Genomic DNA, 55,906 nt, shown 5'->3' with positions numbered 1-55,906 from the left:
CTAGCGGCGGCGGACCCCCTGGGCCAGCTCGCCGGCCAGGGTACGCACGGCCGCCAGCGCGGCGGGCTCGTCCCCGTCCGCGTCCAGGATCAGCTGGACGAAGGCCGAGCCGACGATCACGCCGTCGGCGAAGCCGGCCACCTCGGCGGCCTGGGCCGCGGTCGAGACGCCGAGGCCGACGCAGACCGGCAGGTCGGTGGTAGCCCTGGTCCGGGCGACCAGGTCCTCGGCGAGGTTGCCGACCTTGGCCCGGGTACCGGTCACGCCCATCACGGCGGCCGCGTAGACGAAGCCGGAGCCCGCCGCGGTGACCTCGGCGAGGCGCTTGTCCTTGCTGCTCGGAGCGACCACGAAGACGGTGTCGAGACCGTGCTCGCCCGCCGCCTTGCGCCACTCCTCGGACTCCTCGACCGGCAGGTCCGGCAGGATGCAGCCGGCGCCGCCGGCGGCGGCCAGGTCGGCGGCGAAGCGCGCGGTGCCGTAGCGCTCGACCGGGTTCCAGTAGGTCATGACCAGCACGGCCGCCCCGGGGTGCGCGGCGGCCACCTCCTGGACGGTGCGCAGCACGTCCTTGATCTTCACGCCGCCCCGCAGCGCGATGTCGTCGGCGGTCTGGATGGTCGGGCCGTCCAGGACCGGGTCGGAGTGCGGCAGTCCGACCTCGACGATGTCGCAGCCGCCCTCGATCAGCGCGTTGACGGCACGCACGCCGCCGTCCACGCTCGGGAAGCCGGCCGGCAGGTAGCCGATCAGCGCGGCGCGGTCCTCCGCCTTGGCCGCGGCCAGGACGTCACTGAGCTTCGAAGTCATGGTCACTTACCCCCGTTGCCGGCGCCGTCGCCCGCGTTGCCGGCAGCCGCGTCGTCGCCGGCCGCGTTGCCGCCGGCCTCGTCGTACAGGCCGAAGTACTCGGCCGCGGTGTGCATGTCCTTGTCGCCGCGGCCGGAGAGCGAGACCAGGATGGTGGCCTCGGGCCCGAGCTCGCGGCCCAGTTCCAGGGCGCCGGCCAGCGCGTGGGCGCTCTCGATGGCCGGGATGATGCCCTCGGTGCGGGAGAGCAGCCGCAGCGCCTGCATGGCGGCGTCGTCGGTGACCGGGCGGTACTCGGCCCGGCCGGTGTCCTTCAGCCAGGCGTGCTCCGGGCCGACGCCCGGGTAGTCCAGCCCGGCCGAGATGGAGTGCGACTCGATGGTCTGGCCGTCCTCGTCCTGCAGGACGTAGGTGCGCGAGCCGTGCAGCACGCCCGGGTCGCCCTTGGTCAGGGTGGCGGCGTGCCTCGGGGTCTCGGCGCCCTCGCCGGCCGCCTCGCAGCCGATCAGGCGCACCCCGGCGTCCGGGATGAACTCGTGGAAGATGCCCATCGCGTTGGAGCCGCCGCCCACGCAGGCGACGACGGCGTCCGGCAGCCGCCCGGTCCGGTCCAGGACCTGCTGGCGGGCCTCGATGCCGATGACCCGGTGGAAGTCGCGGACCATCATCGGGAACGGGTGCGGGCCGGCCACGGTGCCGAACAGGTAGTGGGTGGAGTCCACGTTGGCGACCCAGTCGCGGAACGCCTCGTTGATGGCGTCCTTCAGGGTGCGGCTGCCGGACTTGACGGCCACCACCTCGGCGCCGAGCATCCGCATCCGGGCCACGTTCAGCGCCTGGCGCCGGGTGTCGACCTCGCCCATGTAGATGGTGCAGTCGAAGCCGAACAGCGCGCAGGCGGTGGCGGTGGCCACGCCGTGCTGGCCGGCGCCGGTCTCGGCGATGATCCGGGTCTTGCCCATCCGCCGGGTCAGCAGGGCCTGGCCCAGCACGTTGTTGATCTTGTGCGAGCCGGTGTGGTTGAGGTCCTCGCGCTTGAGCAGGACGCGCGCGCCGCCCGCCTCGGCGGAGAAGCGGTGCACATCGGTCAGCGGGCTGGGGCGGCCGGTGTAGTCCTTGAGCAGCCCGTCCAGCTCGGCCGCGAAGGCCGGGTCGGACTTGGCCTTCTCGTACTCCTCGGCGACCTGCTCGACGGCGGCGACCAGCGCCTCCGGGATGAAGCGGCCCCCGTAGGCGCCGAAGTAGCCGCGGGCGTCCGGCACCTCGGCGCCGGGCAGGTAGTCCTTCTCGGACATGGTGGATTCCTTCGTGCAGATGACGGCAGTGACGTCGGAACGGCTCTCTCAGCCGTGCGTCCTGCGCCATCGACGGCCCTGCACCTGCCCGGGCTCGCAGCCGATGACATAGCGCACCCGCCTGCCCAGCACCCGGCGTGCGGGCGCGCGGCAGCCGCGCGGGCGGCAGCCGGGAGCGAGACGGGATGCGAGTTTCATGGCGGCGGGGTCAGTCCTTGTGCCGCAGGGCGGGGTGGGCACCGGCCGCGACCAGGTCGGCCACCGCGGCACGCGGGTCCCGGCCGGTCACCAGGGACTCGCCGACCAGCACCGCGTCGGCGCCGAGGTTGGCGTAGGAGATCACGTCCAGCGGGCCGCGCACCCCGGACTCGGCGATCTTGACGACACCGTCCGGGATCGCGTGGACGATGTTGCCGAAGGTGTTGCGGTCCACCTCAAGGGTCCTGAGGTTGCGGGCGTTGACGCCGATGATCTTCGCTCCGGCGTCCACCGCGCGGGCGATCTCCTCCTCGTCGTGCACCTCGACCAGCGGGGTGAGGCCGATCGACTCGGCGCGCTCGATCAGCGACACCAGGGCCGGCTGGTCGAGGGCGGCGACGATCAGCAGCGCGAGGTCGGCGCCGTGCGCGCGGGCCTCCCACAGCTGGTAGGCGGTGACGATGAAGTCCTTGCGCAGCAGCGGGGTGTCCACCGCGGCGCGGACGGCGTCCAGGTCGGCGAGCGAGCCGCCGAAGCGGCGCTGCTCGGTCAGCACGCTGATCGCCGCGGCACCGCCGGCCGCGTAGTCGGTCGCCAGGGCGGCCGGATCGGCGATCGCGGCCAGTGCGCCCTTGGACGGGCTGGAGCGCTTGACCTCGCAGATCACCCGCACACCGTCGCCCTTGAGGGCGGCCACGCCGTCCTTGGCGTCGGGGGCCTTGGCGGCGAGCTCCTTGAGCTGGTCCAGGGAGACCCGGGCCTGCCGCTCGGCGAGGTCCTCGCGGACCCCTTCGATGATCGTGTCGAGCACACTCACGCGAGCGCCCCCATCATTTCTGCTAGTTCTGCTAGCGAGGAGCCGGACGGCCAATGGGCCCGCCGGCCCTTCGATGGTATCGGCACCGGGGAGCGCGAGGCGCATCCACCCGGCGCGCGTCTCGCGGTGCGGACGCCCCCCGGTACGCCTCCCAACTGCGGCTTCACCGTGCCCACACCGCCCGGTGCATCAGATCAGGGGCGGCGCCAGGCCCGCGCCGACGGGTAGGTTGCGCACCACCGTGAACACCAGGAACAGCAGGCCGATCAGCACCCAGCGGCGGGCGCCGAGCGCGAGCCGGGGCGTCGGACCGCCGGTCACCGCGGCCCACACCCAGCGCGCCCAGAGCACCGCCAGCACCGCGAAGAGCAGCACCGCGGGCGCGTTGTCGTGCAGCGCGCCGCTGAGGTCGCCGTGGGTGAGCGCGTGGACGCAGCGCAGGCCGCCGCAGCCCGGGCACCACCAGCCGGTGGCCGTCAGGAACGGGCAGGCCGGGTAGTGGCCGGGGGCGTTGGGGTCCACCACCGCGAGGTACACGGTGGGGACGGTCACCGCGGCCAGGGCGGCCAGCGGCGGACCGAGCCGGCGCAGGACGGGCGGCCGGGCGGAAACGGTGGGAGCGGCGTTCACGCCCCCGATTGTGCCGGTCCGGCGCGCCCGGCGGGTGAAACGAAACGGCCGCGGCGGGCGGAGCGACACGGCCGGAGAGACGAAACGGCGGGCCTGCGCCCGCCGTTCGCTGGTGCGACGGAGCGCGTCAGGCGGCGACGACGGCGGCCGCGGCGCGGTCCTCGTGGGTCTCGACGTGCGGGCTGGGCTGCTTGCCCATGCCGGCCATCGACATCGCCTTGCCGACCACGCCACCGATCACGACGACCGCCAGGCCGGCCCAGACCACCGGCACCGACGGGAGGATCATCGCCACGCCCGCGATCGCGAAACCGACGAAGGAGATGGTCACGCCGGTCCAGGCGGCGGGGTTGTGGCCGTGTGCTGCTGCCGACATCTGCGGTGCTCCTTGGTTCTCCGGGGCCCGGCCGGGCCCCGGCGGGCCCCTGGCGGGTTGACGTGTTCCATTGTGCCGGGCCACACACCGCCGCCCCAAAGGGGGTGCTCGTCTATCCGGTCACACCGGCCGTCGGACCGCACCCGGCGCCGTCCGGCCGCACCGGCCGTCGGGCCGCACGGCCGCGCGACCGACCCGGATCAGACCGCGGTCGGGTCCTCGCCGCGGTCCAGCGCCTTCCAGAGGTCCGCCGGCGTCTCGGCGGCCTTCGCCGGCGCCGTCCGGGTGGGCGCGTCGTAGCGGCTGCCCATCGCCGGCCAGCTCGACCCGAACCGGACCACGAGCAGCCCGGCCAGGGCCAGCAGCAGCCCGCCGGCCAGGGCCACCCAGGGCCAGCCGCTGTGGCCGATCTCCGTGGCGGTGGTGCCGGAGAGCGCGAGCTTGCGGGCCGCCTCGCTGTCCAGCGCGGCGCTGTCGCCCGCCCCCGCGGCCGCGGTCGCGGCCGCCCCGAGGCCGGCCAGCAGGGTCAGCACGCCGACCGCGATCCGCCCGACGCCGCGCACCGCGAACACCGCCAGCGCCGCCGCCAGCGCCACCAGCGCCAGCCCGCCGGGCAGTTCGGAGATCCGGCTGCCGGTGACGGACACCTCCAGCGTCCCGGCGGCCGATCCGGCCACCCGGCCGTCGGCCCAGACCCGGCCGACGGCGGTCAGCACCAGCACCGCGCCCAGCAGGGTGGACAGCAGCATCAGGCCGAGCGTCCGCCGCCCGGCCTTGGCGGGGGCGGCGGGTACGGCTTCGGCACGGGGCTGGGTAGGAACGCTCACCCGTCCACTATCCCCCGGCCGCCGCCCGGCTCCGCACCCGGGGTCGGCGACTCGACCGGGAAGTCGTCGGTCCGCAGCACCAGGGTCCGCTCCGCCAGCGGCAGGAAGACGTCGTTGCCGAACGGCACCCGCTCCGCCTCCCGGTACGTCCCGGCCGGCTGCGGCGCGCTGTACACCGTGCAGACCGCCACCGCCGGGTCCACCAGCACGTAGAGCGGGATCCCGCACTCCGCGAAGAAGCGGTGCTTGCGGACGAAGTCGTCGTCCTGCTGGGAGCGCGGGACGGCCTCCAGCACCGCCTCCAGGTCGCGCCACCCGAACCGGCCCCGGGCACCGGGCCGCGCCCCCGGGGCGACCAGGGCCACGTCCGGCGCGTAGCCGTACCGCGCGGACGGGAAGTCCACGACGGCCTCCGCGAGCACCGTGCCGTGCCCGGCCGACTGCTCCCCGGCCTGCGCGGCGACAGCCCGCGCGATCGCCGCCGACGCGGCCGTGCGCGGTGTCATGGTGACCTTCCCGGCGGTGATCTCCACCCGGTGGCCGGGTGGGAACCGCACGCCCGCCAGGACGTCCCAGGCCGACCCGGTGGACTGCTGCTCGTCCGGCATCGTGGCCTCCCAGCCCCTAGAGCGTCGGCGTGCGCAGGGTGTTGGCGGTGGCCACGGCGCGCAGGACGGCGGCGGCCTTGTTGCGGCACTCGGTGTCCTCGCCGTGCGGGTCCGAGTCGGCGACCACACCCGCACCCGCCTGGACGTAGGCGGTGCCGTCGCGCAGCACGGCGGTCCGGATGGCGATCGCGGTGTCGGAGTCCCCGGCGAAGTCCAGGTACCCGACGCAGCCGCCGTACAGGCCCCGGCGGGTGGGTTCCAACTCCTCGATGATGCGCATCGCGCGCGGCTTCGGCGCGCCGGAGAGGGTCCCGGCCGGGAAGCAGGCGGTCAGCACGTCGAACGCGCTCCGGCCGGGCGCCACCTTGCCGGTGACCGTCGAGACGATGTGCATGACGTGGCTGTACCGCTCGATCTGCATGAAGTCGACCACCTCGACGCTGCCCGGCTCGCAGACCCGCCCGAGGTCGTTGCGGCCCAGGTCGACCAGCATCAGGTGCTCGGCCCGCTCCTTCGGGTCGGCGAGCAGCTCGGCGGCCAGCTCGGCGTCCTCGTGCGGGGTGGCACCGCGGTGCCGGGTGCCGGCGATCGGGTGCAGCATCGCCTCGCCCTCGGTGACCTTGACCAGGGCCTCGGGGCTGGAGCCGACCACGTCGAAGCCGCCCTCGGCGGCGCCGTCCGGGCCGGGGAAGCGGAACAGGTACATGTACGGGCTCGGGTTGGTGGTGCGCAGCACCCGGTAGACGTCCAGCGCGGAGGCCGGGCAGGGCGCCTCGAACCGCTGCGAGGGCACCACCTGAAAGGCCTCGCCGGCCCGGATCCGCTCCTTGATGTCCTCCACGGCCGCCCGGTACGGCTCCCCGCCGAACGGCGAGCGGACCTCGCCGGGACCGGCCGGGGTGAAGGTGGCGAGGCCCGGGTCGACCGGCTTGAGGAGGTCGGCCTCCATCGCGTCGAGGCGGGCCACCGCGTCCGCGTAGGCCTCGTCGACGCCGCTGGCGAGGTCGTTGTGGTTGACCGCGTTGGCGATCAGCAGCACCGTGCCGTCGGCGTGGTCGAGCACGGCGAGGTCGGTGGCGAGCAGCATGGTCAGCTCGGGCAGGCGCAGGTCGTCCGGGTTGAGGTCGGGCAGCTTCTCCAGCCGGCGGACGATGTCGTAGCCGAGGTAGCCGACCAGGCCGCCGGTCAGCGGGGGCAGGCCGTCGTCGGTGCGGCGCGGGGTGTGCAGCGCCTCCAGCGCGGCGCGCAGCACCTGGAGCGGGTCGCCGGTGGTGGGGATGCCGACCGGCGGCGCCCCGAGCCAGCGGGCGTTGCCGTCGGGGTCGGCGGTCAGGGTGGCGGCGCTGCGCACGCCCACGAACGAGTAGCGGGACCAGCTGCGGCCCTGTTCCGCGGACTCCAGCAGGAAGGTGCCGGGGCGCTCGCCGGCGAGGCTGCGGTAGAGGCCGATCGGGGTGAGACCGTCCGCGAGGAGCCTGCGGGTGACCGGGATGACCCGGGTGTCGACGGCGAGCTTGCGGAAGGCTTCGAGGTCCATGGCGAGCGGCACCTTCTGGTCGTGGTGAGCTGTGGAGGTCAGGCGAGCGGGAGCACGTCGGCGTCGAAGCAGGTGCGGTCGCCGGTGTGGCAGGCGGCGCCGCTCTGGTCGACCTTGACGAGCAGGGTGTCGCCGTCGCAGTCCAGCGCGACCGAGACGACCCGCTGGACGTGGCCCGAGGTGTCGCCCTTGACCCAGTACTCCCGGCGGCTGCGGCTCCAGTAGGTGCAGCGGCCGGTGGTGAGGGTGCGGTGCAGCGCCTCGTCGTCCATCCAGCCCAGCATCAGCACCTCGCCGGTGTCGTACTGCTGCGCGACGGCCGGGAGCAGGCCGTCGTCGGTGCGCTTGAGCCGCGCGGCGATCTCGGGGGCCAGGGCGGTGGAGCCGGGGGCGGCGGGTGTGGTGGACATGGGGCCATTGTGTCAGCCCGGCCCCGGCCGCCGGGCCGCCGTCCGGATCACGGCCCGGCCCCCACGGCGGCCACCTCCACCCCTCTCACCCCCGCTCGCACCCCTGCGGCCAGATCCGGTGGACGAACAGTCCGGCCCGCCGGGCCAGTTCGGCGACCCGGGCCGGCTCGCTGCCGGGCTCGCCGTCCCAGACCGCGATCACCTCGTCGACCATGCCGACCAGGGCGAGCCCGGTGTCGTCGCCGAGGCCGCCGTGCTCGACGGCGGCGAGCCGGTGGATGGCGTTGGCCTCGTTCATCAGCCGCAGCCGGGTGCCCCGGTGCCGGTCGTCGGCGCGGCCCACCAGCGGCGCCCCGGCGGGAACGATGACCTCCAGCTTTCCGCCGTGGTCCAGGACGGACCGGGCGAACCAGCTCTCCGGGCCCTCGTCGGCGCAGGTGACGCCGACCAGCTCGTAGGAGCCGAAGGTGGTGACCAGCTTCCAGAGGTCCCCGCGGACCAGCATCTCGGTGATGCCACCCGACAGGCCCCGGTGACCGGTGATTCCGACGCGCATCCGAAACTCCTGGGATCGTGTCGTGCCGGGGCGAGCCTAACCGACACCCGTACGCCGACCCCGCGCCCGGCCCGCCTCCGCCGCTCCACCCCTCCACCCCTCCACCCGACCCGGTCTGCTCGTACGAGTTGTGCCAACCGGCTGCCGTCCGACCCCGGCGTGGGCCATTCTCGTGGCCATGACCTCCGAGCAGCCGCCCGAAGCCGCCTCCCGTCCGTCGCGGGGCCTGGTCCTCGCCGTCTCGGCCGTGCTGGCCGTGCTGCTCGCGGTGGTGGCCACCGTGCTGCTCTGGCCCGAGAAGAAGCCCGCCGCGCTGCCGCCGCCGCCCGCTCCCACCACGAGCGCCCCGACACCCACACCCACCCCGACGCCCACGCCGTCCCCGACGCCGACCAAGGTGGTGCCGTACACCTTCTTCCCGGTGGGCTCCTGCTTCGACCACCCGCAGCTGAACAAGACGGTGACCAAGCCGGAGGGGCGCCCCTGCGAGGCCGAGCACGACGGCGAGGCGATCGCCGACCTGCTGCTCCCGGAGGGGCTGACAGGGGACAGCCAGATCAGCAAGGCGATGCGGGAGGGCTGCCAGGCGGCGCAGGCCGCCGCCGAGGCCCGTCAGGGCGGCGGCGGCCCGTACTACGGCTACCCGTTCGGGCCGTCGGTGACCTACTACCAGCAGGGCTGGCGGGACTTCACCTGCACCCTGACGGCGAGCAACCGCCCCGGCGGCGTCCGGCTCTCCGGGCACCTGCGCTGACGCCCCGGCCCCTAGGCTGTCCCGCATGTCGAACCACGCCCTCGCCGAGCGCCACCGGCTGGCCGAACTCCTCGCCGCCGCCGGGCCGGACGCACCCACCCTCTGCGCCGGATGGACCACCCGGGACCTCGCCGCCCACCTGGTGCTGCGCGAGCACCGCCCGGACGCCGCGGCCGGCATCCGGGTCGGCGCCCTGGCCGGCTGGACCCAGCGGGTGCAGAACGGCTACGCCGAGCGCCCGTACGAGGAGCTGCTGCGGTCGTTCCGCTCCGGGCCGCCGCTGCTCTCGCCGTTCGCCCTGCCCGGGGCCGACGAGGCGGCGAACACGGTGGAGTACTTCGTGCACGCCGAGGACGTCCTCCGGGCGGGCGAATCGTGGCGGGCGCAGCCGGTGCCGCCCGGGCGGGCCGAGGCGCTCTGGCGCCGTCTGCCGCTGATCGCCCGGTTGGAGGCGGGCCGGCGCTCCCCCGCCCCGCTGGAGCTGCGCCGCCCGGACGGGCAGAGCCTGACGGTCGGCCCCGCCGGGGCGCCGACGGTGCGGATCACCGGCGAGCCGGGCGAGCTGCTGCTGTTCGTCCACGGGCGGGGTGCCCGCACCGAGTTGTCGGTGGACGGCCCGCCGGACGCCGTCGCCGCCTTGCACCACGTGCTCCCGCTGCCGCCGGCCCGCTCGTAGGAACGGCGGCCGGAACGGCCGCCGGAGCGGGCCCGCGGCCGCCCCGGCTGCGGATGTCGGTGGTGGGGTGCAGACTCGCAACGGGCCGGGAAGAGGCGCGGACGCGCCTTCGGAAAGCCGCCCGGCCGTCTTTCCCGTCGAAGGAGCACCACCCCATGCTCACCACCGACTTTCCCACCGGTTCGCCCTGCTGGATCGACCTCGGCAGCCCGGATCCGGCGGCCGCCGCCACCTTCTACGGCGCGGTGTTCGGCTGGACGTTCCAGGAGCTCGGCCCGGAGGCGGGTGGCTACGGCTTCCTGCAGGCCGACGGCAAGACCGTGGGCGCGATCGGGCCGCTCACCGAGGAGGGCGCGAAGTCCGCCTGGACGACGTACTTCAAGACCCCGGACGCGGACGCCACCGCCCGGGCCGTCGAGCAGGCCGGCGGCACCGTCCGGGCCGCGCCTTTCGACGTGATGGACGCCGGGCGGATGGCCCAGCTCACCGACCCGCAGGGCGCGCAGTTCGCCATCTGGCAGGCCGGTACGACCACCGGCCTGGACGCGGTGTCCACCGACAACGCGCTGGTCTGGTCCGAGCTGCACACCACCGACCAGGAGGCCGGCTTCGGCTTCTACCGGGCGGTGTTCGGCTGGCGCTCGGAGAAGTTCCCGGCCCCGGGGATGACCTACCTGGTGCTCTCCACCGCCGACGGCGACCAGCAGGCCACCAGCTTCGGCGGCGTCGCGCCGGTCATGGGCGAGGGCCAACCGCCGTCCTGGACGCCGTACTTCGCCACCGAGCAGGTGGACGAGCTGGTCGGGCGCGCCCAGGCGGCCGGCGGCACGGTGCTGATGCCCGCCGAGGACGTCCCGGAGGTCGGCCGGATCGCCTGGCTGGCGGATCCGTTCGGCGCGCCGTTCGCGCTGATCAAGGGTGAGCCGCGGCAGGAGTCCTGAGCGCGGCCGCCCGTGCCGTCCACACCTGGGGGCGTGGACGGCACGGGCGGGGGCTCGGCTGGCAGGCGATCAGCGGACGAGGTGCCCGGCCTCCCGCAGCGCGTCCTTGACCTCGCCGATCCGCAGGTCCCCGAAGTGGAAGACGCTGGCGGCCAGCACGGCGTCGGCGCCGGCCTCCACGGCGGGGGCGAAGTCGGCGAGCTTGCCGGCGCCGCCGGAGGCGATGACCGGGACGGCGACGCTCTTGCGGACGGCCCGGATCAGCTCCAGGTCGTAGCCGTCCTTGGTGCCGTCCGCGTCCATCGAGTTGAGCAGGATCTCGCCCGCGCCCAGCTCCGCCGCGCGGCCCGCCCACTCGACGGCGTCCAGGCCGGTGCCGCGGCGCCCGCCGTGGGTGGTGACCTCGAAGCCCGAAGCGGTCTCGGTGCCCTCCGGGCAGCGCCGGGCGTCCACCGAGAGCACCAGGACCTGGCGGCCGAAGCGCTGCGCGATCTCCCGGATCAGCTCCGGGCGGGCGATCGCCGCGGTGTTGACGCCCACCTTGTCGGCGCCGGCCCGCAGCAGCTTGTCGACGTCGTCGACGGCCCGGATGCCGCCGCCGACGGTGAGCGGGATGAAGACCTGCTCGGCGGTGCGGCGGACCACGTCGTAGGTGGTCTCGCGGTCGCCGGAGGAGGCGGTGATGTCGAGGAAGGTCAGTTCGTCGGCACCCTCGGCGTCGTAGAGCTTGGCCATCTCGACCGGGTCGCCGGCGTCGCGCAGGTTCTGGAAGTTGACGCCCTTCACCACCCGGCCGGCGTCGACGTCCAGGCAGGGGATGACACGTACGGCGAGGGTCACGGCTGTTTGCCTTCCAGAGTGCGTGCGAGCCCGGCGCGGTAGGCGTCGAGTTCGACCTCGACCATCATCCGGGAGTCGATCAGGCCGTCGACCACCACCATGGTGGCCGCCGGACGGACGGCGTCGAAGAGGGTGCGGTGGGCGCGGCCCACCTCGTCGGCGTCGCGGGCGTGGGTGATGTACATCCGGGTACGGACCACGTCGTCCGTCGTCAGACCGTACGCGGCCAGGGCCTCGAGGCCGACGCCGAACGCGGCGAGGGTCTGCAGGTACGGGTCGCCCTCGTGCTCGATCTTCCCGTCCACCCAGGCGGTGGAGCCGGCCACGTGCACGTGGTCTCCCGCCGCGACCGCCCGTGAGTAGCCGAAATCGTCCTCCCAGGGGGAGAATCCGGCCACCCGACCGCGTACGATCTGACGTTCCGTCATCCTGAAACCGCCTCCAGGGCCTCTTCGAGGGTGAACTTCTGCTCGTAGAGTGCCTTGCCCACGATGGCCCCCTCGACACCCTCGCCGACGAGAGTCGCGATGGCGCGCAGGTCGTCCAGCGAGGAGACGCCGCCGGAGGCGACCACCGGCTTGTCGGTGGCGGCGCAGACGTCGCGCAGCAGCTGCAGGTTGGGACCGGTCAGGGTGCCGTCCCGGTTGACGTCGGTGACGACGTAGCGGGCGCAGCCCTCGGCGTCGAGGCGGGCCAGCACGTCGAAGAGCTGGCCGCCGTCGCGGGTCCAGCCGCGGCCGCGCAGGGTGGTGCCCACCACGTCCAGGCCGACGGCGATCTTGTCACCGTGCTCGGCGATGACCTTGGCGACCCACTCGGGGCTCTCCAGGGCCGCGGTGCCGAGGTTGACCCGGGTGCAGCCGGTGGCGAGGGCCGCGGCCAGCGACTCGTCGTCGCGGATGCCGCCGGACAGCTCGACCTTGATGTCCAGCGCGGCGGTGACCTCGCGGAGCAGGTCGCGGTTGCTGCCGGTGCCGAACGCGGCGTCCAGGTCGACCAGGTGGAGCCACTCGGCGCCGGCGTTCTGCCAGGCGAGGGCGGCGGCGAGCGGCTCGCCGAAGGAGGTCTCGGTGCCGGAGGCGCCCTTGACCAGGCGGACGGCCTGGCCGTCCCGGACGTCGACGGCGGGCAGCAGTTCGAGGCGGCTCATGATGGTGACAACTCTCAGATCGTCAGAGGGTGTTGACCCAGTTGGTCAGCAGGGCGGCGCCGGCGTCGCCGGACTTCTCGGGGTGGAACTGGGTGGCCCAGAGCGGGCCGTTCTCGACGGCCGCGACGAACGGCTGCCCGTGCGTGGCCCAGGTGACCAGCGGGGCGTTGATCCGCGCGCTGTGCGCCTCCAGCTCCCAGTGGCGCACCCCGTAGGAGTGCACGAAGTAGAAGCGGGTGTCGGCGTCGAGGCCGGCGAACATCCGGCTCTGCGCGGGGGCGTCCACGGTGTTCCAGCCCATGTGCGGGACGACCGGCGCGTCCAGCGGTTCGACGCTGCCCGGCCACTCGTCGCAGCCGGGCGTCTCCACGCCGTGCTCGACGCCCTTCTCGAAGAGGATCTGCATGCCGACGCAGATGCCCATGACCGGGCGGCCGCCGGCGAGCCGGCGGCCGATGATCCAGTCCCCGCGGACGGCCTTCAGCCCGCGCATGCAGGCCTCGAAGGCCCCGACGCCGGGGACGAGCAGGCCGTCCGCGTCCATCGCGGTCTGGAAGTCCGACGTGACGGTGACGGTCGCGCCGGTGCGCTCGACGGCGCGCTGGGCCGAGCGGAGGTTGCCCGACCCGTAGTCGAGTACGACGACGTTCTTGCCCATGTTCAGGTGTCCAAGTCTCTCGGCTGTTCCGTGGCGGCTCTGTACGGCGCTGTCTGCACGGCGGCGCTAGAGGCGCATGAGGCCGGAGGCCAGGCAGAGCACCGAGCCTATGGCGAGCACGGCGATGACGCCCTTCGGGATCTTCTGCTTCCAGAACGAGATCACACCGCCGGCCAGGAAGAGCCCGACGAAGAGGAGGACGGTCGTGGACTTGCTCACAGCGCACCCTTGGTCGAGGGGAGGATGCCGGCCGCGCGCGGGTCGCGCTCGGAGGCGTAGCGCAGGGCCCGGGCCAGCGCCTTGAACTGGCACTCCACGATGTGGTGCGCGTTGCGTCCGTACGGCACGTGGACGTGCAGGGCGACCTGCGCCTGGGCCACGAAGGACTCCAGGATGTGCCGGGTCATGGTGGTGTCGTAGCTGCCGATCATCGGCGCCATGTTCTCCGGCTCGGTGTGCACCAGGTAGGGGCGGCCGGAGAGGTCGACGGTGACCTGGGCGAGCGATTCGTCCAGCGGCACCGTGCAGTTGCCGAAGCGGTAGATGCCGACCTTGTCGCCGAGCGCCTGCTTGAAGGCGGCGCCCAGGGCGAGGGCGGTGTCCTCGATGGTGTGGTGGGTGTCGATGTGCAGGTCGCCGTCGGTCTTCACGGTGAGGTCGAAGAGGCCGTGGCGGCCGAGCTGGTCGAGCATGTGGTCGTAGAACCCGACGCCCGTGGAGATGTCGGTCCGGCCGGTGCCGTCGAGATCGATCTCGACCAGGACCGAGGTCTCCTTGGTGGTGCGTTCAACGCGTCCGATACGGGACATACGGGGTTACAGCTCCTTGATCACTGAGGCGACGGCGTCCAGGAAGGCGTCGTTCTCGGCAGGGGTGCCGGCGGTGACGCGCAGCCATCCGGGGACGCCGTTGTCGCGGACCAGGACGCCCTGGTCGAGGATGGCCTGCCAGACGGCGTGGGTGTCCGCGAAGCGGCCGAACTGGACGAAGTTGGCGTCCGAGTCGGTCACCTCCAGGCCCAGCCCGCGCAGCGCGTCGACCAGCCGGTCGCGCTCGGCCTTGAGCCGGCCGACGTACCCGAGCAGGGTGTCGGTGTGCTCCAGGCAGGCCAGCGCGGTGGCCTGGGTGACGGCCGACAGGTGGTAGGGCAGCCGGACCAGCTGGACGGCGTCCACCACGGCGGGGTCGGCCGTCAGGTAGCCCAGGCGCAGCCCGGCCGCGCCGAAGGCCTTCGACATGGTGCGGGTGACCACCAGGTTGGGCCGGCCGGCCAGCAGCGACAGCAGCGAGGCGCGGTGCGAGAACTCGACGTACGCCTCGTCCACGATCACCACGCTGGGCCCGGCGGCCTGCGCGGCCTCGTACAGCCGCAGCACGACGTCGGCGGCGACGGCGGTGCCGGTCGGGTTGTTCGGCGAGCAGACGAACACGACGTTCGGCCGGTGCTCGGCGATGGTCTCGACGGCGGCGTCCACGTCGACGGTGAAGTCCTCGTTGCGCGGCCCGGAGATCCAGAGGGTGCCGGTGCCCCGGGAGATCAGGGCGTGCATCGAGTAGGAGGGCTCGAAGCCGAGCGCGGTGCGGCCGGGGCCGCCGAAGGTCTGGAGCAGCTGCTGCAGGATCTCGTTGGAGCCGTTGGCGGCCCAGACCTGCTCGCGGGTGCGCTCGACGCCGGTGGTCCGGGTCAGGTACGCGGCCAGGCCCTCGCGCAGCTCGACCGCGTCCCGGTCGGGGTAGCGGTTGAGGCTGCGGGCGGCCTCGGCGACGCGCTCGGCGATCCGGGCCACCAGCTCGGCGGGCAGCGGGTACGGGTTCTCGTTGGTGTTCAGCTGGACGGGGACGTCCAACTGCGGTGCACCGTAGGGGGACTGGCCGCGCAGCTCGTCGCGGATGGGGAGATCGTCGATCTTCACGTGCCGGGAACCGTCCAGTCGCTGTGCCAGTTTTGTTCGTCTCCGACGCTGCGCCAGACCTGTTCGTCTCCGACGCTGCGCCAGACCTGTTCGTCTCCGACGAAACGTGCCTTGATGGCGTCCCCGTGACCGGGGAGGTCCTCGGCGTCGGCGAGGTTGACGACGTGCGCGGCGATGCCGGCCAGCGCCTCCCGGTCGTACTCGACCACCTGGACGCCGCGCAGGAAGGTCTGCACGGACAGCCCGGCCGAGTGGCAGGCGCAGCCGCCGGTCGGCAGCACGTGGTTGGAGCCGGCCGCGTAGTCGCCGAGCGAGACCGGGGTCCAGCGGCCGATGAAGATCGCGCCCGCGTTGCGGACCCGGGAGGCGACCGCGTGGGCGTCCCGGGTCTGGATCTCCAGGTGCTCGGCCGCGTAGGCGTTCACCACCGCCAGTCCCTGCGTCAGGTCGTCGACCAGGATGATGCCGGACTGCCGGCCGCCCAGCGCCTCGGCCACCCGCTCGCCGTGCTTCGTCCGGGCGACCTGCGTCTTCAGCTCGGCCTCGACGGCCTCGGCCAGCTCGGGCGAGTCGGTGACCAGCACCGAGCCCGAGGTCGGGCCGTGCTCGGCCTGGCTGATCAGGTCGGCGGCGACGTCCACCGGGTCGGCGCTGTCGTCGGCGAGGACGGCGATCTCGGTCGGACCGGCCTCGGAGTCGATGCCGATCCGGCCGGCGAAGTAGCGCTTGGCCGCGGCCACGTAGATGTTGCCGGGGCCGGTGACCATGTTCACCGGCTCGCACTCCTCGGTGCCGAGCGCGAACATGGCGACCGCCTGGGCGCCGCCGACGGCGTACACCTCGGTGACGCCGAGCAGCGCGCAGGCCGCCAGGATCGTCGGGTGCACCCGGCCGCCGAAGGCCTTCTGCGGCGGCGAGGTCACCGCGATGCCGGTCACCCCGGCCTCCTGCGCGGGCACCACGTTCATCACGACGGAGGACGGGTAGACGGCGAGGCCGCCCGGCACGTACAGGCCGACCCGGTCCACCGGCACCCAGCGCTGGGTGACCGTACCGCCCGGCACCACCTGGGTGGTGTGCCCGGTACGGCGCTGGTCGGCGTGGACGAGGCGGGCGCGGCGGATCGACTCCTCCAGTGCGGCGCGGACCTTCGGGTCCAGCGTCGCGAGGGCCTCGGTGAGCTGCTCGGCGGGCACCCGGGTGGTCTCCAGGCGCACGCCGTCGAAACGCTCCGTGATGTCGATCACCGCCGCGACCCCGCGATGGTGCACGTCCTCGGCGATCGGGCGCACCGTCTCCAGGGCGGCCGCGACGTCGAAGTCGGCACGGGGCAGCAGGTCACGCGGGTCGTCGAGCGAGCCGCGCAGGTCGATTCGAGAGATCACGCCACCCAGTGTAAGGAGTGGCCGGAACCGGCGGCCCCGTATTTCAGTCCGTGATACGAAGGGTGAGACGACCGGGGGAGACGGGGGAACGATGGCGGAGCGTGCGCCGGACGGCTGGACGCGGACCGAGCAGGGGCTCTGGGAGGCGTTCCGCCAGGGTGAGGTGTACGACCTGGGGGCCGGCGGCGGGCCGCGGAACGCGCCCTCCAACACCGGCGGCCGCGCCCCCGAACCGCTGGACGACCCCTTCGGCGACGAGCCCTGGGGCCCCGAGCGCACGATCCGCGCCGAGGCCCTGGCCCACCTGCTGCTGGACGGCCCGCCGGCCGCCCCCGGCCGGGTCGCCGCCCTCAAGCTGACCGGCGCCCGGATCACCGGCCCGCTGGTGCTGGCCGGCGGAACCATCGGCCACTACGTCGAGGTGCGCGACTGCCGCTTCGAACGGAAGCTGCTGATCTCCGAGGCCGACGCCGGCACCCTGCGCTTCGTCAGCTGCCTGATACCCCGGCTGGAGGCCTCCCGCCTCACCACCTCCGGCGACCTGCACCTGGCCCGCTGCCGGATACCGCAGGGCATCCGGCTCACCGACTCCCGGATCGGCACCGACCTGCTGCTCAACCAGGCCGTCCTCGGCGGCGACCGGTTCGGCCGGGCGCTCTCCGCCGACGGCATGGCGGTCAGCCAGGACTTCGAGGCCGACCGGCTGGAGTCCCGCGGCGAGGTCAGCCTGCGCACCGCCCGGATCGGCGGCCGGCTCTCGCTGCGCGGCGCCCAGCTGCACGCCGTCCCGGAGAACAAGGTCGCCCTCAACGCCGTGCGCATCACCGTCGGCCACACCCTGTACCTCAGCGGCTCGGCGGACGGCGGCTGGTCCTCCTCCGGGTCGTACTACGGCTCGGGCTACGGCCAGGTCGTCCCGGCCGGCTCCGCCAGCACGCCGTTCCGCGCGCACGGCGCCGTCCGGCTCTCCGACAGCCGCTTCGACAGCGCCTGCCTGATCGCCGACGCCGAGTTCCACCTCGGCCCGGACGACGAGCTGGCGCTGCGCCGCATCCACACCCCCGAGCTGCGCTTCACCTGCCGCACCCCGCCCACCGGCAAGGTCTCGCTCTCGCGCGCCAGGGTCGGCAACCTGGTCGACGCCCCCGACTCCTGGCCGCTCGGCAAGCACCTCGGCCTCACCGGCTTCACCTACGAGTGCCTGCGCCCGGCCGCCCCGTTCAGCATCCAGCAGCGGATCTCCTGGCTGGAGGGCACCTCGGTGGAGTTCCAGCCCGAGTCCTACGAGCAGCTGGCCGCCGCCCTGCGCCGCGACGGCGCCGACGACGACGCCCGCGAGGTGCTGTACGCCAAGCAGCGCCGCCGCCGGCACACCCTGCCGCTGCCGGCCCGGCTCTGGGGCCGGGTCCAGGACGTCACCGTCGGCTACGGCTTCCGCCCCGGCCGGGCCGCGCTCTGGCTGCTGCTCGCCTGGGCCCTGGGCAGCATCTACTTCGCCACCCACCGGCTCCAGCCGCTCAAGGCCGACGAGAGCCCGCACTGGAACCCGGTGCTGTACGCGCTGGGCCAGCTGCTGCCGGTCGTCGACCTCGGCCAGCAGGGCTGGAACCCCGGCGGCACCGCCCAGTGGGTCGCCTCCGGCCTGGTGATCGTGGGCTGGGTGCTGGCCACCACCGTCGCCGCCGGAGCCAGCCGAATGCTCCAGCGGGGATAACCGCGGGGCGTATCCACCGCTCGGGGAACTACGCTGTGCGCCGTGACAGAACGGCTGCCGCTCTTCCCGCTGAACTCCGTGCTCTACCCGGGCCTGGTGATGCCCCTGAACATCTTCGAGGAGCGTTACCGCCGTCTGGTCGCCGACCTGCTCGCCCTCCCCGAGGACCAGCCCCGGCGGTTCGGCGTGCTCGCCATCAAGGACGGCCGCGAGGTCGCGCCGGTCCGGCCCGAGGAGGGCCCGGCCGGCCCGCTGGACGGTCTGGGCATCGTGACCGGGGACCCTCTGGAGGCGCTCTACCACGTCGGCTGCGTGGCCGACGTCGCCTCCGCGCAGGAGCAGCCGGACGGCCGGTACGAGCTGCTGGTCACCGGCACCACCCGGTTCCGGCTGCGTTCGGTGGACACCGGCGGTCCGTACCTGAGCGGCGAGATCGAGCCGATCGAGGAGCTGCCGGGCGAGGGCGCCGGGGCACTGGCCGCCGGCGTGGAGCGGGCCTTCCGGGCCTACCAGAAGCGGCTGGCCGGCGCCCGCGAGGCCAGCACCGTCGGCCGCCAGGAGCTGCCGGACGACCCGCAGGTGCTCTCCTACCTGGTGGCCGCCGCCTCGGTCTTCGGGACGCCGGTCAAGCAGGAGCTGCTGGCCTGCCCGGACACCGCCCGCCGGCTGACCGCCGAGCTGGAGCTGCTGCGCCGCGAGACGGCGGTGCTCAGCTGGCTGCCGTCGCTCCCCGCGGTCGATCTGACCCGTCAGTCCTTCAGCCCCAACTGACCACGCCCGCCCACCCGTTCGAAGAGGTCCCGATGGCCAGGAAGCCGAAGAAGGGCGGCGGGGGCACGCCCGCCACCGTCGCCCTGGAGAACGCCGCGGTGGCGTTCACCATGCACTCCTACGAGCACGATCCGGCCGCCGTCTCGTACGGCGGCGAGGCCGCCGAGGTGCTCGGCGTGCCGGCCGAGCGGGTCTTCAAGACGCTGGTCGCCGACGTCGACGGCGTGCTCACCGTGGGCGTCGTCCCGGTCGCCGGCCGGCTCGACCTCAAGGCGCTCGCCGCCGCCGTCGGCGGCAAGCGCGCCGCGATGGCGGACCCGGCGGCCGCCGAGCGCAGCAGCGGCTACGTCCTCGGCGGCATCTCCCCGCTCGGCCAGCGCCGGCCGCTGCGCACCGTGGTGGACGACAGCGCGCTCGCCCACGCCACGGTGTACGTCTCGGCCGGCCGGCGGGGGCTGGAGGTCGAGCTGGCCCCGGCCGACCTGGTCGGCCTCACCGGCGCGGTGACCGCCCCGATCGGCCGCTGACCCGCCGGGTCACCGGACCGGCCCCGCCCGGTGCGCCGTCAGGGCGTGCGGTCCTGCGGCGGCCGGTCACCCGGGTGCGGCCGGTCCGCCGGGCCCGGGTGCTCCCCCGCCGGGCCCGGGTGGAACGACCCGCCGGGCACGCCCGGCTGCCCGTCCACGGGCCGCTGCACGCCGTACGGGCCCGCCCAGTACGGCGGCGGGTCCTCCTCACGCTTGCCGAAGGCGGCCGAGAGCGCCAGCAGCACCACCATCGCGGCCATCGGCCAGGCCAGCAGCGCGCCGTAGGCCCCGAGGTCGATGTCGGCGTCGAAGTGGCCGCCGTTGCCGACCCGCCGGGCCTCGGCGACGAGGTCGCTCGCCGGCCCGAGCCGCCGGCCCAGGCCCCAGGCGCCCACCGAGGCCAGCAGACCGCCGATCGCGAGGGCGATCGCCACCGCGATCCCGCCGCCGCGCCGCCGGGTGAACAGGAACGCGCCGAGCGCGGTCACGATGCCCATGCCCAGCCCGATCAGCACGAAGACGCTGTCGGCCCCGGCCCGCTGCTCGCCCTCCGGGTCGCCGTAGAGGATCTTGTTGCCGTCGACCACCAGCGGCACCTTCGGCGCCAGCCAGGCCCAGAGCACCGCCATCACCAGACCCAGCACCAGGCAGGCCAGCACCGTGACCGCGCCGACCTTCAGCTCGGGCAACAGCCGCTCCAGCGGCGCCCGCCGGTCCGCGGCGCGCAGGACGGCCTGGTCCACGGGCGGCGGCGCGTACGGGTTCGGGCCGGCGGCCGGACCAGGGGCGGCGGCGTCCGCGTCGGTGCCCGCGGCGGCGCGCAGGGGATCCGGAGGTGTGTTCGGTACGGTCACGGGCCCATCGTTTCACGATCGCCGCCCGAACGGACCCGCCACCCGGTCGGCCGGGCCCGGCCGACGGCAGACCCCTAGCGGGTGGTGGCCCGCCGGTACGCCCAGGTGGCCACCGCCAGCGACACCACGCCCACCCCCGCGCAGACCGCCAGGTTCCCCGCCACCGCCGCCCAGTCCGGGTCGGCCGCGAAGGTCCGGGCGAAGGCCTCCACGCCGTACGTGGAGGGCAGCAGGTCGCGCAGCCAGAGCACCGGCTGCGGCAGGTGGTCCACCGGGAGCACGCCCAGCAGCAGCGCCGCCGACATGCCGAGCTGCCCCAGCATGGTGGCGATCTCCTGCTTGGGCGCCAGCAGCCCGCAGGCCGCGCCGAGCCCGGACAGCGCCGCCCCGGCCAGCGGCACCACCGCGAGCAGCACCCAGAGCTGCCCCATCGGGAGCCCGAACATCCACGCCCCGGCGACGGCCGTCACCAGGGTGCCCGGCAGCGTGAACGAGGCGTACGCGGCGGCCGCGCCGAGGACCACCGAGGCCGCCGGGACGGGCAGCGTCGCGTAGTGGTCGAGCCCGCCGGTGGCCCGCAGCCGGCCGAAGTACTGGGCCAGCAGGTTGAGCGCCACGAAGGCCACCACCAGCACGCTGGAGCCGGCCACCACCGAACGCGCGGCCGAGGTCTGCCCCGGGTCGACGACGCCGCGCATCATCACCAGGATGCCGAGCGACTGGAAGGTCGCCACGAACAGCAGCGGGATGCGGGCCACCTTGGCCCGGGCCAGCTGCGCCCGGTAGACGGCGGCCAGCGCGGGCAGCAGCCGGGCGGCGGGGGCCAGCGGGGCGGGCCCGCCGTCCGCGACCCCGGCGGTCTGCGGCGGCACCGAGAGCAGCGTCACTTGGCCAGTCCTCCATGGCGGCCGCCCAGCTTGAGGTAGGCGTCCTCAAGGCTCGGGGTGGCCAGGGTGAAGTCGTCCAGCGCGGCGAAGGCCGGGCCGGTGGTGACGGCGGCGACCAGTTCGCGGGCCCGTTCGGGGGTGGTGCGCACGGTCCAGCGCCGGCCGGTGCGCTCGGCCCGCTCGGCGAGCGCGGCGACGGCGGGCACCGCCATCGGCGCCTCGTCCCGCCAGACCAGGTCCAGCCGGACGTCGCCGTCCACCAGTGCCTTGAGCCCGCCGGGGGTGTCGCAGGCGATCACGCGGCCCTCGTCCACCACCGCGACCCGGTCCAGCACGGTCTCGGCCTCGATCACGTTGTGGGTGACCAGCAGCACCGTGGTCCGCTGCTCGGCCCGACGGCGGTCGACGGCGCTCCAGACGGCGCGGCGGGCGACCGGGTCCATGCCGCTGGTCGGCTCGTCCAGCACCAGCAACGGCCGCTCCCCCACCAGCGCGGCGGCGAAGCAGGCCAGGCGGCGCTGGCCGCCGGAGAGCTTGGCGAGCGGCCGGTGGGCGAGCGGTTCCAGGGCGAGTTCGGTGAGCACGTCGGCGGCCTCGGCCCGGGCCCGGGCCCGGCTGAGGCCGCGCAGCCGCCCGGTGGTCTCGGCGGCGAGGGCCACCGTCAGCTCGTCCAGCGCGGTGGACTCCTGGCCGAGGTAGCCCAGCAGCCGGGCGGCCCGCTCGGGGTGGCGGACCACGTCGTGGCCGAGCAGCTCGATGGAGCCGGAGTCGGGCCGCAGCAGACCGGTGAGCTGGCGGACCAGCGTGGACTTGCCGGCCCCGTTGGGCCCCAGGAGCCCGAAGATCTCGCCCTGCCGGACGGTCAGGCTGATGCCGTCGTTGGCCCGGATCCCGGTGGCACCGGCGCCGCGCCCGGAACGGTAGGTCTTGACCAGGTCGCGTACGGCGCAGCACGGCGAGGCCTCCCGGGGTGCCCGCCCGGCCGTCTCGCTCATCCGCCCGCCTCGCTCCACTGAGCGGTCGCTTCGCGGATCACGTCCCTGTCGACGCTCCGCTCGTTGCCCTCGCTCACGAGCGAAGACTCTACGCGGTGGACACCGGTAACCGGACAAGGGGGCCTGATCCCCCGGAACCGGAGCCGCGGTCAGTCGTCGACGACGAGGTCCCCACCGGGGACCCGGCCGGCCAGCTCCTTCCAGAAACCCGCCCGGATGGCGTACCGGTCGTGCTCGTCGATCTGGTCGTCCTTGTGCGCGAGCAGGCCGAACCGGGCGGCGTAGCGGAGCAGCTCGCCGTCGACCCGGTGCGGGATGCGCGGGTAGTCGGGCCAGAGCACGGTGAGCCGTTCGACGTCGCCGAGCCGCTCCGTCCAGCGGCGGGCGAACACCTGACCGACCTCGTGCGCGTCGCCGCCGATGGTGGTGATGTCCTCCTCCCGGTCGGCCCAGCGCTGCTCGGCGGTGGTCAGCTGGGCGAGGGTGGGCAGGCCGTCCCCGGCGGTGACGGCGGGCTCGGCGGCGGGCCGCTCGACCCAGCCCCGGTCGGAGGACCAGCGCAGCACCGGTCCGGTGGGGTGCGCCGCCGTCGTGGGCTGGGGGGCGACGGCGCGCCCGGCGAGGTCCTTGGGCGTCGGGACGACCTTGAGCGCGGTGGCCGTCCCGGCGGAGCGCCCGTTCGCCACCGGCACCTCGGCGGACGCGGGCACGGCGGCGGGCCGGACCGCGGACGCCACGGCCGCGGGCGGGGCGGCCAGGATCTTGGCGATCTCGTGGCGGGGCCCGGGGGCGGGGAAGGCGGTGGCGGTGTCGCGCAGGCTGAACGAGCCCTCGATCCACTCCCGGTCGAGCACCCGCCGCTCGTCGGCCTCGCCGACCAGGTCCTCGGACTGGTTGAAGTCGCCGTCGGCGGCCTGCAGCGCCCAGAGGTGGACGACCACGCCGTGCTCCTTGGCGGACATCATGCCGGGCAGCAGGTCCCCGTCGCCGGTGATCAGCACGACGTCGGCGCAGGCCCGGTTGCGGGCGAGTTCGGAGAGTTCGGCGTGCATCGCGGCGTCCACGCCCTTCTGCACCCAGCGGCCCTCGGCCCGGGTGAGGGCGCCGAGCCGGACGGTGACCCGCGGCAGGACCCTCAGCCGGCGGTGCTCGGGCATCGGACGGCGGTCGGGGGCGGCGTCGAACCAGTAGATCCGCAGCAGCGGCAGACCGGTCTCGGCCTCGGCGCGCTCGCGCAGGGCGGTGATGAGCGCGGTGTGGTCGACACTGACGCGGGACCGGGACGGGTCACCGGCGAGCAGGCTGGCGGCGGCGCCCAGCAGGTAACCGGCGTCCACCAGGACGACACAGCGGTCCATCGCGCACCTCTTTTCGCTCGCCCTCGGGGTCCGGCGTCGCCGGTGCGGCGCTGCCGGGTGGGCGCGGTCCGCCCGGCGCTCGGGCCCACGGGGTGAGGGGTGCCCGCAACCGCCCGATCGTTGGGTCACCTTTACCCCTGGTTCGCCCGGTGAATCTCGGGGGATGTCGCGGTCCGGCAACAGCCGGCCGCGGCGGATCCCGGACGCGAAGCGGGCCCCGAGGCCCCCGGACGCGAAGCGGGCCCCGAGGCCCCCGGACGCGAAGCGGGCCCCGAGGCCCCCGGACGCGAAGCGGGCCCCGTCCGAGGACGGGGCCCGCCGGGTGCGACCGCGGACTCAGCCCTTGAGCTCGGCGGCGACCAGTTCGGCCAGCTGGACGGCGTTGAGCGCGGCGCCCTTGCGCAGGTTGTCGTTGGAGACGAACAGCGACAGCCCGTTCTCCACCGTCTCGTCGACGCGGATGCGGCCGACGAAGCTCGGGTCCCGGCCCGCGGCCTGGAGCGGGGTGGGGATCTCGCTCAGCTCGACGCCGGGGGCGCCGGCGAGCAGCTCGGCCGCGCGCTCGGGGCTGATCGGGCGCTCGAAGCGGGCGTTGATCTGCAGCGAGTGACCGGAGAAGACCGGGACGCGCACGCAGGTGCCCGCCACCTTCAGCTCGGGGATGCCGAGGATCTTGCGGCTCTCGTGGCGGAGCTTCTGCTCCTCGTCGGTCTCGTTGGAACCGTCGTCGACGATGGAGCCGGCCAGCGGCAGCACGTTGAAGGCGATCGGGCGCTTGTAGACCTTGGGCTCGGGGAACTCGACCGCGGAGCCGTCGTGGGCGAGCGCCGAAGCGCCGTCGACGACCTTGGCGGCCTGGTCCTGGAGCTCGGCCACCCCGGCCACGCCGCTGCCCGAGACGGCCTGGTAGGTGGAGACGACCAGCGCGGCGAGGCCGGCCTCGTCGTGCAGCGGGCGCAGCACCGGCATGGCGGCCATGGTGGTGCAGTTCGGGTTGGCGATGATGCCCTTGGGGCGGTTCGCGATGGCGCCGGGGTTGACCTCGGAGACGACCAGCGGGACGTCGGGGTCGCGGCGCCAGGCCGAGGAGTTGTCGATCACGACGGCGCCGGCCGCGGCCGCCTTGGGGGCGAGGGCCTTGGAGGTGGAGCCGCCCGCCGAGAAGATCACGATGTCCAGGCCGGTGTAGTCGGCCGTGGCCGCGTCCTCGACGGTGATCTCGGTGCCCTGCCAGGGCAGCGTGCGCCCGGCCGAACGGGCCGAGGCGAACAGCCGCAGCTGCTCCACCGCGACGTTGCGCTCCGCCAGGATCTCGCGGACCACGCCGCCGACCTGGCCGGTGGCCCCGACAATGCCGATCTTCATATCCGACTACTCCTCTTGATGTTGCTGGTCACAGCCGCACTCCGCCCATCATGCCTTGTCACCCGGGCGGGGCGACCTGGTATTCCACGGTGTGAGAGCTAGTGGTCCAGACCAGTGCCCGGATCGGTGCCCAGAGCGGTCGCCAGCTCCAGTGCCGCGGCGACCTCCGCCGGGCCGGCCGGCAGCAGCGGCAGCCGGACGTCCGGGGTGGGGATCCGGCCCTGGGCGTGCAGCACGCCCTTGACCACGGCCGGGTTGGGCGCGGCGAAGGCGGCCACCGTCAGCGCGGTCAGCCGGTGCCCCAGGGCCCGGGCCCGCGGCACGTCCCCGCGCTCCCAGGCGGCGGCCAGCTCGACGAAGCGCGCGGTGGCCAGGTGGGCCGAGGCCAGGATGCCGCCGGCGGCGCCGAGCGCCAGCATCGGCGCGAGGAAGGGGTCCTCCCCCGCCAGGACGGCGAACCCCGCGGGCGGGTCGGCCAGCAGCTCCACGGCGTCCTGGTCCAGCCCGCCGGTCGCGTACTTGACGCCCACCACGCCCGGCACGGCGGCGACCTGACGCAGTGCGCCGACCGTCAGCTGCTGCCCGGTCCGGTACGGGATGTGGTACGCGACCAGCGGCACCGGGCTCGCCGCGGCCAGCGCCCGGAAGTGCGCGACCGTACCGGCCTCGCCCGGGCGCACGAAGGACGGCACGGTGACCAGCGCGGCCGCCACCCCCGGCACCCGGGCGGCCAGGGCGGCCAGCTCCTCGGCCGCCGCCCCGGTGCCGGGCCCGCCCGAACCGACCACCAGCTGCGCGCCGCGCTCGGCGCAGACCGCCGCGCAGACCTCGGTCACCGCGCGCCGCTCGTCCGCGCTCAGGGTGGCCGGCTCGCCGGTGGTGCCGAGTGCGACCAACCCGGCCGCGCCGTCGTCCAGCACCGAGCCGGCCAGCTTCTCCAGTGCGTCCAGCGCCACCGAGCCGTCCTCGGCGAACGGGGTGACCAGCGGGACGTAGATGCCCTTGAGGACCGTGTGTTCCATGCCCACGATCCTGCGGCCCGCCGATCCCGCAGGTCCAGTTCAGATTTCCGACGCTTCTCATAAGCTGGGCCGATGCTCGACGTCCGACGCCTGCGCCTGCTGCGCGAACTCGCCCACCTCGGCACCATCGCCGCCGTCGCCGAGGCCCTCTCGTTCAGCCCTTCGGCGGTCTCCCAGCAGCTGTCCGTCCTGGAGAAGGAGGCCGGTGTCCCGCTGCTGGAGCGCACCGGGCGGCGGGTCGCGCTGACCCCGGCCGCGCTGGGCCTCGTCCGGCACGCCGAGGCGGTGCTGGCCCGATTGGAGCAGGCGGATGCCGAACTCGCCCACGCCAGGCAGGGGTTGGCCGGCCCGCTGCGGATCGGCACTTACCCGTCGGCGGCCCGGGCGGTGATCCCGGCGGTGCTCGCCGAGCTGTCCGGCTGGCACCCGGGCCTGGAGCCGATGGTGACGGAGGTGGACCCGGCGGCGGTGGCCGCGGCGCTGCGCGCGGGCGAGCTGGACGTGGCGCTGGTGCACGAGTACGACCTGGTGCCGGCCGACCCGGAGCCCGGCCTGGCGGTGACCCGCCCGGTGTTCACCGAGCCGATGTACCTCGCGGCCCGGGCGGCCGGCACCGTCGCCGAGCAGCGCGACGCGCCCTGGATCATGTCGCCGCGGGGCACCCTCTGCCACGCCATGGCCGTCCGGGCCTGCGAGAGCACCGGCTTCGCCCCCCGGATCCGGCACCAGATCGACGACTTCGCGACGGTGCTGGCCCTGGTGGCGGCCGGCCAGGGGGTGGCCCTGGTCCCGCAACTGGGCACCGCGCAGCCCCCGCCGGGCGTCGTCCTCACCCGGCTGCCGATGTACCGCCGCACCCGCGCCGCCTTCCGCGCGGGCGCGGGCTCGCACCCGGCGATCTCGGCCTTCGTCTCGGCCCTGCACACCGCCGTCCCGCCCGGTCTCGGCGGCGGAGCACTCTAGGGTCCGCCCGCTCTCAGTTCGCCAGGCAGCTCGGCCCGAGCAGCTGCTTGAGGTCCCCGAACAGCGCCGGGTCGGACTTCACCCGGTGCCGGTCCAGCCGCAGCACGGTGGTGCTGTCACCGCGCCGGAGGTGGACGTGCACCTCGGTGCTCCCCTTGTGGTGGGCCAGCACCTCGCCGAGGCGGGTCACCACCGCCGGGTTGAGCCGGCTCTCCGCGATGGTGAGGGTGATCGGCAGCTGGGCCGCGACGTTCGTCAGGTCGGGCACCGCGAGCTCCATGCCCATCAGCCGCGGCACGTCCTCCCGCTTGTCCACCTTGCCGCGGACGAACACCACGGCGTCCTCGACGAGTTGGGAGGAGACCAGCTGGTAGCTGGCCGGGAAGAACATGCAGTCGATCGAGCCGGCCAGGTCCTCGACGGTGGCGATCGCCCAGGCGTTGCCCTGCTTGGTCATCTTCCGCTGGAGGCCCGAGATGATGCCGCCGATGGTGACGACGGAGCCGTCCGGCCGCTCCGCGAGGTCGGCCACCGCGCAGTCCGCCTTGTCGGCGAGGAGGTGCTCGATGCCGTGCAGCGGGTGCGAGGAGACGTAGAGGCCGAGCATCTCCCGCTCCTGGGTGAGCAGGAAGGCCTTGTCCCACTCCTCCTCGGAGAAGACCACGTCCAGCCCGAAGCTCGGCTCGTCGCTGACCACGTCGCCACCGAAGAGGTCGAACTGGCCCTCCGCCTCCTTGCGCTTGACCCCGACGACGTTGTCGATCATCGGCTCGAACTGCGCGGTCAGCCCCTTGCGGGTGTGCCCGAGCGAGTCGAACGCGCCCGCCTTGATGAGCGATTCGACGGTCCGCTTGTTGCAGACCACCGACTCCACCTTCTCCAGGAAGTCGGGGAAGGAGGCGAACTTCCCCTTCGCCTTCCGGGTGCGGATCATCGACTCCACCACCGGCCCGCCGACGTTGCGGATGGCGGTGAGGCCGAACCGGACGAGGGTGTCCCCGTGCGGGGTGAAGTCGGAGTCCGACTCGTTCACGTCCGGCGGGAGCACCTGGATGCCCATCTTGCGGCACTCGTTGAGGTAGACCGCCGACTTGTCCTTGTCGTCCTTGACCGACGTCAGCAGGCCGGACATGTACTCGGCCGGGTAGTTGGCCTTGAGGTACGCCGTCCAGTACGAGACCAGCCCGTACCCGGCGGTGTGCGCCTTGTTGAACGCGTAGCCGGAGAAGGGGACGAGGACGTCCCACACCGCCTGGATCGCCGCGTCCGAGTAACCGTGCGCGCGGCAGCCCCGCTGGAACGGGACGAACTCGGCCTCCAGGATCTCCTTCTTCTTCTTGCCCATGGCCCGGCGCAGCAGGTCGGCCTGGCCGAGCGTGTACCCGGCCAGGATCTGCGCGGCCTTCTGCACCTGCTCCTGGTAGACGATCAGGCCGTACGTCGGCTCCAGGATCTCCGCCAGGGGCTCCTCCAGCTCCGGGTGGATCGGGGTGATCTCCTGCTGGCCGTTCTTGCGCAGCGCGTAGTTGGTGTGCGAGTTGACACCCATCGGGCCCGGTCGGTACAGCGCGAGGACGGCGGAGATGTCCTCGAAGTTGTCGGGCTTCATCAGGCGCAGCAGCGAACGCATCGGCCCGCCGTCGAGCTGGAAGACGCCGAGCGTGTCACCGCGCGCCAGCAGTTCGTAGGTGGGCTTGTCGTCCAGGGGCAGATCAAGCAGGTTGATCTTGATGCCCTTGTTCTTCTCGATCGCCTTGACGGCGTCGTCCATGATCGTGAGGTTGCGCAGGCCGAGGAAGTCCATCTTGAGGAGCCCGAGCCCCTCACAGGTGGGGTAGTCGAACTGCGTGATGGTGACGCCGTCGGTGTGCCGGGTCCAGACCGGGATGTGGTCGGTGAGCGGCTCGGAGGACATGATGACGCCGGCCGCGTGCACACCGGGCTGGCGGATCAGGCCCTCGATGCCGCGTGCGGTGTCGATCACCTTGCGGACGTCCGGGTCGTTCTCGTACAGCCCGCGGATCTCGCCGGCCTCGCCGTAGCGCGGGTGCGAGGAGTCGGTGATGCCGGAGAGCGGGATGCCCTTGCCCATGACGTCCGGCGGCATCGCCTTGGTGATCCGGTCGCCCATCGCGTAGGGGTAGCCGAGGACGCGCGAGGAGTCCTTGATGGCGGCCTTCGCCTTGATGGTGCCGTACGTGACGATCATGGCGACCTTGTCGGAGCCCCACTTCTCCGTCACGTACCGGATCACGTCGCCGCGCCGGCGCTCGTCGAAGTCGATGTCGACATCGGGCATGGAGATGCGCTCGGGGTTGAGGAAGCGCTCGAAGATCAGGCCGTGCGGGATCGGGTCGAGGTCGGTGATGCCCATCGCGTAGGCGACCAGCGAGCCGGCCGCCGAGCCGCGGCCGGGGCCCACCGCGATGCCCTGGCTCTTGGCCCACATGATGAAGTCGGCGACGACCAGGAAGTACGCCGGGAACCCCATCTGGACAATGGTGTCCATCTCGTACTCGGCGAGCTTGCGGTGCTCCTCGTCGTACCCGCCCGGGAAGCGCCAGTCCATGCCCTTCCACACCTGGGCCCTGAAGAAGTCCGCCTCGGACTCGAAGCCCTCCGGGATCGGGAACCGCGGCATCAGGTTCCTGAACTCGAACATGCCCGCGGTGTCGACCCGCGAGGCGACCAGCAGCTGGCTGTTGCGGCAGCCCTCCTGCCAGGCGTCCGAGGAGTCCAGCGCGTACATCTCGGCGGCCGACTTGATGTAGTAGCCGGTGCCGTCGAAGCGGAAGCGGTCCGGGTCGGAGAGGTTCTTGCCGGTCTGGACGCAGAGCAGCAGGTCGTGCGCGCCGGCGTCGGACTCGGTGGTGTAGTGCGAGTCGTTGGTGACCACCGGCGGGATGTCCAGCTTCCGGCCGATCTCCAGCAACCCGTCGCGGACCCGCTTCTCGATGTCCAGCCCGTGGTCCATCAGCTCCAGGAAGTAGTTCTCCCGGCCGAAGATCTCCCGGTAGTCGGCGGCGGACTTGAGCGCCTCGTCGAACTGGCCGAGCCGCAGCCGGGTCTGCACCTCGCCGGAGGGGCAGCCGGTGGTGGCCATCAGGCCGGCCGCGTGCTCGGCGATGATCTCCTTGTCCATCCGGGGCCACTTCACCAGCCAGCCCTCGGCGTAGGAGCGCGAGGTCAGCTTGAAGAGGTTGTGCAGGCCCTCCTTGTTCCGGGCCCAGATGGTCTTGTGGGTGTACGCGCCGGACGCCGAGACGTCGTCCCGCTTCTGGTGCGGCTGGCCCCAGAGGACGCGCTTGGTGTTGGTGCGCGCCTCGGGAGCGACGTACGCCTCGATGCCGATCACCGGGGTGATCCCGGCGGCGGCGGCCTGCTTGTGGAACTCGGCCGCGCCGTACATGTTGCCGTGGTCGGTCATCGCGACATGGGTCTGACCCAGCCGCTCGACCTCCTTGAAGAGCTGCTTCAACCGGGCCGCCCCGTCCAGCATCGAGTACTCGGTGTGGACGTGCAGGTGCGCGTACGGCTGATCGCTCAAGGCGGGGCCTCCGGAGGCTGGTGCTGTCTGGCTGGCCGGCGAACGCACAGGTCACGAAGGTGCCTGGAAACATATGTGGTCCGAGCCGCCATCGGGGCCCGGACCGGCTCTCACACGTTCACGCTCCTACTCTAGCCTCCGGTCACAGAAGTCCCAGGCCGCCCACTCGCCGCAAAGGACCCCCTCTCATGTCCCACCCGCAGCCCTCCGCCGGCCACCGCGCCGAGACTGTCCTGAGCGTCTTCGACACGGCCTTCGGCGACCTGCTCGCCAAGGACCCGGCGGCGTTCCGGGTGAAGTTCCGCAAGATGGCCGCCTCCGCCTTCGCCTTCTACCGGGGCACCGCCGGGCTCTACTACGCCGACGTCGCCGACGGCCCGTTCGCCGGGTACGGCGCCGGCTTCCTGGACGAGCGCACCAGCCGGGTCTGGATCCACGGCGACCTGCACGCCGAGAACTTCGGCACCTACCTGAACGCCGAGGGCCGGCTGGTCTTCAACGTCAACGACTTCGACGAGGCCTACGTCGGCGCCTTCACCTGGGACGTCCAGCGGCTCGCCGCCTCGCTGGCCCTGATCGGCTACGCCAAGGCGCTGTCCGACACGACGATCACCCGGTTGGTCACCGCCTTCGCCACCGCCTACCGGGCCCGGATCGCCGCCCACGTCTCCTCCGGCGACGCCGCCCCCTTCACCCTGGACACCGCCACCGGCCCGATCCTGGACACCCTGCGCCGGGCCCGGCTGCAGACCCGGGTCGCGCTGCTGGAGTCCGAGACCGTCGTCGAGGGGTACGAACGCCGCTTCCGCACCGGCGGCGGCGCGATCGAGCTGGACGAGCCGACCCGGGCCGAGGTGCTGGAGGCCTTCGCCGCCTACCTCGCCACCCTGCCGCCCGCCTCCCGCACCCGCCCGGAGTCGCTGCGGGTCAAGGACGTCGTGGGCCGCCGCGGCATCGGCATCGGCAGCGCCGGCCTGCCCTCCTACAACCTGCTGCTGGAGGGCCACACCGACGCGCTGGAGAACGACGTGATCATCTACATGAAGCAGGGCCAGTCGCCCGCCGTCGCCCGGCACGTCACCGACCCGGCGATCGCCGGCTACTTCGAGCACGAGGGCCACCGCACGGTCATCTCCCAGCGCGCCCTCCAGGCGCACAGCGACCCGTGGCTCGGCCACACCACCCTGCGCGGGCGCGGCCAGCTGGTCGCCGAGGTCTCCCCCTACACCACCGACCTCGACTGGACCGACCTCAACGAGCTGGACGAGCTGCTCGCCGTCACCGAGTACCTCGGCCGCGCCACCGCCACCATGCACGCCGCCGCCGACGAGTCCTCCAGCGGCCACACCCTGGTGCCGTTCTCCACCGAGCACGCCATCGACGCCGCCGTCGCCCGCGACGAGGCCGGCTTCACCGCGATGCTGGTCGACTTCGCCCACGCCTACGGCGCCCGGGCCCGCCAGGACCACCAGCTCTTCGTCGACCTCTACCGCAACGGCCGCATCCCCGGCCTGTAGGCCCTACGGGGTCGGGGCCGCCAGCCGCTGCCCGGCGGCGGCCCCGACCTCCGGCGCCTCCAGCGGATCGTCCCTCAGGTACGCCAGCCGCTCCCGGACGGCGGGCCCGTCCGGTGCCCGCCGCACGCCGAGCAGCCGGGCGTCGTCCTCGCAGTCCCAGAGGCACTCCACGTACACCTCGTCCAGGCCGGTCGGATCGATCTCCGCCAACGCCTCCAGGTAGCCCACGCGTTCGTACGAGTGCGGCGTCCAGAGCCAGAACCGCCGCAGCAGCGAGACGGCGTCCCGGGCCCCGGACCCGAACCTCGCCAGCCCGCGCGCCGTGTCCACCGGCCCGCACCAGGTGCGCTCCACCCAGTCCCGCTCCAACCCGGCCACCAGCGCGGGAACGTCCTCTTCCGCCCCGCGCTCGGCCGGCGCCTCCGGCCGGGCACGGGCGCTCGGCGGCGCCGCCACCGGCTCCACGGCGACGACCCGGTGCTCGCCGTCCCGGACGTACGCCCGCAACGCCTCCCGCGCCTGCGCCGAGCCGTCGAGCGCCAGCAGCTCCAGCACTCCGACGGCCCGCTCGCAGACGTCCTTCTCCCCGGCCAGGAGGTCCACCACCGGCCCGAGCGGCAGCGCCAGGTCCCTGACCAGCCGCGCCAGGTACAGCGCCCGCTGATCGCCGGGCGCCCACCGCCAGTCCCACCGGACGCACCCGTACACCAGCTCGGCGGCGGCCACCGGGTTCTCCTCCGCCATCCGCGCGCCGAGCCCCCGCCCCCGCTGCACCAAGCCGATCATCGTCGCCGCCGGCGCGTACCGCCCGTCACCCATCGCCATGGACCCATCCTCTCCCGCCGCGCAGGGCCGCCCGCACGGGACGTCGGCGCGACCGGCTTCCCGCGTGACCCACCCTCCCGCCCGCCCGTACGGGACCGCCTCAGGCCGTGTGCTCGTCCAGCTCCGCCAGGAAGTCCAGCGCGACCGCCCAGGTCTGCTCGGCCGCCTCGGCGTCGTAGTCGGCCAGCTCCGGGTCGGTGTAGACGTGCCCGGCGCCCCGGTAGCGGTGCACCTCGACGTCGGCGCCGGCCTTGCGCATGCCCAGGTACCAGGCGTTCAGCCAGTCCTCCGGCTCGAACGGGTCCGGCTCGGCGATGTGCAGCTGGACCGGGATCGAGGTGGCCGCGTCCTCGCGGATGTCGGAGGTGCCGTGCAGGAGGAGCAGGCCGAGCGCCTTCTCGTCGGCGAGCGCCAGGTTCTGGGCGAGCGAGCCGCCGAGCGAGAGGCCGGCGTAGACGAGCGCGGCGTCCGGACCCAGCAACGGGGCGGCGGCGCCGACGGCCCGGCGCAGCAGTTCGTCGCTGCCGAGCTCCTCCTTGTACGCCATGCCCTCCTCGACGTCGTCGAAGGTCTTCCCGTCGAACAGGTCCGGGGTGTGCACGGTGTGCCCGGCGGCGCGCAGCCGGTCGGCGGCGGCGTGGACGGCGGGGCGCAGGCCGTAGACGGAGTGGAGGAGCAGGATCTGGGCCACGGTCGAACTTCCTTGCAGGGTGGGCAGGGGCTCCCCCCATCATCGCGCATGGCCGCCGGGTGGCATCCCGCCCGCGCCCCGGTGGCGGGACGTCACGCGCCGGTGAATCGGCGACAAACAGTCAGTTCAACATATGGAACAGCTCATTACTGCCCGGTAGCCTGTCGGCCGTGACTGACCTTGTCGATGACATGACTGCTGCCCGCCCGCACCGCCGCCAGGTGCTGAAGGCCTCCGCGATCGTGGCCGGCGCCGCCGCCCTGCCGCTCGCGTTCGGCTCCGCGGCCTCGGCCGCGACCGCCCCCCAGTTCCTCCACGGGGTCGCCTCCGGCGACCCGCTCCCCGACGGCATCCTGCTCTGGACCAGGGTCACCCCGACCCCCGACGCCGTCCCCGGCTCCGCCGCCGGCCCCGACACCGAGGTCCGCTGGGAGCTCGCCACCGACAAGGGCTTCACCCGGATCGCGGCGAGCGGCACGGTGACCGCCACCGCCGCCGCCGACCACACCGTCAAGGCCGACGTCCGCGGCCTGACCCCGGACACCCTCTACTGGTACCGCTTCACCGCCGGTGGCACCGCCTCCCCGGTCGGCCGCACCCACACCACCCCGGCCACCGACGCCGCCCTCGCCCGCCTGCGCCTCGGCGTCGCGTCCTGCGCCAACTGGGAGGCCGGCTACTTCTCCGCCTACCGCCACCTCGCCGCCCGCGGCGACCTGGACGCCTTCCTCTTCCTCGGCGACTACATCTACGAGTACAAGACCGGCGAGTTCTGCGCCCGCGGCACGGTCGTGCGCCCGCACGCCCCCGCCCACGAGATCCTCTCCCTCGCCGACTACCGCACCCGGCACGGCCGCTACAAGACCGACGAGGACCTCCAGGCGCTGCACGCGCAGGTCCCGACCATCGCGATCTGGGACGACCACGAGTTCGCCAACGACGCCTGGTCCGGCGGCGCCGAGAACCACACCCCCGGCACCGAGGGCGACTGGGCCGACCGGATGGCCGCCGCCAAGCAGGCCTACTTCGAGTGGATGCCGGTCCGCCCCTCGATCGCCGGCACCACCTACCGCCGCCTGCGCTACGGCAAGCTGGCCGACCTCCACCTGATGGACCAGCGCTCGTTCCGCTCGGAGCAGGTCAAGGTCGGCAACGGCGACGTCGACTCGGCCGACCGCAGCCTCACCGGCCGCGCCCAGATGGACTGGCTGAAGGCCGGGCTCGCCGCCTCCGACACCACCTGGCGGCTGATCGGCAACGAGGTGATGATCTCCCCGGTCGCCTTCTTCTCGCTGCCCGACTACCTGCTGCGCCCGCTGGCCAAGCTGCTCGGCCTGCCCGGCGAGGGCCTCGCGGTCAACACCGACCAGTGGGACGGCTACACCCACGACCGCCGCGAGCTGCTCGGCCACCTCAAGTCGAACGGCATCACCAACACCGTCTTCCTGACCGGCGACATCCACTCCGCCTGGGCGTCGGACGTCCCGCACGAGGCCGCCACCTACCCGCTCTCCGGCAGCGCGGCCACCGAGTTCGTGGTCACCTCGGTGACGTCGGACAACATCGACGACGTCCTCAAGGTCGCCCCGCAGACCCTCTCGCTGGTGGCGGCCGCCGCGATCAAGTCGGCCAATCCGCACGTCAAGTGGGTCGACCTGGACTCGCACGGCTACGGCGTCCTGGACATCACCCCGGGCCAGACGCAGATGGACTACTACGTGCTGTCCGACCGCACCCGCAAGGACGCCACCACCAAGTGGACGCGCTCCTACCGCACCAAGTCCGGCACCCAGCAGATCGAGCGGGTCTACTCGCCCGTCAAGTGACCCCACCCGAGGGGTGCGCCGCCCGGCGCACCCCTCAGGACACCACGTCCTTGCGGGCGAACCCGCGGAACGCCAGCGCCAGCAGCACCACCGCGTAGGAGAGCGACAGCGAGACGCCCTGCACCATGCCGCCCCACTCCAACTGCGGCTGCAGGGCGTCCGCCCACGCGTACTGCCAGTGCGCGGGCAGCCATTCGCGCAGGTCGCCGAGGGCGGTGACGGCGTCCAGCACCCCGGTGACGATCGAGGCGAACACCGCTCCGCCGACCGCGCCCAGCGGCGCGTCGGTGGCGGTGGAGAGCCAGAACGCCAGCGCCGCGATCACGACCTCGCTCAGGAAGACGAACGCGACCGCGAGCGCCAGCCGCGGCAGCGCCTCCCCCGCCGACAGGCTCGCCCCCGCGGGCAGCTCGAGGTCCCCCCAGCCGTACGCGGCGGTGCCGACCAGCAGGCCGAGCGCCGGCAGCAGCACCACGGCCGCCGCCGAGAAGGCCAGCCCCACCACGAACTTGCGGGCCAGCAGCCGGGCCCGGGGCACCGGCGCGGCCAGCAGGTAGCGCAGCGAGGACCAGCTGGCCTCCGAGGCCACGGTGTCCCCGCAGAACAGCGCGACCGGGATCACCAGCAGGAAGCCGGTGCCCATGAAGAGCAGGGTGGTCGCGAAGTTCGGGCCGGAGGCGGTGGCCAGCTCGACGAAGCTGGTCCGGTCGGCCCGGCCCGGCGTGCCACCGATCTGGAACGCCGCCAGGATGACGAAGGGCATCGCGGCCAGCACCCCGCCGATCACCAGGGTGCGCCGGCGCCGCAGTTGGCGCATGGCCTCGACCCGCAGCGGCAGCGTCCGGCCGGCCCGGTACCCGGACGCGTGGTCCGGTGACACGACGGCGCTCACTCCGTACCTCCGATCAGCGACAGGAACGCGTCCTCCAGTCGGCGGTGCGGTCCGGCCCGCTCCACCGGCACCCCCAGGCGCACCAGCTCGGCCAGCAACTGGCTGGCCGCCATGCCGTCCAGCCGCACCAGCAGCCCGCCCTCGGCCGGCTCCGCCGAGCCGACGCCCGCCAGCGCGGCCACCTTGTCGGCGGCCGCCGCCAGCTCGTCCGACCCGAACGAGGCGGGCGTGCCGATCAGCAACTGCTCGCCCGCGCCGACGATCTCGGCGACGGCGCCGGCGGTGACCAGCCGGCCGCGGTCCATCACCACCAGGTCGGTGCAGCTCTGCTCCACCTCCGCCAGCAGGTGGCTGGAGACGATGACGGTCCGCCCGGCGGCGGCGTAGCGCACCATCACCTCGCGCATCTCGCGGATCTGCGGCGGGTCGAGTCCGTTGGTCGGCTCGTCCAGGATCAGCAGGTCCGGCAGGCCGAGCATGGCCTGGGCGATGGCCAGGCGCTGCCGCATGCCCTGCGAGTAGGTGCGGACCGCCCGGTCCAGTGCCTCGCCGAGCCCGGCGATGGCGAGCGCCTCCGCCAGGTGCGCGTCCGCCTCCGGCCGGCCGGTGGCCTGCCAGTACAGCCGCAGGTTGGCCCGGCCGCTGAGGTGCGGCAGGAACCCGGCGCCCTCGACGAAGGCGCCGACCCGGGAGAGCACCGGCGCGCCGGGGCGCACCAGGTGGCCGAAGATCCTGATCTCCCCGGCGTCGGGCCGGATCAGGCCCATCAGCATCCGCAGCGTGGTGGTCTTGCCGGCGCCGTTGGGCCCGAGCAGTCCGAGCACCTGGCCCTGCTCCACCCGGAAGCCCACGTCCCGGACGGCGTACCGGTCGGTGGCGCCCTTGTAGCGCTTGCCGAGGCCGGTGATCTGCAGCGGCACCCCGGCCAGCGCCGGGTCGTAGGCCGGACCGCGCGCGGTCCGCCCGCGCCGGCGCAGCCGCGGCACCAGCAGCAGCGCGGCCGCCACCGCGACGGCGACCAGCGGCAGCACCCAGGTCCGGGCGGGCAGCGGCGCGGCCTCGGTGACCAGCTCGTCGACGGTCGGCACGGTGAGCGGACCGGTCAGGGCCGCCCGGTAGGTGGCCGGCTCGGCCGGCGAGGCGTACGCCAGGTCGGTCGAGGCGAGCACCAGCCGCAGCCGGTGCCCTGCGGCGAAGGTGTGGTCCGCGGCGGGCAGCGCGACCGTGACGGACCTGCCGCCGGGCGCGTCCGCGCCGGTCACCCGCAGCGGTGCGGACAACTGCTGCGGCAGGCTCTGCGTGCCGTCCGGAGCGACGTCGTACAGCTTGGCGAAGAGCACCGCGTCCGGCCGGTCGGCCCGGACGTTCACCGCGACCGTCGGCTGCCCGGTCAGGTGCAGCTGCCGGTCCAGCGGCGCGGAGTCGAACCCGGCGTACTGGCCGGGGAAGTCCAGCGAGAGCCCGCCGCCGAGCGCGGCGGCCTGGCTGAGCGCGCCGATGCCGGGCAGTCCGGAGATGTTGGGCGGGGCGCCGCCGGGCGGATTGGCGAAGGCCTGCTCGGCGCCGGCCGTACCGCCGGTCAGCTCGACCTGTCGCGCGCCGGTGCCCGCCAGGCCCGGGTAGGCGTCGGCGGAGGCGCCGCGCAGCACGGCCTGGAACCCGGTGGAGTCGACCCCACCGGTGCGGGTGACCCGGAACGCCGGGCCGGTGTCCGCGCCGGCCGGGCCCGGTCCCTTCGGGCCCTGCTTCAGATAGGTGTCGAACCAGGCCCCGACCCGGTCGTCCACCCGGGCGCTGGTGTCGGTGCCGCCGTCGTGGCCGCCGGCGAACCAGTCCACCGCGACCGGCGCGCCGTTGGCCGCGACCGCCCGGGCGATCGCATCGCCCTGGTCGAGCGGGAACAGCGAGTCCTGCTGCCCCTGGACGACCAGGGTGGGCGCCTTGAGCCGCCCGGCCACCGAGGACGGGCTGGAGCGCTCCAGCAGCGCCACCGCCTCCGGATCGGCGTGCCCGGCGGTCGCGACCCGGTCGTACATCCGGCAGAGCTCGTCCAGGAAGCGCCCGCAGCCGACCGCCGCGTCCGCCGCCTCGCCCGGGGTCCGCTGCGGGCCGGTGCCGCCGCGCGACGCCCCGCCCGAGGGACCGAGGTCGCCCGCCGATCCGGTGGTGAAGAAGATGCCGGCCCAGAGCTTCTTGAAGACGCCGTCCACCGCGCCCGAGCCCCGCACGCCCTGGGGGAACAGCGCGTCGGCCAGGTTCCACCAGGTGATCTGGCTGGCCACGGCGTCGATCCGGGTGTCGTACGCGGAGCCGAGCAGCGCCACCGCCCCGCCGTACGAGGCGCCGGTGATGCCGACCCGCGGGTCGCCCGGGCCGTCCAGCCGCACCTCGGGCCGCTGGGCCAGCCAGTCGACCAGGTGCCGGACGTCCTCGACCTCGCGGTCGGGCGCGTTGAGGCCGATCCGGCCGCCGGAGTCGCCGAAGCCGCGCGCCGACCAGGTCAGCACCGCGTAGCCCTGCCGGGCGAGCTGCTGGGCGCGCTCGCGCTCGCCCTCCTTGGAGCCGCCGAAGCCGTGGGCGAGCAGGACCGCCGGGCGGGGGCCCGTCCCGGTGGTGAAGAACGAGGTGTCCAGCTGGACCAGGGCGTCACTGCCGGGTGTCTCCGGCATGCTGAGGAACCGATCCTCCTGCCGGACCGCCTCGTCCCCGCCCGCCGTCACGGCCACCGCCGTGCCCACCCCGGCCACGGCCACCAGGGCCACCGCACCGGCCAGCACTCTCCGTCCGGCTGCCGCCTTGCGGCCTCGCCACCGGCGCCACGCCCCACCGAGCTCCATGGTCGGTGATCGTATCGGCCACGCCGGTAGGCAGCCGATAAAGCCGCCCGGGCCGGGCTGCGCCGAATCGCCCGATTCACCCGGTTAAGCCCGGGTATCGTACGCACGTCCCACCCCACCGCCCGACGACGAGGTGCCCGTGCTCCGGCCGCTGCTCGCCCTGCTCGCCGCCATCGCCGCCACCCTGGTGATCGGCTGGATCGTCGACCAGGTGCTCCAGCGCGTCGCCGCGAGCCACCCGGACGCCGCCGTCTGGCCGCTGCTGCGCCGCTGCCGGATCCCCCTGCAGCTCGTGGTCGTGTCGGCCCTGCTGCTCGCCGCCGCGCCACTGGAGCGGATCTTCCACCAGCACGACGACAACCTGCATCACCTGGTGCTGCTGTGCCTGCTCGCCGCCGTCGGCTGGCTCACCGTCCGGGTGGTGGCGGCCGTCCTGGAGGCGGTGCTCAGCCGCTACGAGACGGTCGCCGACGACCCGGCCCGGGTGCAGCGGGTGCACACCCAGATCAGCATGCTCCGCCGGGTGGCCAGCGCGGTGATCGTGGTGGTCACCGTCGCCATGATGCTGCTGACCTTCTCCGCGATGCGCACCATCGGGGCCGGCCTGCTCGCCTCCGCCGGCATCCTCGGCATCGTGGCCGGCATCGCCCTCCAGGGCACCCTGAGCAACTTCTTCGCGGGCCTGCAGATCGCCTTCGGCGACACCGTCCGGATCGGCGACACCGTGGTGGTCGACGGCCAGCAGGGCACCGTCGAGGAGATCACCCTCTCCTACCTGGTGATCCGGCTCTGGGACTACCGCCGGCTGGTCGTCCCGGTCTCGTACTTCGTCAACAAGCCCTTCGAGAACTGGACCCGCCGCGACCCGGGCCTGCTCGCCTCGGTCGTCCTGCACGTCGACCACACCACCCCGGTGGACCGGCTGCGCGCCGCCCTGCACGAGCGGCTGGAGCACAACCCGCTCTGGGACGGCGCCGAGTGGGCCCTCCAGGCCACCGACACCACCCCGAGCACCCTGGTGGTCCGCGCCACGATGACCGCCCGCACCCCCGACGACGCCGCCCTGCTGCGCTTCGCCGTCCGCGAGCAGCTGGTCGCCTACCTGCGCGACGAGCACCCGGGCGCGCTCCCCCGGCTGCGCACGGAGGAGCGCCCCGACTCCGGCTAGGTCCCGTCCGGGCCTAGAGCACCCGGGTCATGGTCCGGTGCGGGATCCCGGCGTCGTCGTAGACCGGCCCCTCGGCCGTGTAGCCGAGCCGCTCGTAGAAGCCCAGCGCCTGCACCTGCGCGTGCAGCTCGACCTCGCGGGCGCCCCGCCCGCGTCCGGCCGCCTCCACCGCGCGGACCAGCTCGGCGCCCAGCCCGGTGCCGCGCGCCGCCTTCACCACCGCGAGCCGGCCGAGCAGCACCCGGCCCGCCGTCCCGCCGGTGAGGGCGAGCGCCTGCGGGCCGTGGATCAGCCGGGCGGTGCCGAGCGGCTCGCCCTCCGGGCCGACCGCGAGCAGGTGCTCGGAGGTCGCGTCGAGCTCGTCGTACTCCAGCTCCTCGGGCACGCCCTGCTCGGCGATGAACACCTCGTGCCGGACACCGCGCACCAGCGCCAGGTCGCCCTCGCCCTCGGCCACCCGGATCCGCGCCGCGAAGGAGCTCATGTCAGCTCTCCGCCGCGATGATGTCCAGCGCCCTGCTCAGGTCCTCCGGGTACTCGCTGGAGAACTGCACCCACTCGCCGTCGGCCGGGTGCTCGAAGGCGAGCGAGACCGCGTGCAGCCACTGCCGGGTCAGCCCGAGCCGCTTGGCCAGCGTCGGGTCCGCGCCGTAGGTGAGGTCGCCCACGCAGGGGTGGCGCAGCGCCGACATGTGCACCCGGATCTGGTGGGTCCGGCCGGTCTCCAGCTTGATGTCGAGCAGCGAGGCGGCCCGGTACGCCTCGATCAGGTCGTAGTGGGTGACGGACGGCTTGCCCTCGCGGGTGACCGCCCACTTCCAGTCCGAGCTGGGGTGGCGCCCGATCGGCGCGTCCACGGTGCCGCTCATCGGGTCCGGGTGGCCCTGCACCAGCGTGTGGTACTTCTTCTCGGTCACCCGGTCGTGGAACTGCCGCTTGAGGTCGGTGTAGGCGCGCTCGGACTTGGCGACCACCATCAGCCCGGAGGTGCCGACGTCGAGCCGGTGCACCACGCCCTGGCGCTCGGCGGCGCCCGAGGTGGAGATCCGGTAGCCGGCGGCGGCCAGGCCGCCGATCACGGTCGGGCCGGTCCAACCGGGGCTGGGGTGGGCGGCGACGCCGACCGGCTTGTCGACGAGCACGATGTCCTCGTCGTCGTGGACGATGCGCATGCCCTCGACATGCTCGGCGACGATCCGCACGGGCGCGGCGGGGGCCGGGATCTCGACCTCCAGCCAGGAGCCGGCGGTGACCCGGTCCGACTTTCCGGCCAGGGCGCCGTCGAGCGTCACCTTGCCGTCGGCGGCCAACTCGGCGGCCTTCGTCCGGGAGAAGCCGAACATCCGGGCGAGGGCGGCGTCGAGACGCTCGCCCTCCAGGCCGTCGGGTACGGGGAGGCTGCGGATCTGCGCTGCGGTACTCACCCGTACGAGTATGCCGGACGCGGGACCCGCCCCTTACGCGCTCGGGCCGGGCCGGTCCTCGTCGGCGTCGCCCACACCGGCCTCGCCCTTGCCGCTCCCGCCCTTGCCGGCCGGCTGGTGGACGGTGCCGTCCGGGTTGCTGCCGCGGAAGGAGAGCAGCACCACCAGGATGCCGCCGCAGACGATCGCCGAGTCGGCGAGGTTGAAGACCGCGAAGTGCTGGACGGAGATGAAGTCCACGACGTGGCCGCGGAACGCGCTCGGCGAGCGGAAGAGCCGGTCGGTGAGGTTGCCCAGCGCCCCGCCGAGCAGCAGCCCGAGCGCGATCGCCCACGGGAGGCTGTACAGCCGGCGGGCGATCCGCCAGATGACCACGATGACGGACGCGGCGATCACCGTGAAGACGATGGTCAGCGCCTGCCCCATCCCGAAGGCGGCGCCGGAGTTGCGGATCACCTGGAAGGTCACCACGTCGCCGATCACCTTGATCGCCGCGTGGTTCTCCAGCCGGGCGACCACCAGCAGCTTGGTCCCCAGGTCGATCAGGAAGGCGACCAGCGCGACGCCCAGCAGGACGCCGATCCGCCGACGCCCCTTCGGCGCCTCGCGCTCCGCCGGAGCGGTCACCTCACCGGGCTCGGCCACGGCCTCCTCCACGGCTTCGGCGGGGGTCGGGACGGACTCGTCCCGCGTCTGGGGGGAACCTTGCGTACTGATGATCCGCTCCGCTGCCGATGAGGGTCCCCCGGAGCCGAAGGGCGGGGGAGAGTGGGCCGGTGGTCGCCGACCTCGACGAGTCAGGCGACGTTACGGGGTCGAGCGTACGGCAAGCCCGACCCCCCGCGTCGCCCCGGTCAGCGGCGTTCCTGCTTGGCCTTGCACTGGACGCAGAGCGTCGCCCGGGGGAAGGCCTGCATCCGGGCCTTGCCGATGGCCTGGCCGCAGGACTCGCACGTCCCGAAGCCGACGCCCTCCAGCCGGGCCAGCGCCCGCTCGGCCTGGGCGAGGCTGTCCCTGGCGTTGTTGGCCAGTGCCAGTTCGCTCTCCCGCGAGATGTTCTTCGTACCGGCGTCCACCTGGTCGTCGCCGGCTCCGTCGTTGGAGTCACGCATCAGCCCGGTGATCGCGGCCTCGGCGGCCCCGATCTCGTTCTGCAGCCGGTCCAGCTCGGTGATCAGCTCGGCGTGCAGCTCGTGCACCTCCTCCGAGGTCCACGGGTCCTCGCCCGGGCGGACGGGCAGCTCGGCCGGGTCCACCGATTCCGCGCCACCGCCGCGGACCGCGGCCGCGGCCGGGGCGCGGGTGCGGCCGGGGGCCACGAGCGCGGAATCGTTGCTGGTCTTGTGCCGTGCGGTAGTGGTCACGGTCCCCTCCCCTGGTTCGCCTGCCACGGCCTTGCGAGCCCGCTTGGTGACGGTACCCGCGCCGGTTGCCTCATCAGCCATGGCTTCGACCCCATCTACGAACGAATCGAGCCGCCGGTTCCCGGCGGCCTCCAGTGCCGGAACGATAATCCCCATCAAAACCGGTCACAACATGACATACCGACGCCTCACAATGATCCCACCCAGGCAGCCGTCACAGCCGCCCCGCCCCGCGCGCTGACCAGAGTTGTGCCCAGAACACCCCCGCCTAACCGCCTCAGCGCGCCACGGCGGGGCCGGACAAACCGACTTGCGGCTGCCGATAGACTGGGCCGGCAAGGCGCAGATGGGACGAGTACCGACGTACGCAGCCACCAGCGACCCGGGGACGGTGTGAGCCCGGGGGTGTGCACGACGGGAAGATCACCCCGGAGCCGCCGGAAGAACGGCCGCTGGGCGGGTCCCAGCAGCCCGGTAGACCCGGCAGCAAGCCCAAACAAGAGGGTCGCAGCAGCACCGCGACCAAGGAGGGTGGTACCGCGGGGCGGCATGCCGTCTCGTCCCTCCGTCGGATCCAGCCCACATCCGCCGGAGGTTGACAGCCGCGATGACCACCTACAACTCCGTACCCGCGCAGGTGGATCTGCCTGCCCTGGAACACCGGATCCTCTCGTTCTGGGAGGACGGCAAGATCTTCCAGCGCAGCCTGGAGCAGTCCGACGGCCGCCCCGAGTGGGTGTTCTACGAGGGCCCGCCGACCGCCAACGGCATGCCCGGCGCCCACCACATCGAGGCCCGCGTCTTCAAGGACGTCTTCCCGCGCTACCGGACGATGAAGGGCTACCACGTCGCCCGCAAGGCCGGCTGGGACTGCCACGGCCTCCCGGTCGAGCTGGCCGTCGAGAAGGAGCTGGGCTTCGCCGGCAAGCAGGACATCGAGGCGTACGGCATCGCCGAGTTCAACGCCAGGTGCCGCGAGTCGGTGACCCGCCACACCGACGCCTTCACCGAGCTGACCACGCGGATGGGCTACTGGGTCGACCTCGACGACGCCTACCGGACGATGGACCCGTCCTACGTCCAGTCCGTCTGGTGGTCGCTCAAGCAGATCTTCGACAAGGGCCTGCTGGTCCAGGACCACCGGGTCGCCCCCTGGTGCCCGCGCTGCGGCACCGGCCTGTCCGACCACGAGCTGGCCCAGGGCTACGAGACCGTGGTCGACCCCTCGGTCTTCGTCCGCTTCCCGCTCACCTCGGGCCCGCTGGCCGGCGGGGCCGCGCTGCTGGTCTGGACGACCACCCCGTGGACCCTGGTCTCCAACACCGCCGCCGCCGTCCACCCCGAGGTCACCTACGTGGTGGCCACCGACGGCACCGAGCGGCTGGTCGTCGCGGAGCCGCTGCTGGCCAAGGCGCTGGGCGAGGGCTGGGAGGCCACCGGCGAGTCCTTCACCGGCGCCGAGATGGAGCGCTGGACGTACCGGCGCCCCTTCGACCTGGTCGAGATCGAGAACGCGCACTACGTCCTCAACGCCGACTACGTCACCACCGAGGACGGCACCGGCATCGTCCACCAGTCCCCCGCCTTCGGCGCGGAAGACCTCGCGACCTGCCGTCGCTACGGCCTGCCGGTGGTCAACCCGGTGCTCGCCGACGGCACCTTCGCACCCGAGGTCCCCCTGGTCGGCGGCCAGTTCTTCAAGAAGGCGGACGAGGCCCTGGTCGCGGACCTCAAGGAGCGCGGCCTGCTCTTCCGCCACCTGCCGTACGAGCACAGCTACCCGCACTGCTGGCGCTGCCACACCGCGCTGCTCTACTACGCGCAGCCGTCCTGGTACATCCGGACCACCGCCGTCAAGGACGCGCTGATCCGGGAGAACGAGGCCACCAACTGGTACCCGGAGAACGTCAAGCACGGCCGCTTCGGCGACTGGCTGAACAACAACATCGACTGGGCGCTGAGCCGCAACCGCTACTGGGGCACCCCGCTGCCGATCTGGCGCTGCGAGGAGGGCCACCTCACCTGCGTCGGCTCGCTGGCCGAGCTGTCCGAGCTGACCGGCACCGACCAGAGCGGCCTCGACCCGCACCGCCCGTACATCGACGACGTCACCTTCGCCTGCCGCGACTGCTCCGGCACCGCCACCCGGGTGCCCGAGGTGATCGACGCCTGGTACGACTCCGGCTCGATGCCCTTCGCCCAGTACGGCTACCCGTACGAGAACAAGGAGCTGTTCGAGAAGCGCTACCCGGCGCAGTTCATCTCCGAGGCGATCGACCAGACCCGTGGCTGGTTCTACACGCTGATGGCCGTCGGCACCCTGGTGTTCGACAAGAGCAGCTACGAGAACGTCGTCTGCCTGGGCCACATCCTGGCCGAGGACGGCCGCAAGATGTCCAAGCACCTGGGCAACATCCTGCAGCCGATCCCGCTCATGGACCAGCACGGCGCGGACGCGGTGCGCTGGTTCATGGCGGCCGGCGGTTCGCCCTGGTCGGCCCGCCGGGTCGGCCACGGCACCATCCAGGAGGTGGTCCGCAAGACCCTCCTCACCTACTGGAACACCGTCGCCTTCCAGGCCCTGTACGCCCGCACCTCCGGTTGGGCGCCCTCCGCGAGCGACCCGGCCCCGGCGGCGCGCCCGCAGCTGGACCGCTGGGTGCTCTCCGAGCTGAACACCCTGGTCCGCGAGGTCGACGCGGCCTTCGAGGCCTACGACACCCAGCGCGCCGGCAAGCTGCTCTCCGGCTTCGTCGACGACCTCTCCAACTGGTACGTCCGCCGCGGCCGCCGCCGCTTCTGGCAGGGCGACGCCGCCGCGCTCGCCACCCTGCACGAGGCGCTGGAGACGGTCACCCGGCTGATGGCCCCGCTGACCCCGTTCATCACCGAGCAGGTCTGGCAGGACCTCGTCGTCCCGGTCACCCCGGACGCCCCGGCCTCGGTCCACCTGGCCACCTGGCCGGAGGCGGACGAGGCGCTGATCGACGCGGACCTCTCGCGCCACATGGCGCTGGTGCGCCGGCTGGTCGAGCTGGGCCGGGCCACCCGCGCCGAGTCCGGCGTGAAGACCCGTCAGCCGCTCTCCCGCGCGCTGATCGCCGCCCAGGGCTGGGAGGAGCTGCCGGCCGACCTGCGCGCGCAGATCGCCGAGGAGCTCAACGTCTCCGCCCTGGAGTCGCTGGCGCAGGTCGGCGGCTCGTTGGTCGACACCACCGCGAAGGCCAACTTCCGCGCACTGGGCAAGCGGTTCGGCAAGGGCGTCCAGGACGTGGCCAAGGCGGTCGCCGCCGCCGACGCCGCACAGCTCGCCGCCGAGCTGCGCGGGAACGGCGCCACCGGCGTGGAGCTGAACGGCGAGCGGATCGAGCTCGGCCCCGACGAAGTGATCATCACCGAGACCCCGCGCGAGGGCTGGGCGGTCGCCAACGAGTCCGGCGCCACCGTCGCGCTCGACCTGCACATCACCCCGGAGCTCAAGCGCCTGGGCGTCGCGCGGGACGCGATCCGCCAGATCCAGGAGGCCCGGAAGAACTCCGGCCTCGACGTCGCCGACCGGATCGTGCTGCGTTGGCGGGCCGCCGACGAGGAGACCGCCGAGGCGATCGCCGAGCACGGCCCGCTGGTCGCCGAGGAGGTGCTGGCCACCGACTTCGCGGCCGGCGCCGCCGACTGGGAGTCCGAGACCTTCTCGGACGAAGGCCTCGGCCTCACCTTCCAGCTCCGCAAGGCCTGATCCGCCCGGTCCGATCCGCCGGGCCGGACCGGAACGCCCCGAAGCCGCCGCCGCCCCCTCCTGGGTGGCGGCGGCTTCGCCGCATCCGGAGCCGCTCCCGGGCTCCGCGCCCTGCCCGCCCCCGCGGGCACGCACGAGGGCGCCCCCGTCATGACCCGGAAGTCACGGCAGGGGCGCCCTCGAAATGCCTGGCTACAACCTCAGTTGTCGCCGTCCTCGTCGATCAGGAACCCGCGCATCGGCGCCGGCGCCTGCTGCATCGGCTGCGGCGGCTGCGGACGGACGGCCGCCATCGGCTGCGTCATCCCGGCCGGCTGCATCTGCGGGGCACCGGAGTTGCCGCCGGAGGACTGCCCGCCGAAGCTCGGCGCACCGTTGTTGCCGCCGAAGGAGCTCTGGCCACCGAACGAGGGCTGGTTCCCGCCGAAGGACGGCTGGTTGCCACCGAAGCTCGGAGCACCGCTCATCGCGGACGCACCGGCCGGAGCCATCGACGACGCGGCCGGCGGCAGCGAGGCGGTGGCGGGGATGCGCGGCGGAGCGAGCGAGTCGTCCGCCTGCGACTCCAGCTGGCGCAGCTGGGTCTCCAGGTAGGACTTCAGGCGCGTGCGGTACTCACGCTCGAACGCCCGCAGGTCCTCGACCTTGCGCTCCAGCGTGGCGCGCGCGGACTCCAGCGAGCCCATCGCGACGCGGTGCTTCTCCTGCGCGTCCCGCTCCAGGGCGTCGGCCTTGGCACGGGCGTCGCGTTCCAGGCCCTCGGCCCGGCTGCGCGCCTCGCCGACGATCTTGTTGGCCTCGGAACGGGCCTCCGAGATCGCCTGGTCGGCGGTCTGCTGGGCGAGCGCCAGCACGCGGGCCGCGCTGTCGCCACCGGGGCCCTGCTGCGGCTGCTGCTGCTGCATCGGAGCGCCGAGCGGGCCGCCCATCTGCTGCGGCTGGCCCATCGGGCCACCCATCTGCTGCATCTGCTGCTGGCCCATGCCCTGGCCCATCGGGTTGCCCATCTGCTGCGGGCCACCGGGGCCGCCCATGGGCTGGAGCATCTGACCACCCATCGGCTGCACCAGCTGCTGCTGGCCGCCCATGGTCTGGTTCATCTGCTGCTGCGGGCCGCCCATCGGGCCGCCCTGGCCGGCCGGGAGCTGCGGGGCGCCGGACGGCAGACCGAGGGGCTGGTTGCCCATCTGCTGCTGCTGCGGGCCGCCCATCTGCTGCGGACCGCCGGGGCCACCCATCTGCTGCGGGCCGGGGCCCTGCTGCTGCCCGGGCACCGGCGGGCCGGATATGGCGGCCGGCACCGGGGCGCCGGGACGCGAGTCCTGCGGCGGCTCCTTGCGCATGTTGGCCTGGTTCTGCGCGGCGGCACGGGTCGCGGCGGCCAGCTTGGCGCGCAGGTCCTCGTTCTCGCGGAGAAGGCGGGTCAGCTCCGCCTCGACCTCGTCGAGGAAGGCATCGACCTCGTCCTCGTCATAGCCTTCGCGCAGGCGGACGGTCGTGAACTGCTTGTTCCGAACGTCCTCGGGGGTCAATGGCATCTCTTCACCTCAACGTGATCGTCGGCACACCGGCATCCTGTCGCATCGCTCACCTACGACTAGGGCCGCACAAGCGAGATCAGGACATACACAATGATCATCAGTACGAAGAAGGACAGGTCGAGCGCCACGCCCCCGAGACGCAACGGCGGAATGAACCGCCGAAGAAGCTTGAGCGGCGGATCCGTGACAGTGTACGTGGCCTCCAGGACCAGGACCATGGCCTTGCCGGGCCGCCACGAACGTGCGAACTGGAACACCCAGTCCATCACCAGCCGTACAAGCAGGAACACCAGGAAGACGGTCAGCGCGTAATAGAGCACCGCCCACACGATCCCCATCGCGCTTCCCTCTCCCCGGTTCTCGGCCCTTCGGCCGTGCTGCCTGTCACTAACTCACTGTCGATCAGATCCACACGTAAAGTCGTGGCCGGGTCAGCTCTGGTTGAAGAACCCACCCTCGGCGATCCGAGCCTTGTCCTCCGCCGTGACATCGACGTTAGCAGGCGACAGCAGGAACACCTTCTGTGTCACGCGCTCGATACTGCCGTGCAGACCGAAGACGAGTCCAGCGGCGAAGTCTACGAGCCGCTTGGCATCGGTGTCGTCCATCTCGGTCAAATTCATGATCACCGGGGTGCCGCCACGGAACTGTTCCCCGATCGTACGGGCCTCGTTGTAGGTCCGGGGGTGCAGCGTGGTGATGCGGTAGGGCTCTCGTTCGTTCACTACCTTGGGCATGATCACCGGGGCGCTCTTCTCCAGGTTGTGGCGGCGTTCGGGTGTGATGGACGACACTGGGGCCATCCTCGGGGTCTCCTGGCGGATCGGCACCGCGGCCGGCACCGGCTGCGGCGTGATCGAGGAGACCGGGGCGGGTGCCGCGGCGGGCCGGGGGATGTCCTCCGTCCGCCCCGTTCGGATCGGCTCGGGGTCCGCGTCGTAGTCGTCGTCGGGGTCGTACCCCTGGCCGTCGTACGTCTCGTCCTCCACGAGGCCGAGGTAGACCGCCATCTTGCGCATTGCGCCGGCCATGCTCCTGTCTCCTCCGCTCATGCCCACCTCGCTTCGCTCGGTGGTCGCTTCGCGGACGCGCGCCTCTCGATGGTCGCTCGCCCTGCTCGCTCCGTGGTGGACCGGCTCCGTACCGACGGCCGGGCCGTCGGGCCCCGCCTGCGGATTCCGCGGTCCGCCCACGACGAGCCGTCAGGCCGACGGCCGCTCAGAACTCGTGGGTGGGGGCCGCGGAGCTACGATCCACGGTTCGCTAGCGCTCTGGAAAGCTGCTAGTTTCTGTCCTATTTTGTCCTGCAGTCTGATCTACTACCCGGTGACGTTACCTGAGGGGTGACCGCACTCCGAGTACCGCCGTTCCGACGCGCACATGTGTCGCCCCGGCGGCAACGGCCTGCTCGAGGTCACCGCTCATTCCTGCGGAAACCATGGTGGCAGCAGGATGGGCCGTCCGTACGGCGGTTGCGATTTCCGCCAACCGCTCGAAGGCGCGGGCCGGGTCCCCGGCGAGCGGTCCGGAGAGCGGGGCGACGGTCATCACACCGTCCAGTCGCAGCCCGGGCGCGGCGGCGATCGCGTCGGCCAGCGCCCCGACCTCCGCCGGGGCGACCCCGGCGCGCCCCTCGCCCTCGCCGTGCTCCTTCTCCAGCGCGACCTGCACCAGGCAGCCGAGCTCGGGGCGCTCGGCCTTGAGCACCGCCGCCGAGAGCGACTCCACCAGCCGCGGCCGGTCCACCGAGTGCACGTGGTTCGCGTACCGGACCACCGAGCGGACCTTGTTGGTCTGCAGCTGGCCGACGAAGTGCCAGTCGAGCGGAAGGTTTCTGCACTGCTCCGCCTTGGGCGCCGCGTCCTGGTCGCGGTTCTCCGCGACGTCGGTGACGCCCAGTGCGGCCAGCAGCGCGCTGTCCTGCGCGGGGTAGGTCTTGGTGACGACGACCAGCCTCACCTCGTCACGCGCCCGCCCCGCCGCCGCGCAGGCGTCGGCGATCCGGCGCTCGACGACGTCGAGGTTGGTGCCGAGTTCCTCGTACCGGGCCCGCTGGCCCTCCGTCAGGGCGGCCAGGAAATCCGCACCGCCCGGGAACGGTCCGTAGATGTCGTTCGTCATGAGTGATCAGAGCCCAACCAGACGTAGCTCGCGAGCCGGCCAGTGCGCTGCTCGCGGCGATAGGAGTAGTGATCGGCGGATTCGAGGGTGCAGACCGATGATCGCACCAACTCGGTGACTCCCGCAGCGGCCAGTTGGGCCGCCACTCCCTCCGGCACGTCCAGGGCCGGGGTTCCCCAGGAGGTCTCGGCGTGCGCGGCCGGCACCAGCCCGGCCACCTCGGCGCGCAACCGGTCCGGCACCTCGTAGCAGCGGCCGCAGACCGCGGGCCCGGTCGCGGCGGTCATCCGCCCGGGCTCGGCGCCCAACTCGACCATCGCCCGGACCACCGCCGGCACCACTCCGGCCGCGAGCCCGGGCCGGCCCGCGTGGGCCGCGCCCACCACGCCCGCGACCGGGTCGGCCAGCAGCACCGGCGTGCAGTCCGCGGTCAGCACCGCCAGCGCCAGCGGCCGGTCGGTGACCACCGCGTCGACGGTCGGCGCCTCCCCCGCGGGCTGGCGCTGCGTCACCACGGCCACGTCCGCGCCGTGGACCTGGTTCATCCAGACCACGTCCGCCGGGTCGAGGCCCAGCGCACCGGCCGCGATCGCCCGGTTGCGCCGGACGGCGGCCGGATCGTCCCCCACCGCGCCGCCGAGGTTCAGCTCCCCGTACGGCGAAGTGCTCACCCCGCCCCACCGATCGGTGAAGGCGAAGTGAGCACCGTTGCGTACTGCGTGATCGACCACTGCTTACTTCAGGAAGTCCGGCACGTCGAGCTCCTCGGCGGGGCTCTCCACGTACGGCTGGCGGGCCGGCTGCACCTGCGGCGGCACCGGAGCGGCCGTCGTGGTGACCGGGCTCTCCGCCGAACGCGCCGGGGCCTCGCCGTCCGAACGGGCCGTGACCGAGCCGATGCTCCCGTACGAGGGCCGGCTCGCCGGACGCTCGGGGGCGGGCGGCGGCGTGGCCGGGGTGGCCTTGACCACCGGGTCGCGGACGATCGCCGGGGGCTGGCCGCCGTCGAAGCCGGCCGCGATCACGGTCACCCGCACCTCGTCGCCGAGCGCGTCGTCGATGACCGCACCGAAGATGATGTTGGCCTCGGGGTGCGCGGCCTCGCTGACCAGCTGGGCGGACTCGTTGATCTCGAACAGGCCGAGGTCCGAGCCACCGGAGATGGAGAGCAGCACGCCGCGGGCGCCGTCGATCGAGGCCTCCAGCAGCGGCGAGGAGATCGCCATCACGGCGGCCGCCTTGGCGCGGTCCTCGCCCCGGGCCGAACCGATGCCCATCAGCGCCGAACCGGCCTCCGACATGACGGACTTGACGTCCGCGAAGTCGAGGTTGATCAAGCCGGGGGTGGTGATCAGGTCGGTGATGCCCTGGACGCCGGAGAGCAGCACCTGGTCGGCGGAGCGGAACGCGTCCAGCACGCTGACCTGGCGGTCCGAGATGGACAGCAGCCGGTCGTTGGGGATCACGATGAGGGTGTCGACCTCTTCGCGCAGGCCGGCGATGCCGTCCTCGGCCTGGTTCGCGCGGCGACGGCCCTCGAAGGTGAAGGGGCGGGTGACCACGCCGATGGTCAGCGCGCCGAGCGAGCGGGCGATGTTGGCGACGACCGGCGCGCCGCCCGTGCCGGTTCCACCGCCCTCGCCCGCGGTCACGAAGACCATGTCGGCCCCCTTGAGGACCTCCTCGATCTCCTCGCGGTGGTCCTCGGCGGCCTTGCGGCCGACCTCGGGGTTGGCGCCGGCGCCGAGGCCCCGGGTGAGTTCACGGCCCACATCGAGCTTGACGTCGGCGTCGCTCATCAGGAGGGCCTGCGCATCGGTGTTGATCGCGATGAACTCGACGCCCTTGAGACCGACCTCGATCATCCGGTTGATGGCGTTGACACCACCGCCGCCGATGCCGACGACCTTGATGACTGCGAGGTAGTTCTGCGGTGCTGCCACGTCGAAGGCCTCTCGCCTCGAATTTCCGGGTCGGTCGGCCCCTGTGGGGTGCCGTACCGACGGATGTCGATGGGTAGGGAGCCTGGTTTCTGACTGAATGTCCGAAATGCCGACCGCCGACCCCAACCCTAAACTTGACCTTTAGGGTTAGTCCTGTGCCTCCGTCACATCACCAGGAAACACAGTCTGGTGACACAGGACACTAGGTGGCTCCGGGCACGCGTTTCAACGAACACGCCGAGCTTCCCTTTTTCTTTTGAGCCTATGTGATCATCAACCGGCTTATGAAACCGGGGTGACCACCAAGGGTCGGGCCGTCACCGAAAGGCGTCAACCCCTCCCCCAGAGAGAGAACCTACCGGATCATCCCGACACCGCCGGCGCCTCCGGTGCACTGACGTCGAAGTTCGTACCCTTCTGACTCATCAGTCCCACCAGCACCCGGGCTTTTCGATCGATCTGCTCCGGGCTCCCCCAGCGCACCGTGACACCCCCGCTGAGCTGCAGCTGGATGTCGTCGTAGGAGTGCACCAGCACCGCCCCGGCCCGCTGCCGGACCCCGGCCGGCAGGCCGGCGGCCACCGCCACCGCCCCCTGCACCAACTGCGGACGGGTGATCACGGTGGCGACGTCGTTCGCCTGCTGACTGAGCCGCAGTTCGACCACCGGCACCCCCGCCGGGGCGGCGTCCTCGGTGGCGAAGCTCACGCCGTCCGCGTCCACCTGGGTGAATCTGCCGTCCTCCCCCTTGACGGCTGCGACCGCGCTGCGCTGGGTGATCTTCACCCGCAGGGTGTGCGGCCAGCCCCGCCAGACCTCGGCGCGGGCCACCCGCGGGATCGCCTCCACCCGCCGCGTGGCGTCGTCCAGGTCCACCCGGGCCAGTGGGCCGGCCCCGACCGTGCCGATCGCCGCGCGGACCTGGTCGACCGTCAGCTTGTCGTCCTGCACCCCCTGCACCGCGACGCTGCGCACGTCCAGTACCGAGGAGAGGAACACCAGCCAGGCCAGCCCGCCCAGCACCGCGGCGCCGAGCGCGCCCAGCACCGCGATGCCCCGCCGGGAGAGCCGGAGCCGGGGCGAGTGGTCCTCGTCCCCGAACTCCACCTCCTCCTGCGGGTACCCGCCCCCGGCCCGACGGCCGGGAGGTGTCCCCCGGCCGCCGGCCGGGGGTGGATCGGCGAGCCGACCGTCAGCCACGACGGCGGCCACCCCTGGCGGCCTCGATCGCCTCGTACACCATGCCGACCAGCAGCTCGTCGGCGTCCCGGCGGCCGAACTCGGCGGCGGCCCGGCTCATGTCCCAGAGCCGCTGCGGGTCGGTGAGGACCGGCAGCACGTTCTGCAGCACCCACTCCGGGGTCAATTCCGCGTCGTCCACCAGCAGGCCGCCGCCGGCCTTGACCATCGGCTGGGCGTTCAGCCGCTGCTCGCCGTTGCCGATCGGCAGCGGCACGAAGGCGGCCGGCAGGCCGACCGCGGCCAGCTCGGCCACCGTCATGGCGCCGGCCCGGCAGAGCATCAGGTCGGCGGCGGCGTACGCGAGGTCCATCCGGTCCACGTACGGCACCGCGCGGTACGGCGGCATCCCGGGGATGTCGTCCACCTGCGGCAGTTCGTTCTTCGGGCCGACGGCGTGCAGGATCTGCACGCCGTACTGCTGCAGCCGCGGCGCGATGGCGGTGACGGTCTCGTTGAGCCGCCGCGCACCCTGCGAACCGCCGGACACCAGCAGGGTGGGCAGCCGCTGGTCGAGGCCGAAGTAGTGCCGGGCCTCGGGCCGGGCCGCGTTGCGGTCCAGGGTGGCGATGGTCCGGCGCAGCGGGATGCCGATGTACCGGGAGTCGCGCAGCTTGCTGTCCGGCGTGGAGACCGCGACGAAGTCGCTGTAGCGGGCGCCGATCTTGTTGGCCAGGCCGGGCCGGGCGTTGGCCTCGTGGACCACGATCGGCACCCCGGCCCGCTTGGCGGCCAGGTAGGCGGGCATCGCCACGTAGCCGCCGAAGCCGACCACCGCGTCGGCGTTGACCCGCTCGATGATCTCCTGGGCGGCCCGGACGGTACCGCGCAGCCGGCCCGGGACGGTGATCAGCTCGGGGGTGGGCTTACGGGGCAGCGGAACGGCCGGGATCAGCTCCAGGTGGTAACCCCGCTCGGGTACCAGCCGGGTCTCCAGGCCGCGCTCGGTGCCCAGGGCGGTGATCCCGATGGACGGGTCGTGCCTGCGGAGGGCGTCCGCGAGGGCGAGGGCCGGCTCGATGTGACCGGCGGTCCCCCCGCCGGCGAGTACGACATGCACCGAAATTCACCGCTCCCTGCGTGCCGGCACCGGGGCCGGGCGCGCTGTGGTTCGTCGTCGTGGCAGCACCCGGGCCAGTCGTCTCCTGATCCGGGAGTTCTTGCTCCGGGCGGCCAGGGCCGCCTTCGCGCCCGAGGTGCTGCGTGCGAGGCACAGCAGCACACCGATCGCGGACATGGCCGACAGCATGGCGGACCCGCCGTAGGAGAACAGCGGGAGCGGGACGCCCGCGATGGGCAGCAGTCCCAGCGCCGACCCCAGGTTGATCACGGCCTGAGCCATGATCCAGGTGGTGGCGGCTCCCGCGGCGTACCTGACGAAGGGATCCTTCGTACCGATGGCCACACGGATACCCGCGTAGCCTAGTGCCGCGAAGAGACCGATCACCGACAGCGTCCCCACCAGGCCCAGTTCCTCGCCCGTCGTGGCGAAGATGAAGTCAGTGTGCGCCTCCGGGAGCTGGCCCCACTTCTCGACTCCGGCGCCGAGGCCCGAACCGAACAGGCCGCCGAGTCCGAACGAGTACACACCGTGCAGCGCCTGGAAGCAGGCGCCGGCCGGGTCGAGCTTGGTCACACCGATGCAGGAGAGCCGTTCGGCCCGGTGCGGGACGGTCACCACCAGGGCGGTGCAGACCACGACGGCGACGCCGAGGGTGGCGACGAACAGCCGCATCGGGGCGCCGACCATCCAGAGCAGGCCGAAGAGCATCGCCACCAGGATCATCGAGGTGCCCATGTCCCCGCCGAGCATGATCATCGCCAGTAGCAGCAGCGCGCCCGGCACCAGCGGGACCAGCAGGTGCTTCCACTGGTCGAGGGTGCCGTTCCGCTGCTTGCGGGCGAGCAGGTCGGCGCCCCAGAGCACCAGTGCGAGCTTGGCGAACTCGGACGGCTGGAACTGGAAGAACCCCAGGTCGAGCCAGTTCCGGTTGCCGTTGACCTCCACCCCGACGCCGGGGATCGCGACCAGCGCGAGCGCGCCGATCACACCGAACATCACGGGGTAGACGATCACGCGGAGCACCGCGACCGGCACCAGGGCGAAGCCGACCAGCAGCGAGAAGCCGAGCAGCACCGCGACCAGCTGCTTGAAGAAGTAGAACTGGGTCGAACGGTGCTGGCCCAGCGCGAGGATCTGTGAGGCCGAGAAGACCATCATCAGGCCGAGCACCACCAGCAGCAGCGTCGCGCCGATGATCAGCAGATAGGGCGTGAGCGGCCGGTCCAGGGTGTACCGCAGACGGGCCCTGAAGGCCCGCAGACGGGCCAGCGGGCCGGCCGACTTGTAGGCGGTCGTGGTGGCCGAGATCACCCGCCACGGATCGGCGGGGCCCTC

At 73.2% G+C, this 55,906-nt stretch carries 54 protein-coding genes; 11 read left to right on the top strand and 43 right to left on the bottom strand.

Annotation, left to right across the window (positions count from 1 at the left end):
- From trpA to ACFVYI_RS01955, 11 genes are all read right to left on the bottom strand, one after another.
- Complete coding sequence (trpA, locus tag ACFVYI_RS02005; RefSeq protein WP_387880441.1) at positions 1-810, bottom strand: tryptophan synthase subunit alpha; 810 nt, start codon at positions 808-810, stop codon at positions 1-3.
- Positions 811-812: 2 nt separating this feature from the next.
- A complete protein-coding gene (gene trpB / locus ACFVYI_RS02000; protein ID WP_387880439.1) occupies positions 813-2,105 on the bottom strand; it encodes a tryptophan synthase subunit beta in 1,293 nt (430 codons plus the stop codon).
- 48 nt (positions 2,106-2,153) lie between these two features.
- On the bottom strand, positions 2,154-2,303 hold the full coding sequence (gene trpM / locus ACFVYI_RS01995; protein ID WP_387880437.1) for a tryptophan biosynthesis modulator TrpM: 150 nt from the start codon (positions 2,301-2,303) through the stop codon (positions 2,154-2,156).
- A gap of 10 nt (positions 2,304-2,313) precedes the next feature.
- Positions 2,314-3,120: an indole-3-glycerol phosphate synthase TrpC gene (trpC, locus tag ACFVYI_RS01990; protein ID WP_360633253.1), complete on the bottom strand. Its 807-nt coding sequence runs from the start codon at positions 3,118-3,120 to the stop codon at positions 2,314-2,316.
- A 189-nt stretch (positions 3,121-3,309) separates the two neighbouring features.
- Positions 3,310-3,750 carry a DUF2752 domain-containing protein gene (locus ACFVYI_RS01985; protein ID WP_387880433.1) on the bottom strand — a complete coding sequence of 147 codons (441 nt, stop codon included), beginning with the start codon at positions 3,748-3,750 and terminating at the stop codon, positions 3,310-3,312.
- A gap of 127 nt (positions 3,751-3,877) precedes the next feature.
- Positions 3,878-4,126: an HGxxPAAW family protein gene (locus tag ACFVYI_RS01980; protein WP_387880431.1), complete on the bottom strand. Its 249-nt coding sequence runs from the start codon at positions 4,124-4,126 to the stop codon at positions 3,878-3,880.
- A gap of 200 nt (positions 4,127-4,326) precedes the next feature.
- Positions 4,327-4,953 carry a TIGR02234 family membrane protein gene (locus ACFVYI_RS01975; protein ID WP_387880429.1) on the bottom strand — a complete coding sequence of 209 codons (627 nt, stop codon included), beginning with the start codon at positions 4,951-4,953 and terminating at the stop codon, positions 4,327-4,329.
- Positions 4,950-5,561 carry a Uma2 family endonuclease gene (locus ACFVYI_RS01970; RefSeq protein ID WP_387880426.1) on the bottom strand — a complete coding sequence of 204 codons (612 nt, stop codon included), beginning with the start codon at positions 5,559-5,561 and terminating at the stop codon, positions 4,950-4,952. Before ACFVYI_RS01970 ends, ACFVYI_RS01975 begins: the two co-directional genes overlap by 4 nt.
- A 16-nt stretch (positions 5,562-5,577) precedes the next feature.
- The gene (locus tag ACFVYI_RS01965; RefSeq protein ID WP_387880423.1) at positions 5,578-7,098 is read right to left on the bottom strand and encodes an anthranilate synthase component I; all 1,521 of its coding nucleotides are present in this window, start codon (positions 7,096-7,098) and stop codon (positions 5,578-5,580) included.
- A 38-nt stretch (positions 7,099-7,136) separates the two neighbouring features.
- On the bottom strand, positions 7,137-7,508 hold the full coding sequence (gene hisI, locus ACFVYI_RS01960) for a phosphoribosyl-AMP cyclohydrolase (RefSeq protein WP_329487216.1): 372 nt from the start codon (positions 7,506-7,508) through the stop codon (positions 7,137-7,139).
- Between the two features lie 85 nt (positions 7,509-7,593).
- A complete protein-coding gene (locus ACFVYI_RS01955) occupies positions 7,594-8,064 on the bottom strand; it encodes a hypothetical protein (RefSeq protein ID WP_387880420.1) in 471 nt (156 codons plus the stop codon).
- Positions 8,065-8,242: 178 nt separating this feature from the next.
- Here ACFVYI_RS01955 and ACFVYI_RS01950 point away from each other — a divergent pair, with 178 nt between their 5' ends.
- The 3 genes from ACFVYI_RS01950 (at position 8,243) to ACFVYI_RS01940 (ending at position 10,435) form a co-directional block, all read left to right on the top strand.
- Entirely contained in the window at positions 8,243-8,818 is a 576-nt protein-coding gene (locus ACFVYI_RS01950) for a hypothetical protein (protein WP_387880417.1), read from the top strand.
- Between the two features lie 25 nt (positions 8,819-8,843).
- Positions 8,844-9,494 (top strand): TIGR03085 family metal-binding protein, encoded by a 651-nt coding sequence (locus ACFVYI_RS01945; protein WP_387880415.1) that lies wholly within the window; start codon positions 8,844-8,846, stop codon positions 9,492-9,494.
- 155 nt (positions 9,495-9,649) lie between these two features.
- Positions 9,650-10,435, top strand: coding sequence for a VOC family protein (locus ACFVYI_RS01940; RefSeq protein ID WP_387880412.1), 786 nt, complete (start codon positions 9,650-9,652; stop codon positions 10,433-10,435).
- Positions 10,436-10,504: 69 nt separating this feature from the next.
- Here the strand turns inward: ACFVYI_RS01940 and hisF are convergent, their stop codons facing one another.
- The 8 genes from hisF to hisD form a co-directional block, all read right to left on the bottom strand.
- Positions 10,505-11,275 carry an imidazole glycerol phosphate synthase subunit HisF gene (gene hisF, locus ACFVYI_RS01935; RefSeq protein ID WP_387880409.1) on the bottom strand — a complete coding sequence of 257 codons (771 nt, stop codon included), beginning with the start codon at positions 11,273-11,275 and terminating at the stop codon, positions 10,505-10,507.
- Positions 11,272-11,703 carry a RidA family protein gene (locus ACFVYI_RS01930; RefSeq protein ID WP_387880406.1) on the bottom strand — a complete coding sequence of 144 codons (432 nt, stop codon included), beginning with the start codon at positions 11,701-11,703 and terminating at the stop codon, positions 11,272-11,274. Before ACFVYI_RS01930 ends, hisF begins: the two co-directional genes overlap by 4 nt.
- The gene (gene priA, locus ACFVYI_RS01925; RefSeq protein WP_360633292.1) at positions 11,700-12,425 is read right to left on the bottom strand and encodes a bifunctional 1-(5-phosphoribosyl)-5-((5-phosphoribosylamino)methylideneamino)imidazole-4-carboxamide isomerase/phosphoribosylanthranilate isomerase PriA; all 726 of its coding nucleotides are present in this window, start codon (positions 12,423-12,425) and stop codon (positions 11,700-11,702) included. Before priA ends, ACFVYI_RS01930 begins: the two co-directional genes overlap by 4 nt.
- A 22-nt stretch (positions 12,426-12,447) precedes the next feature.
- Positions 12,448-13,083, bottom strand: coding sequence for an imidazole glycerol phosphate synthase subunit HisH (hisH, locus tag ACFVYI_RS01920; RefSeq protein WP_387880403.1), 636 nt, complete (start codon positions 13,081-13,083; stop codon positions 12,448-12,450).
- Between the two features lie 66 nt (positions 13,084-13,149).
- Entirely contained in the window at positions 13,150-13,302 is a 153-nt protein-coding gene (locus ACFVYI_RS01915) for a hypothetical protein (RefSeq protein WP_387880400.1), read from the bottom strand.
- On the bottom strand, positions 13,299-13,892 hold the full coding sequence (gene hisB, locus ACFVYI_RS01910) for an imidazoleglycerol-phosphate dehydratase HisB (protein ID WP_387880398.1): 594 nt from the start codon (positions 13,890-13,892) through the stop codon (positions 13,299-13,301). Before hisB ends, ACFVYI_RS01915 begins: the two co-directional genes overlap by 4 nt.
- A gap of 6 nt (positions 13,893-13,898) precedes the next feature.
- Positions 13,899-14,996: a histidinol-phosphate transaminase gene (locus tag ACFVYI_RS01905; protein ID WP_387880395.1), complete on the bottom strand. Its 1,098-nt coding sequence runs from the start codon at positions 14,994-14,996 to the stop codon at positions 13,899-13,901.
- The gene (hisD, locus tag ACFVYI_RS01900; RefSeq protein ID WP_387880394.1) at positions 14,993-16,381 is read right to left on the bottom strand and encodes a histidinol dehydrogenase; all 1,389 of its coding nucleotides are present in this window, start codon (positions 16,379-16,381) and stop codon (positions 14,993-14,995) included. Before hisD ends, ACFVYI_RS01905 begins: the two co-directional genes overlap by 4 nt.
- Before the next feature lie 91 nt (positions 16,382-16,472).
- On the opposite strand from hisD, the gene ACFVYI_RS01895 reads away from it, so the two are divergent.
- Genes ACFVYI_RS01895 through ybaK form a run of 3 tightly spaced genes read left to right on the top strand, consistent with a single transcriptional unit; the run spans position 16,473 to position 19,393 of the window.
- Positions 16,473-18,095, top strand: a complete 1,623-nt coding sequence (locus tag ACFVYI_RS01895; protein ID WP_387880392.1) for an oxidoreductase — start codon at positions 16,473-16,475, stop codon at positions 18,093-18,095.
- 42 nt (positions 18,096-18,137) lie between these two features.
- Positions 18,138-18,866: an LON peptidase substrate-binding domain-containing protein gene (locus ACFVYI_RS01890; protein WP_387880389.1), complete on the top strand. Its 729-nt coding sequence runs from the start codon at positions 18,138-18,140 to the stop codon at positions 18,864-18,866.
- Positions 18,867-18,898: 32 nt separating this feature from the next.
- Complete coding sequence (gene ybaK / locus ACFVYI_RS01885) at positions 18,899-19,393, top strand: Cys-tRNA(Pro) deacylase (RefSeq protein ID WP_387880387.1); 495 nt, start codon at positions 18,899-18,901, stop codon at positions 19,391-19,393.
- Between the two features lie 38 nt (positions 19,394-19,431).
- On the opposite strand, the gene ACFVYI_RS01880 is transcribed toward ybaK, so the two are convergent.
- From ACFVYI_RS01880 to ACFVYI_RS01855, 6 genes are all read right to left on the bottom strand, one after another.
- Positions 19,432-20,247 (bottom strand): hypothetical protein, encoded by an 816-nt coding sequence (locus ACFVYI_RS01880; protein ID WP_387880386.1) that lies wholly within the window; start codon positions 20,245-20,247, stop codon positions 19,432-19,434.
- 74 nt (positions 20,248-20,321) lie between these two features.
- A complete protein-coding gene (locus ACFVYI_RS01875; protein ID WP_387880383.1) occupies positions 20,322-21,134 on the bottom strand; it encodes an ABC transporter permease in 813 nt (270 codons plus the stop codon).
- The gene (locus tag ACFVYI_RS01870; protein WP_387880381.1) at positions 21,131-22,129 is read right to left on the bottom strand and encodes an ABC transporter ATP-binding protein; all 999 of its coding nucleotides are present in this window, start codon (positions 22,127-22,129) and stop codon (positions 21,131-21,133) included. Before ACFVYI_RS01870 ends, ACFVYI_RS01875 begins: the two co-directional genes overlap by 4 nt.
- Positions 22,130-22,278: 149 nt before the next feature.
- On the bottom strand, positions 22,279-23,487 hold the full coding sequence (locus ACFVYI_RS01865; protein WP_387880379.1) for an NYN domain-containing protein: 1,209 nt from the start codon (positions 23,485-23,487) through the stop codon (positions 22,279-22,281).
- 336 nt (positions 23,488-23,823) lie between these two features.
- On the bottom strand, positions 23,824-24,852 hold the full coding sequence (locus tag ACFVYI_RS01860) for an aspartate-semialdehyde dehydrogenase (RefSeq protein WP_387880376.1): 1,029 nt from the start codon (positions 24,850-24,852) through the stop codon (positions 23,824-23,826).
- Between the two features lie 98 nt (positions 24,853-24,950).
- Positions 24,951-25,874 (bottom strand): dihydrodipicolinate synthase family protein, encoded by a 924-nt coding sequence (locus tag ACFVYI_RS01855; RefSeq protein ID WP_387880373.1) that lies wholly within the window; start codon positions 25,872-25,874, stop codon positions 24,951-24,953.
- A gap of 72 nt (positions 25,875-25,946) precedes the next feature.
- Between ACFVYI_RS01855 and ACFVYI_RS01850 the strand changes: the two genes are divergently transcribed.
- Entirely contained in the window at positions 25,947-26,837 is an 891-nt protein-coding gene (locus ACFVYI_RS01850; protein ID WP_387880371.1) for a LysR substrate-binding domain-containing protein, read from the top strand.
- A 13-nt stretch (positions 26,838-26,850) separates the two neighbouring features.
- Here ACFVYI_RS01850 and dnaE read toward each other — a convergent pair whose 3' ends face one another.
- Entirely contained in the window at positions 26,851-30,384 is a 3,534-nt protein-coding gene (gene dnaE, locus ACFVYI_RS01845) for a DNA polymerase III subunit alpha (protein ID WP_387880369.1), read from the bottom strand.
- Between the two features lie 188 nt (positions 30,385-30,572).
- Between dnaE and ACFVYI_RS01840 the strand changes: the two genes are divergently transcribed.
- Positions 30,573-31,901 (top strand): DUF2252 domain-containing protein, encoded by a 1,329-nt coding sequence (locus tag ACFVYI_RS01840; protein WP_387880367.1) that lies wholly within the window; start codon positions 30,573-30,575, stop codon positions 31,899-31,901.
- Between the two features lie 3 nt (positions 31,902-31,904).
- Here ACFVYI_RS01840 and ACFVYI_RS01835 read toward each other — a convergent pair whose 3' ends face one another.
- Both ACFVYI_RS01835 and ACFVYI_RS01830 read right to left on the bottom strand, forming a co-directional pair.
- On the bottom strand, positions 31,905-32,726 hold the full coding sequence (locus ACFVYI_RS01835; RefSeq protein WP_387880365.1) for a hypothetical protein: 822 nt from the start codon (positions 32,724-32,726) through the stop codon (positions 31,905-31,907).
- A gap of 100 nt (positions 32,727-32,826) precedes the next feature.
- Entirely contained in the window at positions 32,827-33,417 is a 591-nt protein-coding gene (locus ACFVYI_RS01830) for a dienelactone hydrolase family protein (RefSeq protein ID WP_387880363.1), read from the bottom strand.
- A 191-nt stretch (positions 33,418-33,608) separates the two neighbouring features.
- Here ACFVYI_RS01830 and ACFVYI_RS01825 point away from each other — a divergent pair, with 191 nt between their 5' ends.
- Entirely contained in the window at positions 33,609-35,243 is a 1,635-nt protein-coding gene (locus ACFVYI_RS01825; protein ID WP_387880525.1) for an alkaline phosphatase D family protein, read from the top strand.
- Between the two features lie 34 nt (positions 35,244-35,277).
- On the opposite strand, the gene ACFVYI_RS01820 is transcribed toward ACFVYI_RS01825, so the two are convergent.
- On the bottom strand, positions 35,278-36,135 hold the full coding sequence (locus ACFVYI_RS01820) for an ABC transporter permease (RefSeq protein ID WP_387880361.1): 858 nt from the start codon (positions 36,133-36,135) through the stop codon (positions 35,278-35,280).
- Positions 36,132-38,972: an alpha/beta fold hydrolase gene (locus ACFVYI_RS01815; protein ID WP_387880359.1), complete on the bottom strand. Its 2,841-nt coding sequence runs from the start codon at positions 38,970-38,972 to the stop codon at positions 36,132-36,134. Before ACFVYI_RS01815 ends, ACFVYI_RS01820 begins: the two co-directional genes overlap by 4 nt.
- A gap of 139 nt (positions 38,973-39,111) precedes the next feature.
- On the opposite strand from ACFVYI_RS01815, the gene ACFVYI_RS01810 reads away from it, so the two are divergent.
- The gene (locus tag ACFVYI_RS01810; RefSeq protein ID WP_387880357.1) at positions 39,112-40,140 is read left to right on the top strand and encodes a mechanosensitive ion channel family protein; all 1,029 of its coding nucleotides are present in this window, start codon (positions 39,112-39,114) and stop codon (positions 40,138-40,140) included.
- 13 nt (positions 40,141-40,153) lie between these two features.
- Here ACFVYI_RS01810 and ACFVYI_RS01805 read toward each other — a convergent pair whose 3' ends face one another.
- The 4 genes from ACFVYI_RS01805 to ACFVYI_RS01790 all read right to left on the bottom strand — a co-directional run bounded on the left by ACFVYI_RS01805 (position 40,154) and on the right by ACFVYI_RS01790 (position 42,928).
- Positions 40,154-40,624 (bottom strand): GNAT family N-acetyltransferase, encoded by a 471-nt coding sequence (locus ACFVYI_RS01805; RefSeq protein WP_387880354.1) that lies wholly within the window; start codon positions 40,622-40,624, stop codon positions 40,154-40,156.
- A gap of 1 nt (position 40,625) precedes the next feature.
- The gene (locus ACFVYI_RS01800; RefSeq protein WP_387880352.1) at positions 40,626-41,564 is read right to left on the bottom strand and encodes an RluA family pseudouridine synthase; all 939 of its coding nucleotides are present in this window, start codon (positions 41,562-41,564) and stop codon (positions 40,626-40,628) included.
- A gap of 33 nt (positions 41,565-41,597) precedes the next feature.
- A complete protein-coding gene (lspA, locus tag ACFVYI_RS01795; RefSeq protein WP_387880522.1) occupies positions 41,598-42,284 on the bottom strand; it encodes a signal peptidase II in 687 nt (228 codons plus the stop codon).
- 134 nt (positions 42,285-42,418) lie between these two features.
- Positions 42,419-42,928, bottom strand: a complete 510-nt coding sequence (locus ACFVYI_RS01790; RefSeq protein WP_387880349.1) for a TraR/DksA family transcriptional regulator — start codon at positions 42,926-42,928, stop codon at positions 42,419-42,421.
- A 607-nt stretch (positions 42,929-43,535) separates the two neighbouring features.
- On the opposite strand from ACFVYI_RS01790, the gene ileS reads away from it, so the two are divergent.
- The gene (gene ileS / locus ACFVYI_RS01785) at positions 43,536-46,664 is read left to right on the top strand and encodes an isoleucine--tRNA ligase (RefSeq protein WP_387880347.1); all 3,129 of its coding nucleotides are present in this window, start codon (positions 43,536-43,538) and stop codon (positions 46,662-46,664) included.
- Between the two features lie 200 nt (positions 46,665-46,864).
- Here ileS and ACFVYI_RS01780 read toward each other — a convergent pair whose 3' ends face one another.
- The 9 genes from ACFVYI_RS01780 to ftsW form a co-directional block, all read right to left on the bottom strand.
- On the bottom strand, positions 46,865-48,202 hold the full coding sequence (locus tag ACFVYI_RS01780; protein ID WP_387880344.1) for a DivIVA domain-containing protein: 1,338 nt from the start codon (positions 48,200-48,202) through the stop codon (positions 46,865-46,867).
- A gap of 59 nt (positions 48,203-48,261) precedes the next feature.
- Positions 48,262-48,543, bottom strand: coding sequence for a YggT family protein (locus ACFVYI_RS01775; protein WP_148645520.1), 282 nt, complete (start codon positions 48,541-48,543; stop codon positions 48,262-48,264).
- A gap of 93 nt (positions 48,544-48,636) precedes the next feature.
- Positions 48,637-49,236, bottom strand: a complete 600-nt coding sequence (locus tag ACFVYI_RS01770; protein WP_329487250.1) for a cell division protein SepF — start codon at positions 49,234-49,236, stop codon at positions 48,637-48,639.
- Between the two features lie 301 nt (positions 49,237-49,537).
- Positions 49,538-50,326: a YggS family pyridoxal phosphate-dependent enzyme gene (locus tag ACFVYI_RS01765; protein WP_387880342.1), complete on the bottom strand. Its 789-nt coding sequence runs from the start codon at positions 50,324-50,326 to the stop codon at positions 49,538-49,540.
- Positions 50,323-51,057: a peptidoglycan editing factor PgeF gene (pgeF, locus tag ACFVYI_RS01760; protein WP_387880340.1), complete on the bottom strand. Its 735-nt coding sequence runs from the start codon at positions 51,055-51,057 to the stop codon at positions 50,323-50,325. The genes ACFVYI_RS01765 and pgeF overlap by 4 nt, the downstream gene beginning before the upstream one ends.
- A gap of 3 nt (positions 51,058-51,060) precedes the next feature.
- Positions 51,061-52,269 carry a cell division protein FtsZ gene (ftsZ, locus tag ACFVYI_RS01755; protein WP_387880337.1) on the bottom strand — a complete coding sequence of 403 codons (1,209 nt, stop codon included), beginning with the start codon at positions 52,267-52,269 and terminating at the stop codon, positions 51,061-51,063.
- A gap of 363 nt (positions 52,270-52,632) precedes the next feature.
- Entirely contained in the window at positions 52,633-53,469 is an 837-nt protein-coding gene (locus ACFVYI_RS01750; protein WP_387880335.1) for a cell division protein FtsQ/DivIB, read from the bottom strand.
- Positions 53,462-54,568 carry an undecaprenyldiphospho-muramoylpentapeptide beta-N-acetylglucosaminyltransferase gene (gene murG / locus ACFVYI_RS01745; protein ID WP_387880332.1) on the bottom strand — a complete coding sequence of 369 codons (1,107 nt, stop codon included), beginning with the start codon at positions 54,566-54,568 and terminating at the stop codon, positions 53,462-53,464. Before murG ends, ACFVYI_RS01750 begins: the two co-directional genes overlap by 8 nt.
- A 6-nt stretch (positions 54,569-54,574) precedes the next feature.
- Complete coding sequence (gene ftsW / locus ACFVYI_RS01740; RefSeq protein WP_387880329.1) at positions 54,575-55,882, bottom strand: putative lipid II flippase FtsW; 1,308 nt, start codon at positions 55,880-55,882, stop codon at positions 54,575-54,577.
- Positions 55,883-55,906 lie beyond the last annotated feature (24 nt).

The sequence above is a fragment of the Kitasatospora sp. NPDC058218 genome (genome assembly GCF_042882445.1).
In the GTDB taxonomy this organism is placed as follows: domain Bacteria; phylum Actinomycetota; class Actinomycetes; order Streptomycetales; family Streptomycetaceae; genus Kitasatospora.
Note: the sequence above shows the minus strand (reverse complement) of the source record. Positions and strands in the feature narration are given on the sequence as shown.

What these genes read in the sequence shown, in the direction of transcription:
- trpA (WP_387880441.1), bottom strand. Translation starts at nt 810, where the DNA reads ATGACTTCGAAGCTCAGTGACGTCCTGGCCGCGGCCAAGGCGGAGGAC.
- trpB (WP_387880439.1), bottom strand. Translation starts at nt 2,105, where the DNA reads ATGTCCGAGAAGGACTACCTGCCCGGCGCCGAGGTGCCGGACGCCCGC.
- trpM (WP_387880437.1), bottom strand. Translation starts at nt 2,303, where the DNA reads ATGAAACTCGCATCCCGTCTCGCTCCCGGCTGCCGCCCGCGCGGCTGC.
- ACFVYI_RS01980 (WP_387880431.1), bottom strand. Translation starts at nt 4,126, where the DNA reads ATGTCGGCAGCAGCACACGGCCACAACCCCGCCGCCTGGACCGGCGTG.
- ACFVYI_RS01970 (WP_387880426.1), bottom strand. Translation starts at nt 5,561, where the DNA reads ATGCCGGACGAGCAGCAGTCCACCGGGTCGGCCTGGGACGTCCTGGCG.
- ACFVYI_RS01965 (WP_387880423.1), bottom strand. Translation starts at nt 7,098, where the DNA reads ATGGACCTCGAAGCCTTCCGCAAGCTCGCCGTCGACACCCGGGTCATC.
- hisI (WP_329487216.1), bottom strand. Translation starts at nt 7,508, where the DNA reads ATGTCCACCACACCCGCCGCCCCCGGCTCCACCGCCCTGGCCCCCGAG.
- ACFVYI_RS01955 (WP_387880420.1), bottom strand. Translation starts at nt 8,064, where the DNA reads ATGCGCGTCGGAATCACCGGTCACCGGGGCCTGTCGGGTGGCATCACC.
- ACFVYI_RS01950 (WP_387880417.1), top strand. Translation starts at nt 8,243, where the DNA reads ATGACCTCCGAGCAGCCGCCCGAAGCCGCCTCCCGTCCGTCGCGGGGC.
- ACFVYI_RS01945 (WP_387880415.1), top strand. Translation starts at nt 8,844, where the DNA reads ATGTCGAACCACGCCCTCGCCGAGCGCCACCGGCTGGCCGAACTCCTC.
- ACFVYI_RS01940 (WP_387880412.1), top strand. Translation starts at nt 9,650, where the DNA reads ATGCTCACCACCGACTTTCCCACCGGTTCGCCCTGCTGGATCGACCTC.
- ACFVYI_RS01930 (WP_387880406.1), bottom strand. Translation starts at nt 11,703, where the DNA reads ATGACGGAACGTCAGATCGTACGCGGTCGGGTGGCCGGATTCTCCCCC.
- priA (WP_360633292.1), bottom strand. Translation starts at nt 12,425, where the DNA reads ATGAGCCGCCTCGAACTGCTGCCCGCCGTCGACGTCCGGGACGGCCAG.
- hisH (WP_387880403.1), bottom strand. Translation starts at nt 13,083, where the DNA reads ATGGGCAAGAACGTCGTCGTACTCGACTACGGGTCGGGCAACCTCCGC.
- hisB (WP_387880398.1), bottom strand. Translation starts at nt 13,892, where the DNA reads ATGTCCCGTATCGGACGCGTTGAACGCACCACCAAGGAGACCTCGGTC.
- ACFVYI_RS01895 (WP_387880392.1), top strand. Translation starts at nt 16,473, where the DNA reads ATGGCGGAGCGTGCGCCGGACGGCTGGACGCGGACCGAGCAGGGGCTC.
- ybaK (WP_387880387.1), top strand. Translation starts at nt 18,899, where the DNA reads ATGGCCAGGAAGCCGAAGAAGGGCGGCGGGGGCACGCCCGCCACCGTC.
- ACFVYI_RS01870 (WP_387880381.1), bottom strand. Translation starts at nt 22,129, where the DNA reads ATGAGCGAGACGGCCGGGCGGGCACCCCGGGAGGCCTCGCCGTGCTGC.
- ACFVYI_RS01865 (WP_387880379.1), bottom strand. Translation starts at nt 23,487, where the DNA reads ATGGACCGCTGTGTCGTCCTGGTGGACGCCGGTTACCTGCTGGGCGCC.
- ACFVYI_RS01860 (WP_387880376.1), bottom strand. Translation starts at nt 24,852, where the DNA reads ATGAAGATCGGCATTGTCGGGGCCACCGGCCAGGTCGGCGGCGTGGTC.
- ACFVYI_RS01855 (WP_387880373.1), bottom strand. Translation starts at nt 25,874, where the DNA reads ATGGAACACACGGTCCTCAAGGGCATCTACGTCCCGCTGGTCACCCCG.
- ACFVYI_RS01850 (WP_387880371.1), top strand. Translation starts at nt 25,947, where the DNA reads ATGCTCGACGTCCGACGCCTGCGCCTGCTGCGCGAACTCGCCCACCTC.
- ACFVYI_RS01840 (WP_387880367.1), top strand. Translation starts at nt 30,573, where the DNA reads ATGTCCCACCCGCAGCCCTCCGCCGGCCACCGCGCCGAGACTGTCCTG.
- ACFVYI_RS01835 (WP_387880365.1), bottom strand. Translation starts at nt 32,726, where the DNA reads ATGGCGATGGGTGACGGGCGGTACGCGCCGGCGGCGACGATGATCGGC.
- ACFVYI_RS01825 (WP_387880525.1), top strand. Translation starts at nt 33,609, where the DNA reads ATGACTGCTGCCCGCCCGCACCGCCGCCAGGTGCTGAAGGCCTCCGCG.
- ACFVYI_RS01815 (WP_387880359.1), bottom strand. Translation starts at nt 38,972, where the DNA reads ATGGAGCTCGGTGGGGCGTGGCGCCGGTGGCGAGGCCGCAAGGCGGCA.
- ACFVYI_RS01805 (WP_387880354.1), bottom strand. Translation starts at nt 40,624, where the DNA reads ATGAGCTCCTTCGCGGCGCGGATCCGGGTGGCCGAGGGCGAGGGCGAC.
- ileS (WP_387880347.1), top strand. Translation starts at nt 43,536, where the DNA reads ATGACCACCTACAACTCCGTACCCGCGCAGGTGGATCTGCCTGCCCTG.
- ACFVYI_RS01780 (WP_387880344.1), bottom strand. Translation starts at nt 48,202, where the DNA reads ATGCCATTGACCCCCGAGGACGTTCGGAACAAGCAGTTCACGACCGTC.
- ACFVYI_RS01775 (WP_148645520.1), bottom strand. Translation starts at nt 48,543, where the DNA reads ATGGGGATCGTGTGGGCGGTGCTCTATTACGCGCTGACCGTCTTCCTG.
- ACFVYI_RS01770 (WP_329487250.1), bottom strand. Translation starts at nt 49,236, where the DNA reads ATGGCCGGCGCAATGCGCAAGATGGCGGTCTACCTCGGCCTCGTGGAG.
- ACFVYI_RS01765 (WP_387880342.1), bottom strand. Translation starts at nt 50,326, where the DNA reads ATGACGAACGACATCTACGGACCGTTCCCGGGCGGTGCGGATTTCCTG.